The 57,671-nt window shown below is 63.2% G+C and carries 45 protein-coding genes (1 of these 45 running past the window's edge); 24 read left to right on the top strand and 21 right to left on the bottom strand.

The features are described from left to right. The 3 genes from HNQ08_RS09375 to HNQ08_RS09365 all read left to right on the top strand — a co-directional run. On the top strand, positions 1 to 187 hold the 3' portion of the coding sequence (locus HNQ08_RS09375; RefSeq protein WP_184130578.1) for a Gfo/Idh/MocA family protein. It extends 902 nt beyond the left edge of the window; the window shows 187 of its 1,089 coding nt (coding positions 903-1,089); its start codon lies beyond the left edge, outside the window; it ends in the stop codon at positions 185 to 187. Positions 188 to 236: 49 nt separating this feature from the next. Beyond that, entirely contained in the window at positions 237 to 1,217 is a 981-nt protein-coding gene (locus HNQ08_RS09370) for a Gfo/Idh/MocA family protein (protein WP_184130575.1), read from the top strand. Between the two features lie 83 nt (positions 1,218 to 1,300). Further along, positions 1,301 to 1,537 (top strand): hypothetical protein, encoded by a 237-nt coding sequence (locus tag HNQ08_RS09365; protein WP_184130572.1) that lies wholly within the window; start codon positions 1,301 to 1,303, stop codon positions 1,535 to 1,537. Positions 1,538 to 1,579: 42 nt separating this feature from the next. Here HNQ08_RS09365 and nagA read toward each other — a convergent pair whose 3' ends face one another. The 4 genes from nagA to HNQ08_RS09345 all read right to left on the bottom strand — a co-directional run bounded on the left by nagA (position 1,580) and on the right by HNQ08_RS09345 (position 6,718). Then, positions 1,580 to 2,731: an N-acetylglucosamine-6-phosphate deacetylase gene (gene nagA / locus HNQ08_RS09360; protein ID WP_184130569.1), complete on the bottom strand. Its 1,152-nt coding sequence runs from the start codon at positions 2,729 to 2,731 to the stop codon at positions 1,580 to 1,582. A 124-nt stretch (positions 2,732 to 2,855) separates the two neighbouring features. Continuing rightward, positions 2,856 to 3,818 carry a serine hydrolase domain-containing protein gene (locus HNQ08_RS09355; protein WP_184130565.1) on the bottom strand — a complete coding sequence of 321 codons (963 nt, stop codon included), beginning with the start codon at positions 3,816 to 3,818 and terminating at the stop codon, positions 2,856 to 2,858. Positions 3,819 to 3,845: 27 nt separating this feature from the next. Next, entirely contained in the window at positions 3,846 to 5,330 is a 1,485-nt protein-coding gene (gene betC / locus HNQ08_RS09350) for a choline-sulfatase (RefSeq protein ID WP_184130561.1), read from the bottom strand. 122 nt (positions 5,331 to 5,452) lie between these two features. Then, on the bottom strand, positions 5,453 to 6,718 hold the full coding sequence (locus HNQ08_RS09345) for an ABC transporter substrate-binding protein (protein ID WP_184130558.1): 1,266 nt from the start codon (positions 6,716 to 6,718) through the stop codon (positions 5,453 to 5,455). A gap of 881 nt (positions 6,719 to 7,599) precedes the next feature. Between HNQ08_RS09345 and HNQ08_RS09340 the strand changes: the two genes are divergently transcribed. Further along, positions 7,600 to 8,940, top strand: coding sequence for a DUF2254 domain-containing protein (locus HNQ08_RS09340; RefSeq protein ID WP_184130555.1), 1,341 nt, complete (start codon positions 7,600 to 7,602; stop codon positions 8,938 to 8,940). Between the two features lie 82 nt (positions 8,941 to 9,022). Here the strand turns inward: HNQ08_RS09340 and HNQ08_RS09335 are convergent, their stop codons facing one another. Further along, a complete protein-coding gene (locus HNQ08_RS09335; protein WP_184130553.1) occupies positions 9,023 to 9,958 on the bottom strand; it encodes an EamA family transporter in 936 nt (311 codons plus the stop codon). A 108-nt stretch (positions 9,959 to 10,066) separates the two neighbouring features. Here HNQ08_RS09335 and HNQ08_RS09330 point away from each other — a divergent pair, with 108 nt between their 5' ends. Further along, positions 10,067 to 10,810, top strand: coding sequence for an AraC family transcriptional regulator (locus HNQ08_RS09330; protein ID WP_184130551.1), 744 nt, complete (start codon positions 10,067 to 10,069; stop codon positions 10,808 to 10,810). Positions 10,811 to 11,105: 295 nt separating this feature from the next. Here HNQ08_RS09330 and HNQ08_RS09325 read toward each other — a convergent pair whose 3' ends face one another. Further along, positions 11,106 to 11,774: a GntR family transcriptional regulator gene (locus HNQ08_RS09325; RefSeq protein WP_184130549.1), complete on the bottom strand. Its 669-nt coding sequence runs from the start codon at positions 11,772 to 11,774 to the stop codon at positions 11,106 to 11,108. A 49-nt stretch (positions 11,775 to 11,823) separates the two neighbouring features. Here HNQ08_RS09325 and HNQ08_RS09320 point away from each other — a divergent pair, with 49 nt between their 5' ends. Then, complete coding sequence (locus HNQ08_RS09320) at positions 11,824 to 12,957, top strand: ArgE/DapE family deacylase (protein WP_184130547.1); 1,134 nt, start codon at positions 11,824 to 11,826, stop codon at positions 12,955 to 12,957. Positions 12,958 to 12,971: 14 nt separating this feature from the next. Beyond that, positions 12,972 to 14,153, top strand: a complete 1,182-nt coding sequence (locus HNQ08_RS09315) for a diaminopropionate ammonia-lyase (protein WP_184130545.1) — start codon at positions 12,972 to 12,974, stop codon at positions 14,151 to 14,153. A 103-nt stretch (positions 14,154 to 14,256) separates the two neighbouring features. On the opposite strand, the gene HNQ08_RS09310 is transcribed toward HNQ08_RS09315, so the two are convergent. Next, positions 14,257 to 14,943 (bottom strand): hypothetical protein, encoded by a 687-nt coding sequence (locus HNQ08_RS09310; protein WP_184130542.1) that lies wholly within the window; start codon positions 14,941 to 14,943, stop codon positions 14,257 to 14,259. Between the two features lie 30 nt (positions 14,944 to 14,973). On the opposite strand from HNQ08_RS09310, the gene HNQ08_RS09305 reads away from it, so the two are divergent. Further along, positions 14,974 to 15,390: a hypothetical protein gene (locus HNQ08_RS09305; protein WP_184130539.1), complete on the top strand. Its 417-nt coding sequence runs from the start codon at positions 14,974 to 14,976 to the stop codon at positions 15,388 to 15,390. A gap of 195 nt (positions 15,391 to 15,585) precedes the next feature. On the opposite strand, the gene HNQ08_RS09300 is transcribed toward HNQ08_RS09305, so the two are convergent. Continuing rightward, a complete protein-coding gene (locus tag HNQ08_RS09300; protein WP_184130536.1) occupies positions 15,586 to 16,104 on the bottom strand; it encodes a hypothetical protein in 519 nt (172 codons plus the stop codon). A 468-nt stretch (positions 16,105 to 16,572) separates the two neighbouring features. On the opposite strand from HNQ08_RS09300, the gene HNQ08_RS09295 reads away from it, so the two are divergent. From HNQ08_RS09295 to HNQ08_RS27875, 3 genes are all read left to right on the top strand, one after another. Next, complete coding sequence (locus tag HNQ08_RS09295) at positions 16,573 to 16,743, top strand: hypothetical protein (protein WP_184130532.1); 171 nt, start codon at positions 16,573 to 16,575, stop codon at positions 16,741 to 16,743. A gap of 204 nt (positions 16,744 to 16,947) precedes the next feature. After that, positions 16,948 to 19,788 carry a GAF domain-containing protein gene (locus HNQ08_RS09290; protein ID WP_184130529.1) on the top strand — a complete coding sequence of 947 codons (2,841 nt, stop codon included), beginning with the start codon at positions 16,948 to 16,950 and terminating at the stop codon, positions 19,786 to 19,788. A 70-nt stretch (positions 19,789 to 19,858) separates the two neighbouring features. Further along, complete coding sequence (locus tag HNQ08_RS27875) at positions 19,859 to 19,990, top strand: hypothetical protein (RefSeq protein WP_268240001.1); 132 nt, start codon at positions 19,859 to 19,861, stop codon at positions 19,988 to 19,990. Between the two features lie 336 nt (positions 19,991 to 20,326). Here the strand turns inward: HNQ08_RS27875 and HNQ08_RS09285 are convergent, their stop codons facing one another. Continuing rightward, positions 20,327 to 22,369 carry a beta-galactosidase gene (locus HNQ08_RS09285; protein WP_184130526.1) on the bottom strand — a complete coding sequence of 681 codons (2,043 nt, stop codon included), beginning with the start codon at positions 22,367 to 22,369 and terminating at the stop codon, positions 20,327 to 20,329. A 723-nt stretch (positions 22,370 to 23,092) separates the two neighbouring features. Here HNQ08_RS09285 and HNQ08_RS09280 point away from each other — a divergent pair. Beyond that, positions 23,093 to 24,067: an aldo/keto reductase gene (locus HNQ08_RS09280; protein ID WP_184130523.1), complete on the top strand. Its 975-nt coding sequence runs from the start codon at positions 23,093 to 23,095 to the stop codon at positions 24,065 to 24,067. A 189-nt stretch (positions 24,068 to 24,256) separates the two neighbouring features. Beyond that, on the top strand, positions 24,257 to 25,630 hold the full coding sequence (locus HNQ08_RS09275) for a hypothetical protein (protein WP_184130520.1): 1,374 nt from the start codon (positions 24,257 to 24,259) through the stop codon (positions 25,628 to 25,630). A 57-nt stretch (positions 25,631 to 25,687) separates the two neighbouring features. Here the strand turns inward: HNQ08_RS09275 and HNQ08_RS09270 are convergent, their stop codons facing one another. Further along, complete coding sequence (locus tag HNQ08_RS09270) at positions 25,688 to 27,310, bottom strand: hypothetical protein (RefSeq protein ID WP_184130517.1); 1,623 nt, start codon at positions 27,308 to 27,310, stop codon at positions 25,688 to 25,690. 586 nt (positions 27,311 to 27,896) lie between these two features. On the opposite strand from HNQ08_RS09270, the gene HNQ08_RS09265 reads away from it, so the two are divergent. The 3 genes from HNQ08_RS09265 to HNQ08_RS09255 all read left to right on the top strand — a co-directional run bounded on the left by HNQ08_RS09265 (position 27,897) and on the right by HNQ08_RS09255 (position 30,497). Further along, positions 27,897 to 28,094, top strand: a complete 198-nt coding sequence (locus tag HNQ08_RS09265; protein WP_184130514.1) for a hypothetical protein — start codon at positions 27,897 to 27,899, stop codon at positions 28,092 to 28,094. A 601-nt stretch (positions 28,095 to 28,695) separates the two neighbouring features. Beyond that, positions 28,696 to 28,980, top strand: coding sequence for a hypothetical protein (locus HNQ08_RS09260; RefSeq protein ID WP_184130511.1), 285 nt, complete (start codon positions 28,696 to 28,698; stop codon positions 28,978 to 28,980). Between the two features lie 185 nt (positions 28,981 to 29,165). Next, positions 29,166 to 30,497, top strand: a complete 1,332-nt coding sequence (locus tag HNQ08_RS09255; protein WP_184130508.1) for an esterase-like activity of phytase family protein — start codon at positions 29,166 to 29,168, stop codon at positions 30,495 to 30,497. A gap of 132 nt (positions 30,498 to 30,629) precedes the next feature. On the opposite strand, the gene HNQ08_RS09250 is transcribed toward HNQ08_RS09255, so the two are convergent. Then, positions 30,630 to 30,842 carry a hypothetical protein gene (locus HNQ08_RS09250; RefSeq protein WP_184130505.1) on the bottom strand — a complete coding sequence of 71 codons (213 nt, stop codon included), beginning with the start codon at positions 30,840 to 30,842 and terminating at the stop codon, positions 30,630 to 30,632. A 248-nt stretch (positions 30,843 to 31,090) separates the two neighbouring features. Between HNQ08_RS09250 and HNQ08_RS09245 the strand changes: the two genes are divergently transcribed. The 5 genes from HNQ08_RS09245 to HNQ08_RS09225 all read left to right on the top strand — a co-directional run bounded on the left by HNQ08_RS09245 (position 31,091) and on the right by HNQ08_RS09225 (position 38,563). After that, a complete protein-coding gene (locus tag HNQ08_RS09245) occupies positions 31,091 to 32,200 on the top strand; it encodes a Kelch repeat-containing protein (RefSeq protein WP_184130502.1) in 1,110 nt (369 codons plus the stop codon). 224 nt (positions 32,201 to 32,424) lie between these two features. Then, complete coding sequence (locus HNQ08_RS09240) at positions 32,425 to 32,997, top strand: TetR/AcrR family transcriptional regulator (protein WP_184130499.1); 573 nt, start codon at positions 32,425 to 32,427, stop codon at positions 32,995 to 32,997. Positions 32,998 to 33,017: 20 nt separating this feature from the next. Further along, positions 33,018 to 33,812, top strand: a complete 795-nt coding sequence (locus HNQ08_RS09235; RefSeq protein WP_184130496.1) for an isocitrate lyase/PEP mutase family protein — start codon at positions 33,018 to 33,020, stop codon at positions 33,810 to 33,812. Positions 33,813 to 34,629: 817 nt separating this feature from the next. Next, positions 34,630 to 36,375 carry an ABC transporter ATP-binding protein gene (locus HNQ08_RS09230; protein ID WP_184130493.1) on the top strand — a complete coding sequence of 582 codons (1,746 nt, stop codon included), beginning with the start codon at positions 34,630 to 34,632 and terminating at the stop codon, positions 36,373 to 36,375. 454 nt (positions 36,376 to 36,829) lie between these two features. Then, positions 36,830 to 38,563 (top strand): asparagine synthase-related protein, encoded by a 1,734-nt coding sequence (locus HNQ08_RS09225; protein WP_184130490.1) that lies wholly within the window; start codon positions 36,830 to 36,832, stop codon positions 38,561 to 38,563. A gap of 246 nt (positions 38,564 to 38,809) precedes the next feature. Here HNQ08_RS09225 and HNQ08_RS09220 read toward each other — a convergent pair whose 3' ends face one another. Next, entirely contained in the window at positions 38,810 to 41,935 is a 3,126-nt protein-coding gene (locus HNQ08_RS09220; protein WP_184130487.1) for a PAS domain-containing protein, read from the bottom strand. A 408-nt stretch (positions 41,936 to 42,343) separates the two neighbouring features. Then, positions 42,344 to 43,894 (bottom strand): FAD-dependent monooxygenase, encoded by a 1,551-nt coding sequence (locus HNQ08_RS09215; protein ID WP_184130471.1) that lies wholly within the window; start codon positions 43,892 to 43,894, stop codon positions 42,344 to 42,346. Positions 43,895 to 44,509: 615 nt separating this feature from the next. Here HNQ08_RS09215 and HNQ08_RS09210 point away from each other — a divergent pair. Next, on the top strand, positions 44,510 to 45,604 hold the full coding sequence (locus HNQ08_RS09210; protein ID WP_184130468.1) for a DmpA family aminopeptidase: 1,095 nt from the start codon (positions 44,510 to 44,512) through the stop codon (positions 45,602 to 45,604). Positions 45,605 to 46,243: 639 nt separating this feature from the next. On the opposite strand, the gene HNQ08_RS09205 is transcribed toward HNQ08_RS09210, so the two are convergent. Continuing rightward, positions 46,244 to 47,410: a benzoate/H(+) symporter BenE family transporter gene (locus HNQ08_RS09205; RefSeq protein ID WP_229789864.1), complete on the bottom strand. Its 1,167-nt coding sequence runs from the start codon at positions 47,408 to 47,410 to the stop codon at positions 46,244 to 46,246. A 1,525-nt stretch (positions 47,411 to 48,935) separates the two neighbouring features. Beyond that, positions 48,936 to 50,075, bottom strand: a complete 1,140-nt coding sequence (locus HNQ08_RS09200) for a TDT family transporter (protein WP_184130465.1) — start codon at positions 50,073 to 50,075, stop codon at positions 48,936 to 48,938. A gap of 80 nt (positions 50,076 to 50,155) precedes the next feature. Between HNQ08_RS09200 and HNQ08_RS09195 the strand changes: the two genes are divergently transcribed. Beyond that, a complete protein-coding gene (locus HNQ08_RS09195) occupies positions 50,156 to 51,049 on the top strand; it encodes a LysR family transcriptional regulator (RefSeq protein ID WP_184130462.1) in 894 nt (297 codons plus the stop codon). Positions 51,050 to 51,544: 495 nt separating this feature from the next. On the opposite strand, the gene HNQ08_RS09190 is transcribed toward HNQ08_RS09195, so the two are convergent. The 3 genes from HNQ08_RS09190 to HNQ08_RS09180 all read right to left on the bottom strand — a co-directional run bounded on the left by HNQ08_RS09190 (position 51,545) and on the right by HNQ08_RS09180 (position 55,276). Continuing rightward, positions 51,545 to 52,807 (bottom strand): cytochrome P450 family protein, encoded by a 1,263-nt coding sequence (locus tag HNQ08_RS09190; RefSeq protein WP_184130459.1) that lies wholly within the window; start codon positions 52,805 to 52,807, stop codon positions 51,545 to 51,547. Then, on the bottom strand, positions 52,804 to 53,418 hold the full coding sequence (locus HNQ08_RS09185) for a TetR/AcrR family transcriptional regulator (protein WP_184130456.1): 615 nt from the start codon (positions 53,416 to 53,418) through the stop codon (positions 52,804 to 52,806). The genes HNQ08_RS09190 and HNQ08_RS09185 overlap by 4 nt, the downstream gene beginning before the upstream one ends. A gap of 919 nt (positions 53,419 to 54,337) precedes the next feature. Further along, positions 54,338 to 55,276 carry a patatin-like phospholipase family protein gene (locus tag HNQ08_RS09180; RefSeq protein WP_184130453.1) on the bottom strand — a complete coding sequence of 313 codons (939 nt, stop codon included), beginning with the start codon at positions 55,274 to 55,276 and terminating at the stop codon, positions 54,338 to 54,340. 103 nt (positions 55,277 to 55,379) lie between these two features. Between HNQ08_RS09180 and HNQ08_RS09175 the strand changes: the two genes are divergently transcribed. Continuing rightward, positions 55,380 to 55,538, top strand: a complete 159-nt coding sequence (locus HNQ08_RS09175) for a hypothetical protein (RefSeq protein WP_184130450.1) — start codon at positions 55,380 to 55,382, stop codon at positions 55,536 to 55,538. 203 nt (positions 55,539 to 55,741) lie between these two features. Here HNQ08_RS09175 and HNQ08_RS09170 read toward each other — a convergent pair whose 3' ends face one another. The 3 genes from HNQ08_RS09170 to HNQ08_RS28085 form a co-directional block, all read right to left on the bottom strand. Beyond that, entirely contained in the window at positions 55,742 to 56,386 is a 645-nt protein-coding gene (locus HNQ08_RS09170) for a type 1 glutamine amidotransferase domain-containing protein (protein WP_268240002.1), read from the bottom strand. A 457-nt stretch (positions 56,387 to 56,843) separates the two neighbouring features. Continuing rightward, complete coding sequence (locus tag HNQ08_RS28090; RefSeq protein WP_342355691.1) at positions 56,844 to 57,056, bottom strand: sensor histidine kinase; 213 nt, start codon at positions 57,054 to 57,056, stop codon at positions 56,844 to 56,846. A 35-nt stretch (positions 57,057 to 57,091) separates the two neighbouring features. Continuing rightward, on the bottom strand, positions 57,092 to 57,346 hold the full coding sequence (locus HNQ08_RS28085) for a hypothetical protein (protein WP_342355690.1): 255 nt from the start codon (positions 57,344 to 57,346) through the stop codon (positions 57,092 to 57,094). Between the last annotated feature and the right edge of the window lie 325 nt (positions 57,347 to 57,671).

Below are 57,671 nucleotides of genomic sequence, written 5' to 3'. Positions count from 1 at the left end.
GAGTGATCTGATTGCCAGCGTGCACGAAGGGCGCGCGCCGCGCGCCAGCGGGCAGCTGGCCCTTCACGTCCTCGACGCCATGCAAAGCACCCTGGAAAGTGCCGAGGCTGGCCGTAGCCTCACCCTCACGACCACCGCCACACGCCCCGAACCGCTGCTGAACGCGGCGCCGGCCCCGCAGAGGTAAGGCCGATGGATTTCAACTGTTGGGTTCAACCCCCACTCCTGGGTCAGGCATGAGTTTGCGCTGGGGTTTCCTGGGCGCGTCCCGCATCGGCAACGCACTGGCGCCCGCCATGCAGGCCGCTGGTCATACACTGGTGGGCGTTGCGGCGCGCGATCCCGCCCGCGCAGAGGCCTACGCCCGCAAGCACGGCTTTGCCCGCACATATTCGACCTATGAGGCCCTGCTTCAGGCCCCCGACATCGATGCCGTCTACAATCCGCTTCCCAATCATCTCCATTTTCAGTGGAGTGCCCACGCCCTGGAAGCGGGAAAACATGTGCTGTGCGAAAAACCATTCATGCTGAATGCCGCCGAGGTGCGCCAGTTGATGGCGCTGCAGCGGCGTTCCGGACGGATCATCGCTGAAGCGTTCATGCACCGGCACCACCCCCAGTACGCGGAGGCCCTCGCGCTGATCGCCTCGGGTGAGCTGGGAGACCCGCGCACCGCCAGCGCGGGATACCGTTTCACCCTGAACAACCCTGGCGATTACCGCTGGGACGCAGACAAGGGCGGCGGCGCCCTGTACGACGTCGGCTGTTATTGCGTCAGCGCGCTGCGTCTTCTGCTGGGCCGGGAACCTGTCCGGGTCGGTGCCGCCGCGCACGATCGGCTGGGCATCGACGCCACCCTGGTCGGCTGGCTGGATTTTGGCGACGGATTCACGGCGCACTTCGATTGCAGCGTTGAGGCCAGCGGCGGCCAGCATCTTCAACTGGTGGGATCGAAGACCACCTTGAGCATGGATGTCCCGTTCGGGCCGCACAAACGCACCGCGCACCTTGACGTAGGCGAACGCCGATTCGTGTACCCGCCCAGCGACCCCTACGAGGTTATGGTGGCCGATTTCGGTCATGCGGTCCAGGCGAACGCTGAGCCGCGCTGGGGTCTGGCCGACGCTCTGGCGCAGGCGACGGTTCTGGACGCCCTCTTCGACAGTGCCCGGCGGCAGGAGGTGGTGTCGCTGCCAGCACCTGAGACGGACCGCTGACAAAGCGTGGCCAGATGTGCCCAGGTTAAGACCCCAGCACCCAATCCAGACCTAGCTTAGACGGACCCGGCCTACCATCAAGCATGAGTGACGAGAAAAGCCACCTCAAAGACACCCGGCCTCTCGGCAAATCGGTGGAGGAAATCGAGCGCGACAGCCAGAACCGTGTCAATCCGCCGGCCGTTGAACAGCAGGGTCCGGGCCTCGCCGCAGCAGTGGTGCCGCCCATCAATTCCACCGGCACCTGGCTGAGCCAGACGGGCATCGGGGCCAGCACGCCGGAAGTCCCGGCCGGCCCAATCCCACGCGACGACGAATAAGGCAGCCGTGACCTTCGCTTGTGTCAAAACGTCTGACACGGTTCACGACATCGCCCCGTACACCAGCTCTCCACCAATCATGGTCCACGTGACCTGAAACTGGGAGTCGAGCAGCACCAGATCGGCGTCTGCGCCGACTGCAATGCGCCCCTTGTGCGGCAGCCCGAGCAGGTCAGCTGGCGTTGTCGCGGCCATGGCAACCGCGTCGGTCAGGGCGATGCCAAGTTCAGTGGTGTTGCGCAGGGCCTGATTCAGGCTGACGGTACTGGACGCGAGCGTGCCGTCCTCAAGCCGCGCGACGCCACCGTGCACCGTGACCTGATGGCCGCCAAAGGTATATACCCCGTCGCCCATGCCCATGGCCTGTAGGGCGTCGGTGATAAGGACCATGCGCTCCGGGCCCTTGACCCGGTGCATAAGCCGGACCATGGCCGGATGTAAGTGAACGCCATCGACGATGGCCTGTACGCTGACCTGGGGTTGTTCAAAGGCGGCCACGATCAGGCCGGGCTCGCGGTGATGAATCGGACGCATACCGTTGAAACAGTGGGTAACGTGACTGGCCCCCTCCCGGAAGGCGGCGGTGGCCTGATCGTACGTGGCGTCCGAATGGGCCAGCGCGACAATGACGCCCTGGTTCGCCAGGGCCCTCGTGAGCGCTAGGCCCCCAGGGAGCTCCGGCGCCAGGGTTACCATCTTCAGCAGCGGGCCGGCGTGGTCCAACACCTGCTGCATTTCCGTGAGGCTGGGATGCCGTAAAAAGGCCTGATTCTGCATTCCTTTCCGGTGGACATTCAGGTACGGGCCCTCGGTGTGGATCCCGGCAATCCGGGCCCCAGGCTCCTGACCGACCACCTCGTGTACCCGGTCGATCAGCCGCAGCAGCGCATCCAGGGTCGAACTGACTGAAGTGACCAGGAACGCCGTGCAGCCGGTCGCCGCGCAGGCCCGGGAGACCTCCTCGATGCTGCGGCGCGTGCCGTCCATCATGTTGTGCCCCAGGGCCCCGTGGATATGAACATCGATCATTCCTGGAATCAACAGTTGCCCGTGTCCGTCGATGACCCGTGCCTCTCCGGGGCAGGGGCCAGTCCCCACCTGCGCCAGGCGCCCTCCCCGCACCAGCACGCCCCCATTGTCCATCACACCGGATTCGGTCACGATCCGGACATTGTGAATCCAGAGTTCTTGCACCTGAACCTCCTGGGACTCCTGACCCCACACTGTTGTCTGAGGGGCGCTCCATCACTCTAGCGGGTTGTTTTAAAGTCTGAAGGAAGTATCGCCTGGTGAGCGAAGACCAGCCGGTATGACCGTCTCAATGGGACAGCAGACGAACGAGCGCTGGAACGATGTGCCGATGGGACGGATGGTTGCAGGGCCGCCCGGTCATCACGACCACCAGACCGCGGGCCGGAAAGATCGCCAGATACTGCCCACCGTAACCAGTGGCGTACCAGCCCTCGGTGCCTTCCTCGTGTGCACTCCACCACATCAGTCCGTAATCGGGGATGCCTTCCATCCAGACGTATCCCTTCAGGTGCGGGCGTGTCATTTCATGAACCCAGCCGGGTGGCAAGAGGGCTTTCCCGTGCCATTGCCCGTCCTGGAGCGTCAGGTGTCCCACTTTCAGCAGGTCACGGGACGTCAGGAAAAGGCCGCCGCTGGCGAGGGCCCTTCCATCCGGATCGGTAGACCATGGCGGGGCAGGAATGTCCAGAGGAGTGAAAAGCCCACGCTGTGCGAAGGCCGTCAGCGGCATCCCAGCGGCGCCCGCCAGGGCTGCGCCCAGCAGATGGGCCCCGGCATTGGTGTACCGGAAGGTGTTTCCCGGCGCGTCCAGTAGCGGGCGCGTCAGAACAAAGCCGACAGGGTCAGGACTGGTAAACCACGCGTCATCGTAAGCAGGATCGGTGAGCTCCGAGGGGAGACCGCCCGTCATGGTCAGCAGGTGGCGGAAGGTTACACTGGACCAGCGCGGATCGCCGACAGCGCCGCCCCAGTTCAACAGAGGCAGAACTGGCTGCTCCAGGCTGTTCAGGACTTTCCGCTTGAGGGCGATGCCCACGAGCAGCGAGAGAATGCTCTTGGTTACCGACTGGAGTTCGCGGGGCTCATCCGCGGTGCCGAGGTAATAGCGCTCGAACACCACCTGCCCGTGCTGGGCAGCGAGCAGGCTCGTGACATCGGGCAGACCTTCAGTGATGAGCTGATCCAGTGGGGCCAGGAGGCTGATCTGCACACCAACCTCTCCGGGCGCCGGACGGGACCGCTTGTTCATCCTCCCATCATGCCCGTTCCGCCGAGGCTATGAAGAGGCCCGCCGGTACAGCCGGGAGGCGTCGCGTGTCACCGGGTGGCACCAGCCCGGTGACGCAGGTGAGCCTGCCACGACAAGCAGGCGCTGTTGCTGGCTATCGAGAATACGTCTGCGCAGCAGGTCGACATCAAGATCACCCAGCAACTCGGCCTGGAGCGAGCGGCACAGCTCTGCCGCTTCCGGCAGGCCCGTCAGATTCCGTTGCTCGAGTGGATCGTCGAGCAGGTCAAACAGCAGGGGGACATGGTGGTGTACGTACACGAACTTGTGTCTGGCCGTTCGCAGCATCAGCATGGGCTCGATCGTGCCCTCGGAGAAATACTCCGAAACGGCGCGCTCAGGCCAAGAGACGGCCCGGTCCTCGAGCAGTGGCCGCAAACTGTGACCTGCCGTGGGGAGCCCGTGTGCCGGCCGGGCCTGAACTCCTGCGTAGTCCAGCAGGGTCGCCGTGAGGTCAACGAGCGACACCACTTCCGTCCGGCGTGCCGCTGATCGTGGCCCCGGGAGCGCCACGATCAGCGGCACCTTGGTTGCCCCGTCGTAGAAGGTCCGCTTAAACCACATGCCATGCTGCCCCAGCATTTCCCCATGGTCACTGGTGAACACCACCAGCGTGTTGTCCATGCCGAGGCGCTCAAGCTCGCCAAGCAGCTGGCCAATCAGACCGTCCACGTAACTGACAGCCGCGTAGTAGGCCCGGCGTGCCTGCAATACCTCGGCGTCCGAGAGGGGAAAGCGGTCTGCTTCGTGGTGAATCTGAATCCACTGGTTGTAGGGATGCATTGCCTGAAAACCCTGTGCTGGAGCGTCTGGCGGCCAGATGGGCCTGTCCTCGTACAGGTCCCAGTAGGCCTGGGGAACGAGAAATGGATCATGCGGGTGGCTGAACGATGTGCACAGGAAAAAGGGGCTGGCAACGTTCCCCTCCGCCCCCTCCGCGTCCGCACTCAGCTGCCGGAGCCGGACCAAGGCGCTGTGCAGGACCTCATCATCGTAGGACATCTGCAGGCTCCAGGGCCGCACTGCCGGGTAACGCAGCCGGTTGACACTTGTGCCTGGGTTGGCGTGTGGTCCCCGGTTCCAGTCCGGGGTCAGGTCAAAGCCGGTGGGCGAGATATCGCCCGTCAGCCGCTCCTGAAACCCATGCAACTGGTCTGGACCGACAAAATGCATCTTGCCCGACAGAATGGTCTGGTACCCGGCCCGGTTGAGCTGGTGCACAAACGTCGGCAGGCTGGCCGGGAACTCCGAGCCGTTGTCGTAGGCGCCGTTGTGCCGGACCAGGGTGCCGGTCATGAACGCAGTTCTGGACGAAACGCAGATGGGCGAATTGCAGTACGTGTTGACGAAAGCCACGCCACGGGCGGCCAGGCGGTCCAGGTGCGGCGTGAGCACCGTGGGATGACCCAGCTGACCAATTACATCGTGCGCCATCTGGTCCACCATGATCATCACGATATTCGGCTGTGGCATTCCAGCCTCCGGAGGGGTTGAGGCGGGAGGGCAGTCCAGACTTCACCCGCAGAAACGGGTCGGCCGTGACCTCATTTCCGCGGGTAGTGTCAGGACACGCTGGCTGTGGCTGAATTTCAGGCTCAGCGGGCCGCGTCGCGCTTGCCGTCCGTCACCAGCTTGGCAATGGCGGCCTGCGCTTCGTCCAGCGCTTCCTTGGCGTTTTTGTTGCGAAGCAGGACGTCGTCCACAGCTTTGTTGATGGCGTTTTCGTAGGATGGAGCGTAGACCGGCACCGTGTCCACGAAGGTGTACTTCAGGTTGTTGGCCAGTTTGACGAAGTTGGCGTTCTTGTTGGCCAGCCGGGCAACCTGGTAGCCAGGCAGGTCATTTTGTTCGGCTGCCCAGACCTTGGCGCCCTCGGTCGCAAGGTATTTCGCGAAGGCGAAGGCCTGCTTGGGGTACTTGGTGCTGCGGGGAATTTCGATGTTGAATCCACCGCCCCAGGAGCTGGTGCCATCCTGCTTGCCGTCCTCTGTCGGCACCGGCACAAAGCCGTACTGCAGGTTCGGGGCGTTGACCTTCAGTGTGGTCAGGTAATTGCCGTTGCGGACCACCATCGGCACCTTGCCAGACATGAACTCGTCCTGTGCACCGCCGCCGAAGGAAGCCTTGAAGGCGGCGTAGTTGTTGGCACCGTACTTGTCCGTCCACTTCTTCATCCAGTTCAGAACTTTGACGGCCGTGGCGTTGTTGGCGCGGGCTTCTTCGTTGTTCTTGTCAAAGAAGCTGTCGCCCGCGTTGGTGAGCCAGCCCGGGTAGCCGAATTCCCCGAAATTGGGATGGAAGCCCATCCGGACCCAGCGTGCGCCATCTTTCTTGTCAAGCTTGAGGGCGTAGTTCCAGAGATCATCCCAGGTTTTGGGTGGTTTGTTGGGGTCGAGTCCCACTTCCTTGAAGGCAGCTTTGTTGTAGAACAGCACGCGTGTGTCGGTCACAAACGGCAAACCGTACTGCTTGCCGTTGTAGGTGGCCGTGCTCCACAAATTAGAATAGAACCCGCTGGCGATGGTGTTGGCACCGAGGCTGGTCAGATCCAGGATCTGGTTTTTCGACGCACGCTGCTTGGTGGTGCGGATGTCGAGCACCACGACATCTGGGGCATTGCCTGCTGCGACCCCAGCCACTGTCTTGGTGATGATCTGGTCGAAGGGCACGCCGGTGTATTCCACCTGAATATTCGGGTTGCGCTGGTTCCAGGTGTCGATAATGCGGGTGATCGTCGGGCGGCGCTGTTCGCTCAGCCAGTGGGCCGAGAACTTCAAGGTGACCTGCTGAGCAAGGGCGGGTGCCGTGAAGGCGTTCAGGCCGATCAACAAGCCGGTGACAGTAAGTACCTTGCGCCTCATAACGTGCCTCCTGTATCGCAGTGAGCGATCTATTCAGTTCAGTGGTTCTTTAATACTATTAAAAAACTCCCTGGCCGTCAAGGCGAGAGAAACATTCGTGCTGGTCTGGAGTAGGTTCTGTCCAGGTGCGGCGTCTGACCGTCAGGACTGTTGCGGGACAGCCAACCTTCTGAGCGTGCTGAGCAAGCGCAGGGATTGGGGCAGGGGCCAGGTTGGCATCCTGAATTGGCGCATTGATCAAGATGACCAGTCTGCTCGTCAGAAGTGTCACGATCAGTGGGCAGCCGCATTGCACCAGCCACCTTGCCGCAGCTGCCCGGCTTAAGGACGAGGCGAAGGCCCTTGTGGCGGAGCCTGCTCTGTAATCTGTGCGGGCAGTCAACGGAACTGTCGTGGGACGTGCCGGATTCCCAGAAGTTCGTGTGGTTACCGTTTGTAAGAAGGCAGCGAATATCTGTCCGGTCTACCCGGGCCCCATCCATTCGACCGCAGTCTCCGTTTGTGGATCCGGCTGAAGGAAAGCAGAATCGTTTTGAAGCATTTGTTTGGGCCGCCCCTCTTCCTGATCTTTGTGGCAATGCGCAAAGGGCTCCCCTGAGACCTAGGCTGTCCGGCCAGGCCGTGTGAGCTGTAAGAAGAACTCTGCTGTGTTCATCTCTCTGCTCCGGGAACCCGGCTCTGCTTCACACATTTTAACTGCTGATCTTGTTGACCACTCGCCCCAGCGTGACATCGCTGTTCTCCTGCCTGACGTGGCTGCGGTTTGAGGGTGGGCCGTCTGTCCCTGGACAAATGTCGGCTTGAACTGCAGCGCTGTCTGAGAGACGAGCACAGGGTTGCGCTGTATCCAGCAGGGGGGATTCAGCCTACCCTGGGGGTGGATGGGGTCACACATTTATTCGCGCTTGTGGACGCGCCTGACGGACGCACTGCACAGCCTCTGGTTTTTGCCGGGCGTGATGCTGATTCTGGGGATTGGGCTTGCAGAGGGCACTCTTCTGCTGGACGAGCACTTCCAGGGCCGTTTCAGGGGAACCCTCCTGTTTTTTCCTGGGGGCGGGGACGGCGCACGGGCTCTGCTTGGTGGGATTGCAACCTCGGTGCTCGCCGTGACCGGCACTGTGTTTTCAGTGACAATTACAGCGCTCAGTATTGCGACCACCCAGATGGGCCCGAGATTGCTGGAGAGTTTCACGCGCGACGTGCACAACAGTCTCTCGCTGGGCGTCTTCCTCGCCACAGTTTCCCATGCGTTTATGGTGTTGCGGGGGGTCCGTACGCCAGACAACGGTCCAGCCTTTGTTCCGCACCTGGCAATCATGGTCGCGCTCGTACTGACCTTCCTGAGCCTGTGTGTGCTGATCTACTTCATTCACCATGTTGCGGCCAGCATCAACGTGGGGCACGTGATCCGGCTGGTTCACGACGACCTCTGCCGCACCCTGCTCGCCCAGACGACGCCTGGGGAAGGACAGGATCAACCAGCGGTGACACCCCCCAGATGGACCCTGCAGGAAACGGTGGGTGCTCCCCGCAGCGGCTACCTCCAAAGTCTGGATGTGGAAGAACTCACCCGTCTTGCGCAGAAAAATGAAGCGGTGATCCGGCTGCTCGTGCGGCCAGGGGACTTCGTGATGAAAGGGACACCGATTGCCCTCGTGACCCCCCAGGCCTTCGCTGGAATAGACGCAACCCTGACGATCGGACACAACCGGACCACCAACCAGGACATTGAGTATGCCGCCAGAAAACTTGTGGAGGTCGCGGCTCGCGCGCTCTCACCAGCGTTGAACGACCCCAACACGGCCATTGCGGTTCTTGATCACCTTGGCGACGCCCTGTGTCTTCTCCAGAACCGCAGTCTTCCCAATGGGCAGTACGAATGCAATGGACAGCTGCGGCTGATGGTGCCTTTGCCCCACTTTCCCGGTCTGGTCGAGGTCGCGTTCAATCTGATTCGGCAGTACGGAAAAAACCATCCCGCTGTGATGATCCACATGCTTGAGGTACTCACGCGGGCCGCCGCCTGCTTGCCAGACCCGGTCAGACGAGAGGTCTTGAGACAACATGCCGCACTGGCGCACCAGGAAGGTCTGCAGCAGACAAAAACACAGCACGATCAGGAGGCCATCGAACGTCGATACCAGCGGTTCCTGAACCTGATCGAGGAAATGCAATCCTCACAGACTTGCTCTCCTCGAGCCATTGAGTATCACGAGTAAAAAACCCGCGCAGTGATTGCGGTTTCGGTCAGGAAGTGGGAACTTGCTGAACCTCATCTCCACAGACAGCCCAACGGTCCTTTCACACAGCCGATGGAGACGCACTGCTGAGGTCTTCGACTGCCCTACCGTAGGCCGGCCGCTGTGCAACCACGGCGCCGGTCAGGATCAAGGCGCCGCCGACGATCTGGGTGACGTGCAGCCCCTCGCCCAGGAACAGAAGGGCGAACAGGGTGGCCCACACCGGATCGGTGGTGGTGAGCAGGCTAACGCGCGCCGGTCCAATTCGCCGCACGGCTTCCGATAGGGCGGGCAGCGACACCAGCGTCGGGATCAGGAGCATGGCCAGGATGATGCCCCAGTGTGCGGCGGTGTCCGGCACCTTCAGTTGCCCGGTCACCGCGCCAAGTCCCACAAACGTCACGGCGCACACCAGGGAGATGTGCGCTGTCACTGTCAGCGGCGACGCGGTCCGGGCCAGGTGGCCGCTTGCAAACAGATACGCGCCATACAGGGCGCCACTGACGCCCCCCAGCAGCAACCCGGTGAGGTCGCGGTCGGCGGCGCCCGGCAACCCGACGACCACGCCCAGGCCGGCCAGCGTGCACAGCAGCGCCCCCACCTGCCAGCGGGAGGGGCGGACGTGGGCCAGGAGGCCATACAGGATGACGAATGCTGGGGCCAGGTAGACGAGCAGCGCGGCCGTGCTGGCGGAGATGCGGGCGAGCGCCATGAAAAACAACACCGTGGAGGCCGTGTAAATGACGCTCAGCAGCAGGAGTTCGGCCCGCTGGCGCAGGGAAAGGCGCCCGAAGCCCAGGGCGAAGAGCAGCAAGGCCGTGAGGCCGAAACGCCAGCTGAGCAGGGTGAAGGTGGTCAGGTGCAGGTTCATGGCCAGTTTGCCCCACAGGCCCAGCGTGCCGGACGCCGCTGCGGAGATCAGGGCCAGGCCGACGCCACTCACGTCACGGCGAGCGGTCTGAGGCGGATGGGACGACAGCGGCGGGGCCTTCAACATCCGTACAGCGTAGGGAGTGGCGGGCGCTCGCGTCTTGAACCATTCGGTCTCCTTTCCTGCGGAATTCAGCACAGTGCCAGACATGCTGTGGTGTGGCAAAGTAACCGGATGGATGACCCCAGGGAGTGGCTGCGTCCCGCCCCCGATGGAAGCTGGCCGCTGGAAGCTCTGCTAGACAGCGTGCCTGACCTGACCTTTTTCGTCAAAGACCTCCAGGGGCGATACGTCAGCGTGAACGACACCCTGCGCAAGCGCTGCGGCGCACAGCACAAAAGCGAAGTTCTGGGACGGACTGCGGCAGAGGTTTTCATGGGGGAGCCTGGGCGGCGCTTCAACGAGCAAGACGTGCAGACGGTCCGCGAAGGCCGGGAACTCAGGGATGTCTTGGAGATGTATTTCGGGCCGCAGGGCGAGCCCATCTGGTGCCTGACCCACAAGGTTCCGCTGCGAAATATCGCGGGTGCGGTGGTGGGGCTGGCCGGAATCTCGCGCGACGTCCCTGTGTCCGTGGAGCGGCATGAGGACTTCGCGCGGGTGGCGGAAGCCCTGAGCTACGTGCACACGCATTACGGTCAGCCATTGCGGGTCCCGGTCCTGGCGGCCCGTGCGGGGTTGTCGGACGACAGTTTCGAGCGGTTGATGCGGCGGGTGTGCCGGATGACGCCACAACAGTTCCTGACCAAGGTCCGCCTGGATGCGGCCGTGAATCTTCTTCGAGACCCGGAAAGGTCCATTTCCGACATCGCTCACGCGTGCGGGTACAGCGACCACAGCGCTTTTACCCGGAAGTTCCACTCTGTCACCGGCATCAGCCCACAGGCTTACCGGGACCGGGTTCGGGCCGTGAAGTAGCCCCTGCAGTCAGGTGGGGTAGGCGCTGCGCGGACAGTCGGCGGCGGCATGAGGTCGAGCGCACTCTGAAGAAGCGAGCGGCGAGCGCTGCCGCAGGGCCTTCGGTTGGCTCTGCCCGTCTATTCTGAGAGCGGTTGTCTTATCCCTCGCCTGCAATGTCACACCGTCAATGGACGGTCAGCGGAATTCGCGTCCGGCCGTCAGGTTTTCCTGTCGCAATTGGGCCGCACTTTCCTGACCGCACCGCACCTTCAAGCATTCCCCGCCTTCCGGCCACCAAGGGGCAGCGGTGCTTTCAGCAGGACAGCTGGCGCTGAAGCCGCTGCATGCTTCCACGCCAGTTGTTCTGCAAGGCCAGCACCGCCTGCTCGGTATCGCTCGCGCGTAGGGCCCGGCGAATGGCGTCGTGTTCGTCCAGCGACGCCTGACCTGAAGCTGCCGCATTAAAGTACGCCAGCTCGATGCGCCTGAGCTTGCGCTTCAATCCCCTCAATGCCAACTGGAGTTCTCCGTTTCCTGATCGCGAAATCCAGACCGTGTGAAAGGCTGTATCTGCGTCGACGGCCGCACAGGCGTCGCCTACGCGCAGGGCGTGCTGAAGCTTGAGGTCCAGGTCCTGAAGGACATCCAAGTTCTGCGCGGTCAGCGCCGGGGCCGCGAGACGCAGGGCGAGCACTTCCAGCGTCTCGACAACAGGGTACAGCTCGGCGGCGTGTGCGGCCCGCAGAGGAGCCACGCGTGTCCAGCGGTTCGCCGCGGTTTCCACAAAACCTTCGTCCTCCAGGCGGCGCAGTGCTTCCCGGACCGGTGTGCGGCTGACCCCCAGCTGCCCGGCGATGTCCTGATCACGCAGCGCCTCTTCGGGCTGGAGGGTCCCGTCGATGATCCAGGCGCTGAGCTGACGATAGACCTCGTCACGGGCCAGTGAACGGGTACGTATGGCAGCGGGCGGTGGAATCGGCATCCTGGTTAGCCATTCTAACTGTCTGATATGTGTCATGTAATATATCACTGTGCCTGAGACGCTGAATGATCTGCTCGCGGCCCTCGTCCGCCTGGACTCCACCAATCCGGCCCTGGTGCCCGGCAGCGCTGGGGAGAGGGCCATTGCCCACTTCGTCGCCGACTGGCTCGCCGCGCACGACATTGGGGCCGAACTCGACGAGGCGTCGCCTGGCCGCTTAAGCGTGATAGCCACTGTGAAAGGCACAGGAGGTGGACGCTCGCTGATCCTCAATGCCCACCTCGACACTGTCGGAACTGAAGGGATGCCAGCCCCTTTTGAACCGGTTGTGCGGAGCGGGCGCATGTATGGACGCGGAACTTACGACATGAAAAGCGGTCTGGCCGCGTGCCTCATGGCTCTCCTGGACGCAAAAGCGGCTGGTCTCCGTGGGGACGTCATCCTGACGGCTGTCGCCGATGAAGAGCACGCCAGCCTCGGCATGCAGTCGGTGCTAAGGCGCGTCACCGCCGACGCTGCGATCGTGACCGAGCCGACCGAGCTGTGCGTGTCTGTCGCACACAAAGGCTTTACCTGGCATGAGATCACCACCCATGGCCGAGCGGCCCACGGATCCCGGCCCGACCTGGGTGTGGACGCCATCGCGCACATGGGCCGGGTTCTCGGGCAACTGGAAGCGCTGGCCCAGGAACTCACCACCCGCCAGCCCCATCCCCTGCTCGGCCACGGCAGCCTGCACGCCTCGCTGATCAGCGGCGGCCAGGAGCTTTCGAGCTACCCCGAACGCTGCACCCTGCAAGTGGAACGTCGTACCCTTCCTGGCGAGACCCCCGAAGCAACCATGCAGGAGATCGACGCGCTGATCGTGGCCCTGGCCGCTGACCCGACCTTCCGCGCCGAACATCATCTCACCCTGGCCCGTGATCCTTTCGGCATCGCGCAGGACGCCCCAATCGTTCAGACCCTTCAGGCCGCGGCGACGGCCGTACTCGGCACTTCACCTGCGGTGATTGGCCAGACCTTCTGGATGGACTCGGCGTTTCTGGCCGCGGCTGGCATTCCCACGGTCGTGTTCGGTCCTCGCGGCGCCGGTGCCCATGCCACCGAGGAGTGGGTTGACCTTGAATCCCTCCAGCAGTGCCGGCAGATCCTCACCGCCACCCTCCGTGCATTCTGCGCCTGACAGGAGTCCACACCATGACCACAGATCGTCCACGCACGTACTTCAAGCCAGGCCGCCCCATGACGGTGAACACCGTGCCGGACCCGGCTCTTCTGACCTTCCACAGGCGGCTGCCGGGTTACGCCCCCACCCCTCTCGTCTACGCGCCTCACCTCGCGGCCGCCCTGGGCGTGCGCGACGCCTGGGTCAAGAATGAAGCGGACCGGCTGGGCTTGCCGGCGTACAAGATTCTCGGAGCGTCCTGGGCGGTCTATCGCGAACTGGAAACCCGGTACGGGCCTTTTGCGCCGTGGACGACCCTGGAGGAACTGGCACTTCAGCTTCAACCCCATCTCCCTCTGACGCTGGTCACCGCAACCGACGGCAACCATGGCCGCGCAGTGGCCCGCATGGCGCGCTGGCTGGCCCTGGAAGCGCACGTCTTGGTGCCAGAGGACATGGTCCCTGTCCGCATTCAGGCGATCGAAGCCGAGGGCGCGAAGGTCGACGTCGTCCACGGCACCTACGATGACGCGGTGGCTGCGGCCGCCAGACGGGCTGATCACCGGCACCTGGTCATCAGTGACACTGCCTGGGACGGTTACACCCGGGTTCCGGGCTGGGTGGTCGAGGGGTACGGGACGATTTTTCGGGAAATCGACCAGCAACTGGCTGATCAGGGTGGCCAGCAGCCGGACGTGGTGGCCGCTCAGATGGGGGTGGGCTCGCTGGCGATGGCCGCCGTGCAGCATTACCGCGCCCCCGCCCGGGCGACGCAGGTGGTGGGCGTGGAACCCATCCGCGCGGCCTGCGTGCTGCGTTCCCTGGAAGCTGGAGAACTGACGGAAGTACCTGGCCCGCACGCGTCCATCATGGCCGGCCTGAACTGCGGCAACACATCGCCCCTCGCGTGGCCCTCCCTCCAGGGAGGATTGAGTGCGTCCGTCGCCATCTCCGACGCGCAGGCTGAGGACGCCATGCGATTGCTGGCGCGGGATGGGGTGGTCTCCGGCGAAAGCGGAGCGGCTGGCGCCGGCGGCCTGCTTGCAGTGTGCGTGGGCGACGACACTGAGGCCAACCGTGCCCGCCTGGCCATTACGCCTGCAAGCACGGTCCTGGTCATCTCTACCGAAGGGGCCACCGATCCTGAGGCGTACGCCCGGATCGTCAAGGCAGGCACAGGTGAGGCCAGACCCGCAGCGGATCAACGGTCCTGAACTGCGCAGGCGTCCAGGTAGTGGGTCCGAGCGCCCAGTGCGTCCTTTAGGTCAGATCAGGGTGACCCAACCGACACTGCTGTCTTTGACATGGAAGCGAGCCTCAGGCATCGCCGTTGTCGCCGCGCGCGTATTCGAGCCCGGGAACGTTCGAGGTGTCCGCCAGGAAGATGCCGAGCAGGAACGGTTCTTCGCCCGCGCGACGTGCGTACCGCTCATGCAGCGCGCGCAGTTCCCCCTGAAGCTCACGGGCGTCGCGCGGCGTGAGCTTGAGCAGGTGCCAGCCACTGACCATGACCGGCGCCGCCTCTCCCAGGTCCGCCCACAGCAGCCCATCCTCGCGCATGATCCGGAAATACACATCTCCGCTTGACGCGCGGGCGGTGAGGAAGCCCCAGCCGTGCTCGTCAAACGGTGCGCGAAGAAACGCCCGCCCGATCGCCGTTTCGAACAAGTCGAGGTGCTGCGCGCGACTGTGCCGCCCCACCGTCTCGGGCGGCACGAGCGAGAACGGCACGAAGAAGGCAGGGGAGACCGCGCGGTACAGCCGCACTGCGCGGCCTGCCCGCGGTCGGCAGTCCTGCACGGTGAGCAGCTCGGCGCGCTCCAGTCGCCGGACCCGCCTGAACAGCCATTCGGTCGTGACGCCGAGCGTGCGGGCCGCCTCGGCAATGCCGCGCGCTTCTGGGGTGAAGGCGTTGAGCAAGCGGAGCCAGGCGCGGTCCATCAGGAATTGGGCCTGAAGGAGATTTTCAACCCGGTACGGTCTACTTTCCGATTTGTCTTGCATGGCAAGTTGAGGGTACGCCAAGGTGTCGCCATGCCCCACGACGCTGCCGGACGCTGGCTCCTGACTGCAACTGCCGCGCTGCTGTTCGCGCTCGGCTTGCCCCTTCTGTTCGCCGCAGATGTGATGGCCGCCTGGATCGGCGCGCCGTCAGTGGCTGGTGAGGCGTTGACACAACTCGCTGCGAGCGGGCTGCTCGGCCTGGGCGTCATCAACTGGTGGTGGCGGGGGAATACCGTGCGGGGGATCGCTGGACGCCCACTGGGCCTGGGCAACTTTCTATGCTGCATTTCGGCGGGGGCATCCCTGGGGCGAGCGACGTGGGCCGGCGCGTTTCCTGGCGTGATGTGGGTGGTTGTACTTGTGTTGACGGCGCTGGCGCTGGCGTTCGCGTGGCGGATGTTCGTGTGGAGACCTGGTGGGGGATCCATGCAAATTCCTGGTCTGTGAAGGTCCCAGGAACGCCTTCAAGACCGTCAGATCGGTATTGATCTGGAAGTCAACCAGGGCCCTCCTGCTGGTGTCCCTAAACTTGTTGTGTCCGGCGCTGTGGTGGACGCCACCGTCTCCGGCTGTTCCACCCAGAGATCGCCCACAGGTCCGCCGGGTTTTTCCCTAAACATCCGGGGAAGGGCTCACCCCCTTTCATCTCTTGGGCACCGTCCAAACCAGAGGCACAGGAGCCACTACCTCGTGACGCTCGTTAAGTCCGGCGCCTGACCTTGACAGCGTCCATCTTTTTAAGTTCCAGCCTTTCGCGATCCTCATGTTGTACGTCACAACGTCTTGCCGTGCGCAAACCTGACGGCCGACAATGCGGGTGGCTTCCGTGGCGAAGACGTAAACGTAAACGGTGGAGTCCACTGATGAGATGGTGCTCGCGGAGACGTTTGTCAATCGCCCACCGGTCCTGGCCTGGAGCTGAATGATTTCGCGAAACTGCGCCCCCGGGTTGCTCACGTCCACCACTCCGTCACACTGCGGGTTGGTCCACGTCATGGATTCGGTCGAGACGATGTCCGGCAGCGGGAGGGAAAATGTTCCGTCTGCCTGGACCGGGGCGAGCGTCTCCGGCAACCCTTCAATCGCGCCGTAACCAACCCAATCCGGGGCAACGTCCGCCACTTCGGCCCGGCCCTCGATGGCACGTAAGTCGGGAACCATGGGCGGCGGGGATTCGCCAGTTTCCTGCCGGCAGGCACTGAGGACGCACAGCAGGATTAGCCACCGGAAAGAGGTCATGAGACGCAGCCTGCCAGACGAAGGATGGCATGGGGATGGTCCCCGTCGGCATTCGGGGGCGCCGTTGCCCCACAGTGCTCCGTTCAGGGTTCGTCACCTCTCAACTCCGCATCAGGGTGTCTTGAGAGGTCAGCTCCATGCTGGGAAATGCAGCCAGGGACGATCTTTAGAAGCAGATGTGTCAAGTTCCTTATCCTTGAGCGTTAAGGGCTGGAGAACGGAGACGCATAATTGCCTGCTGGATTCCTGCCGAGAATTTTCCAAAATCACTGGAATCTCGGGAAAAGTTACAAGTGGTTGAGGACAGATGAATTCCGAAACCTAACCCCTGAAAGACGCGTCTTGATTGTACTCTCACCCGCTGAAAGCTCTGAGCGCTCAACCTGAAGCATGACCCGCAACACCAATCCGCAGGATCACAGCAACTCGAACGACGGCAAGGGCCAGGGCAAGCGTGACCCGGGGGGCAACAAGCCCAGTGCCGATGAGAAGAACGGAGATGGCCGCCGCAACGGCAGTGAGAGCGGCGGGGGCAACGACGGGAACAAGAAGAAATCCTGAGGACTCTGTTCATTTGTCGCTCTCAGGTGAGGGCAAAAAGCAGGGATGGCGTGATCTTTCGATCATCCCTGCAGTTGTGTTGGCTTGACCTGGTCAGGGAGAGGCACTTTTCACTGGCCAGAACCCTGCGGAGGGAATAACTGCTCAGCACCGCGTCACCGGGCCAAAGCCACTCGCCACGGCCCACAGGCGTTATGTTGTGGTATGACTTCTCTGCCCGGCTCCAATCTGGAGCCCTTTGCTTCACTGGCAGACCACCTTCAGCAGATCACTGAAGCACTCGCTGCAACCAGTACGGAGCGGGAGGTCATTGAGCTTGTGCTCACCCCGGCTGTGGAAGTCCTCGGAGCCGTTGCCGGGATCGTGTTGCTGGTCGACCAGGCTGATCAGCAGATGACGATTGCGGGAAGTCAGGGCTACGAAGCAGAAACTCCGACGGTCTGGCAGGAAAGCTCGGTTCAGGGCCACGTCCTGATTGCCGACATTCTGCGCATGCGCGAGGCATTGTACTTCGAGTACGCGGGCGCGCTGAAGGAAGCCTATCCGGACCTCGAAAGTCGCACCGGGGGACTGGCCGCGGTTGCCAATGCGACGCTTCCGATGTTCCTGGACGACCGTCCTCTGGGCGTCATCGTGCTCGACTTCACGGAACCGCATCACTTCCCACCCGAGGAACGGCGTTTCCTGAAGACGCTGTCAGCGCAGTGCGCCATCGCGCTTGGGCGCGCGGAGGCGACCAGAATGCTGGAGGCCCGGGTTCAGGAGCGCACCCGGCAGTTGGAGGAACAGACCCGGCACCTTGAGGAAGAACGGGCCGCCCAGGCCGCCTTCGTGGCATTTACCGAGGCGGTGGGCAGTGAAACTGACCTCGCGGTGCTGGCTGGGCAGGTGATCACCGTGCTGCAGGGCTGCTTCCCAGGGGCGAGCATCTGTTACTACGAGGAGGAGGGAAACCTTTGGAAGGCAAGGGTCTGGAGTGACAACCTGGGACCCGAGCAGGTCGCGGTCATTACGGCCGGCCTTCCGGTGGAGTCCCCGTTGTTCCTAGAGGTGTCCCAGACCCGGCAGCCTGTGTTCACCAACGCCTGGGACGTCCAGGTAGGGGGTATGGACACCAGCGAAGGGTTTGCAGCGAGCGCTGCTTATCCCCTGCTGGTGAACGGTGAACTGCACTCGCTGTTCACCGTGGTTCTCCCGATCGCCCACCGCTGGACCGAAGCGCAACAGGCCTTGTTGCGTTCGGTCGGGCGGAGCCTGACCCTGGCGCTGGAACGCACCCAGACGGCCCGTCAACTGGCGCTTCGCAACGCCGAGTTACTGGCCCACACCCGCGCCCTGGCAGCCTTTGCGGAGCTCACACGGCACCTGACCTTCACCACCGACCCACTTGTGCTCATCCGGCGCGCCCAGGAGGTGGCGATATCGCTGCTCTCAGACGGCTCAGCGATGTATTTCACTCTCGAGGGCGAACGCTGGTGCAGCCAGCTGCAGCACGGCAGTGTGCGTTCGGCCCAGTTGCAGGCGGCGGTCGACGCGGGCCTGCCGTACCTGGAGACCCACAGCCTGCTGATCCCCTGGACGACGGGGCAACCATATTTCCAGGACGTCTCCGATCTGGACAGCGGTCAGCTGGCTTCAGTCGTGGAACACATCAGTGCGACCGCCACCCTACCGCTGCGGATGGAAGGGACGCTGATTGGGGTGCTGGCATTCGTGCTGTTCGATCAGAGCACCTGGTCGAGTGTGGACCGCGTGGTGCTCGAGACAGTGGTCCAGAATCTCGAACTGGCTCTGGACCGCGTTGCCAAGATCCGCCGGTTGGACGAGGAGCGCACCGCCCTGGAAGCTTTTACGCGTTTCGCCGAGCTGGTCGGCAGCGAGACCGATGTTCAGGCGTTGGTCGAGCAGGCGATCACGTTGCTTCATGAGACCTGTGCTGTGGAGGCCGCTTACTTTGAGCGGGATGGCGACCTGTTCAGCGCCACTGCCTGGAGCCCTTCGGCCGATCCCACCCTGCTGCCGCACTTGCTCCGGGGCTTTCCCCTGCAGCACTCCAGCATTGCCCTGGGGCTTCAGCAGAACACGGCCACGTATATCGACCACTGGCGCGACACCGGACTGCTGATCCAGGAGTCTGGGATCTATCAAGCGGTCGGCGGCTACCCATACTTCGTGAATGAACGTTTGGAGAGCGTCCTGATGATCGGATCCCAGGCCTCGGCGCTCTGGGATGACCGGAGCAAAGGGATCTTCCGCGCGGTTGGGCGCAGCCTGGACCTGGCCCTTGACCGGGCACGGCAGACCCGGATGGTGACCGCCCAGCGGGACGCGCTCGACGTCCGCACACGGGAGCTTGCGGACTCGACTGCGGAATTGCAGGCGTTTTCGTATTCGGTATCGCACGACCTGCGGGCCCCAGTTCGGCACATCATCGGCTTCCTGGAGCTGGCGCGGAAGACTCTGGACGGCAGGCTCGACGAACGCAGCGCACGTTACCTCGATATCGTTGAACAGTCTGGGAAGCAGATGAACACCCTGATCGATGGCCTGCTAGACCTGTCGCACGCGGCCCAACAGACCCTGCAGCCAGGTGTGGTCGACCTGAACGCCCTTATGTCAGAGATCCAGACCACGCTGCTCCCCGATCTGCTGACCCGGAACGTCGCGTGGGAAGTGGCAGACCTCCCCCGTGTCTGGGGGGACCGAGGTGCTTTGGGCCAGGTGCTCACCCAGCTGACTGAGAATGCGCTGAAGTTTACCCGCACCCGGGATCCGGCCAGCATCCGGATCTGGGCAGACGACCAGGGCGGGGCCTGGAGGGTCTGCGTAAAGGACAACGGCCTGGGCTTCGATCCGCGCTATCAGGACCGCTTGTTCAACCTGTTCCAGCGGCTGCACCGGGCTGACGAAGTGAATGGAACAGGGGTGGGGCTGGCCACTGTTCGCCGCCTGATCCTCAAACACGGGGGCCAGGTCTTCGCCGAGGGCCAGTTGGGTGGGGGCGCCACCTTCGGCTTCACGCTCCCCAAAGAGGGCCCGGTATAGAACTCCCGCCAGGAGCAAGGGCGTCATGTCGGCCCTTCGTCCTCGACTGTCCTTAAGCAAAGAGCGCTTCATGGAAGAATGGTCTGGCGGCCTTAGTGTCGGGATGTTCCTGAAAAAAGAGATTGAGCACGGCCCCCTGTTCGTAAACGGACCGCTACAGCCGGTGGACCGCTACCCCCGTCCTCACGCGGACCTGCTCTAGAAACCGCCGGGGACCCCGCCCTCTTCCCGGTGGCCCAATTGCACCGCGCTGCCGATCACCGCCAGGGCAACCGGAACCCGGGGACTTGTGAGCACTGGGCACCGCGTCACCCTACGCCAACAGCTTTCTGTGACCTTTCGGCAGATGGATGAGAGTCGGCGAGCGAATATCCGCGTTCCCTTTGACGCCGGGAGAACACCGGGCTCGGGTGGTCAATCCAGGAGATGCCATTGGTGGGGGAGAGGCGTTCAGACCTCTCTGGACTGACAACGTCCGTGTGTCAGTCCAGTTTCCTTGAGTGGATGGTACCTGGCGGCTCAATGCGGCTGCAGGAGCTTATTCCAAGACCTGTAACTCATCCAGACGGACGTCACGGCTGTACCGAACGAGCGCCACGCCGTACGGCGGCAAGGTCAAGACCTTTGGGAGGGATCCACCATCCTCAAAGCGGCTCCCTCCATCAGGAAGGCTGACGTCCAGAGATTCCGTCGAGTGAACATTGAGAAGATGCAGCACCTGCGCGTTCCCAAGGTCCGACAGGGTGACGTTGAGGGTGGCGGGCAGCCGGCTCAGGGGAACATTTGCGTGAGTCAAAATTTCTTCCAGCAGGTCGATGACAGCTGCTTCGGGAAAGTCGCCGCCCAGGTAATAGGCGTGTCCGGCGCCAAACCTGTGGGACGTGATGGCCGGTTGACCAGCAATAAAATCCTGTTGGAAGGTGGCGACCGTTTCCGCACCCGTCACATGGATGACTTCGGCCCAGTGGTGAACATCGTACGTGGCGCCATTCTCGCGAAGCTGTACCTGATTGGTCTCGCCCGGCTGCATGACCAACCACTCTTCGACCCACAGGCCAAGCACGTCGCTGATCAACGCAGGGTAACCCCCCAGCTGAATGTGTTCGTGCTCGTCCACAATGCCGCTGAAAAAACCCGTCGCCAACGTGCCGCCCCCATTCACAAACTGGCGGACATTCTGAGCGGCAGCGTGCGACAGCAGGTACTGATTGGGGAGGGCCACGACGTCATAGGCGGTCAGGTTGCCTTCTGGATGCACGAAATCGACGTTCTGCCCGAGTTGCCTGAGGGCGGCGTACCACTTCTGCACCAGCGGCATCAACTTGAGAGCCGCAGGCTTGCTGTCGATCTCCAACGCCCACCAGCTGTTCCAGTCGAACATGATGGCCACACGGGCGGGCACGCGCGCCTGGGTCAGCTCCGTCAACGACTTCAGTTCCTGCCCCAGGGCTTGAACCTCCTGCCAGACGCGGGAGCGTTGTGGTCCGACGTGCTGCACCATGCCGCTGTGGAACTTCTCCGCCCCTGCGCGAGATGCCCGCCACTGGAAGAACATCAGGCCATTCGCGCCGTGCGCAAGTGCCTGGTGGTTGAGGAGGCGCATGAGCCCAGGGCGCTTCAGGGTGTTGCGTTCACGCCAGTTCACGGCGCTCGTCGCCTGTTCCATGAGAATCCACCGCTGGCCACCGCGCAGGGAGCGCATGATGTCGAACGTCATGCCTGCTTCCAGGTGGGGGCGGGAACTGCTGGGGTCAGGGTAAGCGTCGAGTGAAACCACATCTTCTTCCTGTGCCCACTTGAAGTAGTCCAGTCCGGGCAGGAAGCCCAGGAAGTTGGTCGTGATGGGGGTCTGCGGCGAGATTTCGCGCAGAATGCTGGCCTCCATGCGGTAGAGGGACAACAGATTGTCGCTGGAAAAACGCCGCCAGTCGAGCTGCTGGGTGGGGTTGGCGTAGGTCGGCGCGCGCCTGGGAGGCTGAATCTCGGCCCAGGCTCCGTAGCGCTGGCTCCAGAACGCGGTGCCCCACGCGGTGTTCAGGGCGTCCAGCGTACCGTACCTCTCCTGAAGCCAGAGGCGGAACTCCTCTGCGCAGAGCCCGCAGAAGCACTGATCAATGTGACAGCCGTATTCGTTGTTGACGTGCCACAGCTTGAGAGCCGGGTGTCCCTGGTAACGCTGAGCGATCTGCGTGATGAGCTGCCGCGCTTGCGTCCGAAAGGCCTGATGGCTGGGGCAGTACAGCTGGCGTCCCCCGACTTCCAACCGCACGCCATCCACGGTGACGGGCCTGGAGTCTGGATATTTCAAGGAGAGCCAGGGGGGAGGAGACGCCGTGGCCGTGGCGAGATTGACCCCAACGCCGTGCTCGTGGAGCAGGTCCATGACCTCATCCAGCCAGGAAAAATCATAGGTGTCCGGCTGAGGTTCCAGATGCGCCCAGGAGAAGATGCCCAGCGAGACGAGATTCACTCCGGCTTCCCGCATCAGCTGGGCATCCTCCCGCCAGACTTCACGGGGCCACTGCTCTGGGTTGTAGTCCGCGCCGTAGATGATGCCGCCGAAGTCATTGATGTCAAACATAAATCACCCTTTGTTTGTATAAGAGAATGAAAGTCTGGGTTGATGGAAAAGCCTTCAGTCTTTGAGGGCACGGCCAATGATGAAGTCACAGCACGTGAAGGTGTCGATGCTGTGCACCACCTTTAGGGCATTCCAAGACACGCACGTCAGTCCAGACAGCGTGCTGGGCGCGCCCAACCTGGTGAAGCTATCCCCTTGGGTAGGGACGATCAGGGGCCACCGATCACCGTTCCAGCTTGCCAGGAACAACAGGAAAGCTGGCGCATCCAGCGCAGGACGGACGGATCGGTAAAGCAATCTGCCCGCATGCCCCCCGGTCACTTGTGGCTAGGACTGTGGCGTTGAGGTGACCGGCCCCGCGGCCTTCGAGCGGAAGCACACCAGAGCGTAGCAGCCTGCGCGATTTGGGAGTGACAAAGGTCTGATAATGGGCCGTCAAGTCGGATTCGTCACGGGCGATGGTGGGTGTTGACCGCACGGTGTCAAGAAAAGAAGTAGGCTGCCGAGCTGGTTTCACCTGCTGCGGCAGAGCCGCTGTGATATTCCTGATGCTGTGGCTGAGCATCGGCCTGGGTGGGGATTCGTCGGCTTCGTGTGATAGATGCTGGGAGCGCACCACGAGACATTCTGTCCACCCCTACCATGCGGAGAACACGCCGCTGCCCAACATCAAGCAGCCAACGACGCGCTGGGCTTCAATCTGACACAAGGCCGGAGGATCACATGAAATACGTCAAACTGGGCCGCAGCGGCCTCAAGGTTTCCCGTCTGGCCCTGGGTTGCATGTCCTACGGTGATCCGAAATGGCGTGACTGGGTGTTGACCGAAGAACAGAGTCGGCCTTTTTTCGAGAGGGCTCTGGAACTCGGCATCAATTTCTTCGATACCGCCGACATGTACTCACTCGGCCGCAGCGAGGAGATCACAGGGAAATGCCTGCGTGAACTCGCCCCCAGGGATGCCTATGTGCTGGCCACGAAGGTGGACCACCCAATGGGGCCGGGGGTCACACAGCGCGGCCTGTCGCGCAAGCACATCTTCGATGGCGTGCAGGCCAGCCTGAAGCGGTTGGGTACGGATTACATTGACCTGTACCAGATCCACGGTCAGGACCGCGACACGCCGATGGACGAGACGCTGGAAGCACTCAACGACCTGGTGCGGCTGGGCATGGTGCGGTACATCGGGGTTTCGAATCACCTGGCCTATCAGGTGGCGCGCGCCAACGGCCTGGCGGATCTGAGGGCCTGGAGCCGCTTCGTGAGCGTACAGGATCACTACAACCTGCTCTACCGTGAAGAAGAGCGTGAGATGCTGAAACTGTGCCGAGAGGATGGCCTGGGCTTCTTGCCGTGGAGTCCGCTGGCACGCGGTTTCCTGGCTGGGAATCGCCAGGGTGGCGCCGGTCAGACCACGCGGGGCAACAGTGACGCCATGAGCCAGAAGCTCTTCGGCGGTGAGGTTGACCTGGAAATCGCCAACCGGGTGCAGAGCCTGGCGGAGCAGAAGGGTGTGCACCCTTCGCAAGTGGCTTTGAGTTGGGTGATGCACCAATCTGGCGTGACGTCCCCCATCATCGGCGCGACGAAGATGCATCACCTTGAACATGCAGTGGCCGCCGCCGACCTTATCCTCAGCGAGGACGAACAGCGTTACCTGGAGGAGCCCTACAGGCCACGGGTCAGCACCCTGGCCTGATCCTGTCGTTCCGGGAGCGCTCCGCTGGGAACGCTACGGTTCGTCAACAGGGTGCCGCCTCTCCTCAAGACTGCTCTCCTTCTGCGCAAAACCAAACCACCCTCATCATCGGTCTGCCATCCTCTGCCCTGCACAGTGTCCCCAGTTTGAAGCGCCCCACTTCTCCGCGCTTCCTCAAAGGACACGATAATGACCATTTTCCGACGCTTCCTGCCACCCGCCCTGCTCCTCACCCTGCCGTTCTGTCCCGCCTCCGCTGCGCCCGTGCCTGCCAGCCTTGTCGGTGAGTGGCTCAGTGGCGCCCAGTACCCCGCCAGCGTGTATACGAAGGACTTCGGCGGAGCGAGTGGAGACTCGAGACGCGTGGTGCTGAACAAGGACGGCACGTACGTGCTCACCGAGTTCGAGTCCACGTCTTACCCCTCGTCGTTCGGCACCACCGGCTACCCGATCACCTGCCAGGTCATGAGCGTGGTCGTAGAGCGCGGCACCTTCGCCGCCTCCGGCAACAAGATCACCTTGAAGGCCAGGGGGGTCGACAAGGAACTCGCCTACACGCCCGACCGTCTCAACAATGGATGCAGACGGCAGGGCCTGAGCCTGACGTCACAGGCGGCGTCAAGTACAACCACGATGACGTGGTCGATTGCGAAGGGCGAACTCACCCTCAAGACCGGGCAGGGCAGCGCGAAGTACGTGCGCCGCACGCCGGCCCCACCGCCGCCCTCGAATGTGTCCGCCTTCCTGCACGGCGAATGGCACAACGGCGCTGTGTCGCCCACCGAGTACTACAACACCGCCACGGGCAAGTGGGCCGAGGCGAGCGGCACGAGTCAGATCCTCAGGTTCGGACCGAACTTCACCTACGAGCGAACGGGCCTCACGGTCGTCACGACGTACGGCTGCACCTCGAAGCTTCTCGTGACTGAGAAGGGCAAGGTAAGGGACAGCAACAACGAGCTGACATTCACGCCTACGACGAGTTCCGCGACAGGCTACACCTGCACGCCGGGCAAGGTCTCCACGGCCAAAAATCACATCAAACCGTACGGCGCTCTGTGGCGTGTCCGGGTCGAGACGAACGGTCAGCACACCCTGGAACTCACGCTCGACGGTGACAAGCTCCTGTTCAACCGACCGCCCGGCACGCTGCCTGAGACGACGCGGACGCCGAACAGCTCCCCGAGCTGGGGCGCGTCGTCGAGTTCCTCATCGAATGCGGGCACTTCAAGCGCGCCTGCGACTCCAACCGCGCCTGCGAAGTGGACGGCAAGCGGGACGTGGAACGCGGTCATCACGGTGAACGACAAGACGTACCCGGTGGCGTTCAAGCTCCAAGACGATTCACCGCGCATCATCGGGTATGGAGATGACCCGGTGAAATATGCCAACGGCAACAGCGAGACGGGAACGCTCGAGATCGGCCTGGAGGTCGAGGGCCGCACGATGGCACTTAAGGTGCAGGGGCGATTCGAGGGAAACCGCTACCAGGGCGAAGTGCGTTGGACGAACTACGAGGGCGACGACCTGGGGAGGGGGAGCCTCTCCATGACCCGCCGCTGAATATGCTCAGCAGCAGAGCGCCACGAGTCCGGAGAGGCTCGTGGCGCTCCTCTGGCGTCAGGGTTGGGGGGTATGCCGTAGCGTAAGCCGCGAGATGCCCCGTAGCGTCTGACGGAAGAGGTCCTCGTCTTCGTCCTCCGGGTCGGCCAGAAGGGACCCGCCCGAGTAGGCGTGGTCCCAGGTATGCTCGGCCACACCGTTCAGGAAGACCATGTCCTTCGCCTGCCAGGGCTCTGCAATCTCGTCTTGCAGTTTCAGCACCTTGCGGATGATCACGCTCCAGCCAGTGTGCGCCTCCACGCCGTCCACATCCGTCTCGGCCTCCCCATCACACGCCATGCGGAAGCGGTGGATCACAGTGCCAGGCACGAAGGTCAAGTCCACCCCCACCGCCTGACGACCCGTCGTGAGGTCAGTCAGCAGAGAGTCGAGGTCAAGCGCGCTCACGAACTCCCCGGCAGTCCCAACGATGAACGGTGACGGGTTGTTCCTGATGGAGCCAGCGCTCGCCGTGCAGTCAGGTGGGCTCGCGGCGGAGTGCCAGGAAGAATACCCCTTCGTCGTGTACGCTCTGGACTCCATCGGCCCCTGACCTTCCAGCGTGCCCTTTGCGACCGAATACTTGACGGTCACTTTGGCGCCCATCTCGAAGTGGCTCGTCAGGTTCGTGGGGTCTGGTCCATCGCCGTCGGAGAGTTCGAGGGTGTGTTCGTCTAGCACGGAGTCGAAGGTGAGTTCGAAGGTCGCGCAATTCTCCGCCTTGGCCTCGAACGCGGCGAGCTTGCCCGTGAAGTACGGCCCGAGGCGCGGGTTGCGCTTCACCCAGGTGATCCATCCCAGCAGATCGGTGAGCCGTGAGAGGTCGCGGTCTTGCACACACGACGCGGATGCACGGTTCACCGCATGCTCGATGCCCCTGGCGATCAGGCTCCAGCCCTCGAAGATCTGCGCTTTCATGACCTCATCCAGGCCACTCGACTGGACCGAGTTGCGCCAGGCGAGGAACAGTTTGATCGCGCTCTTGAGCCGCGCGTCGTCCATCTGCGCGGCGGTGAGTTCGGGCCGCACCTTGTCGCTGTAGACGCCTTTCATAAAGGTTGCGTCGGCCTTGCTGCGCGCCGCATCCGTTTCGAGCCGGTCGCGCGGATCGGTGGGCACGAGCGGGGCGAGCAGGTCCTCGTCCGCAACTGTCGCCAGGGCCACGCCGGGGTTCGAGAAGTGATTCAGCAGCATCTCCACGCCCCCGTTCGACACCCGCAGCGGCTGCAGGTAGAACTCCTGGCCGAGCGCGTGTGAGTTGAAAGCGCGGAGTTGCGAGGCGTCGAGTTTCGTGCGCGGCGTGATGGTGAGCGTGAGCGGTTCGAGGAATTCCAGACCCTTCGGTTCGAGGTGGACCGCCCCGATGAGACCGCCGTGCAGAGGTAGCGCGTCCACCCGAATCACAGGCGTCATGCGGATAGTCTCCCGCCCCAATAAAGCTCCTTCCGGAACGGTCAGTGTGTAGGTCGTGCCGTCCGCTCCCTGAACGGTAAGCTGGCCGCCCGCCGAGGTGACCACCTTGCTCACCGTCCTGACAGTGTCGGGTACGATCTGAACGTCCATCGGATGGGCCGCCCGGGCGACGGGGAGAGTGACGGCGGCGAGCGCCAGGGAAAAAGACAGCAAGGGACGATAACGCATGAACAGCCTCCTGGTCGATGTCGGACTCTGTGTTCCGACCGAGGAGAACAGCGTAGAGAGGAGCGGATGGCACTGGGATGGCGCCCACACGCTCACCTGCGGTCTCATATGCACGCTCTTCCGGTTCTGCGCCGCCGGTGTGATGGGGAGCAGGCGGCCTGGCGCCGCCCAGGCAGGGAAGATGGGTCCGGGGCTCTGGCAACTTAACATCAAGGGCCACAAAGGCCCATTCCGCCGCCTGGCGTGCGCGGGCAGCGGTGGTTTCGTCTGAGGGCGGCGAGTGTGGTTCGGATGTGGCTATGAAGGTTCGAAACGCGGGCATGAAGGGACAGAAATTCCCAGGTTCGCTGTCGGCAATTCAGGGACGAGCTCTGCTCGTCCCTGTTCCCCTATCCCTCGATGGGATGGCCCTGAGAGGTCGTGACAGCGGGCCGTGTAAGTGACTGGGACATATTCTGCCATGCGGAGCCAGGAGCCAGGGCAGTTCACACGTCGCCTCAAAGCTTCTGAGCTCGTCCGTGTCAATCACTTCAGGAACGTCGTAAGCCCCAGGCAGGGGAAAAGGTTCCAATGATCCAGTGTTGCGGTGATCTCGCAGGAGGAGGTCCGACATCTCGCTCTGTTCGCTGGAGCCGTCGTGGCCGTGCCCCGGCATAAGATGCGGGCCACACACGAGAAGGGTCAGAAGCTGGGCCAGGGCAACTGCCGCAAGAAGGAGCAGGAGAGAGAGGAAGACGGCGCAGTCAACCTCAATGGGGGTGGAGAGGCTGCCCCAGAACTCTGACCCATGGACATTCAAGAGGAGTCAACCGGGTGGGAGCGGGGACAAGGAGAGGGGAGACTGAGGCATAGAAGACCGTGCTAAGTGAGGGGCATTGTTGTCCGCGATCCAGCTCTCACTCCACCGCTTGCTGGCCTCAGTACCCCGCGAGGAGGCCCAGGAGACACAGCGTTCGGGCAGTTATAGAAGTCGGCATAGAACACCGTCTCTCGTTTCCGGTGTGCGCAAAAGTTTGGCACACCGGTCAAAAGGCGAAAGATGTTAAGTTGGAAGTGACTTCTGGGTGGACCTGGTCTCTCCAGATCGCCTGCAGAGAAGCACTTCAGCGCATCAGGTGACATCCAGAGTCGTGGCCTAACCCGTTCGCCCTGTTCACGAAGAGCGGAGGGCCATTCCCTTTGTCGCTAGGGGGCACATGCGCTTGCGCCCAATACCGTATCGACAATGCAGATGGCACTTTCCAGGCGTAGAGCAGTGGGGTGAGTTGATTCAGAAGTCAGGGGGGCAAACAGCAATCTTAAAAGGCGTGGCTCCAGACACCTGTGTCTACAGGAGACAATCACCTTCTGAGAAACGGGATCTGCGCTCGGCCTCAATCTGGTGTATGTCAGCGCACAGCCTGCGACGCGTCCCCGGGCGCCGTACGATCGGCCTGAACGGCCAGGACGAAAAGCCGGTGCACGAGAGAATGAAGCTGTTCATGCCGCACCGGATTAGCTTCAATGTGAAGCAGGAGAAGGTCGGCGAGCAGCCGGTACTCATCGGCGGCCAGCTCCAGATCAAGCTTGGCCTGGTCTTTGAAGGTAGGTCTCACTTCCCTACAGTGCGTCATGGCCCGATTTTCAGGGCAAGTTGTCACAGTCAGGTCACCTGCCTCAGCCTGTCCTGAACTGCATCGGGCGCGACCGGGACCAGTTGAAGGGGTGTTCCAGGCCATTGAGGTTATGATCTCCTCCAGGCCAGACACTTCCCTGCTCGGTGTGTCCATCCCCGATTTCAGAGTCGCCCCTGAGGCCGGCCCGCGCCGGTGTACAGCGGATACGATGCTGACACACGCGTTTTACAGTTTTGCCGATGTTGACATCTACCCGCGTTGCCCTCGGCCTGACGACTGCCCTGTCACTCGTCGCCTGCTCTCCTACCCTTCCCACCACGCAGGACATGACGCCCTATCCATCTGCGCCCACAGCGGATGGTCGGGTCAAAATCCTTGCCCAGGCCAGCCTTCCTCCCACCGAGCTGACTGCCCTCGGGTACAGCACCGAACAGGTGGTCCGGGCCAGAGCCAATGGTCTGGCCAACACCGCCCTTCCTGCCATCGGCAGCGGCCTGGTGGCGCTTCCAAACGGGGAATTTCTGGGAATTACAGACCGTGGCCCCAACGAAGACCACCTCAACGCAGAGGGAAAGGCCGACGGCAAGATCTTTCCCCTGCCTGAATTTGCGCCCACCCTCACCCGCTTCCGGGTGGAGGGCCAGACCATTGTGCCAGTGGGTTTCACCAGGCTCACTGGCCCTGAGGGGCAGGGCATCACCGGTCTCACCAACATGAAGGGTGAGGAACTGCCCTTCGAGAATCAGGCCAGCACCACACCGCTGCCCTTCAACGTGAACGGGATGGACACCGAGGGCCTTGCCCGCTTTCCTGACGGCCGGCTCATCACGGTGGAGGAGACGTCCCCGTCCATTGCCATCCTGAGTGAGGGAGGCCAGGTGCTGATGCGCTACACCCCGGTCAGCAAGGCGCTGACCGGCGCAGCCTATCCGGTGAAGAACATTCTGCCCGATGTCTACGCCCAGCGCCGCTCGAATCGGGGTTTCGAGAACGTCAGTCTCAGTGGCGACGGCAAGACAGCCTGGGTCACCCTGCAAAGCCCGATGGGGGACACCAAGGCCGACGCCTACAAGAGCAGCCGCATCCTGCGCACCCTGAAACTGGACGTGACCGACCCTCTAGATGCCCGGGTGGTGGGGGAGTACCTGACGCGGGGTAGCGCGATTGGAGATTACCCGGCGGGCGGCAAGCAGGCCGACTTGAAATTCAGCGATACGGCCTGGATCACTGGAGAAAAGCTGCTGACCCTGGAACGCGCGGCTGGACTGGTGCAGCTGTTCGTGGACGACTTCAGTGCCGCCACTAACGTCTTGAATCTGCCCGACCAAGGCAAGCTGACCTACGAGGACATCGCTACCGATCTCGCGGCGCTGGGTATCCAGACCTCCACGCGCAAGCTGGTGTTCAAATCAGCCGACGCGGGGATCATGGACGATAAGCTCGAGGGGCTGGCGATCCTGACGCCCTCGACCATTGCCCTGACCAACGACAACGATTTCGGGATTGGCGACAACAAGACCGGCACGCCCAGCAAAATCTGGGTGGTGCAACTCGGCCAGCGACTCAAGTAATCGGACGACACGAGCAGGGCCGCTCGGTGGGGCGGCCCTGCTCCGTTTCATCAACTTCACCCCACGCTGCCCCTAGGTGCAGGAGCCCCAGGCCTCCTGCGCGGCGCCGTTTATCACCCGTGCGGCCAGGTATCAGGCCTGTTCGTCGTCCTGATCGTCATCGTGCTCAATCTCGAGACGGACGATGTGCCGCCCGCCCAGGTGGTATACCCTCCCTTTTTTCTCCACTGTAAGGAGACTGCCCGCCGTCATGGCTTCTTTCGCCTCGGCAATGGTCTTGTCTGTCGCCCCCTTGATTACGATCTCCTCGTTGTCGATCTGAACAATCCGCAATTTGGTGGCCATGCCTGAACATACTGCTCGCTTCCCGCGGTTGTGTCATGGGTCCTGGCGTCCCGGGTTCTGGCCAGTGAACGTCGCCAGGCTGCTGAACGGCATCTTTTTCAAAGAGCAACACCCCTAGAGGGAGGGCTTTCTTTTCCAGTGTGAAAATTTATACAGTGTCACCTCAGGAAGCACTTCCAATAGCCTCAGGTCATTGCAGCACGTCGAAGCCGTCCACCGGACGTGTGCCACGGAGGAGGGCAAAACCTATGAGAAAGCAAGACGGGCGCGACCGAAAAAACGGTGGTATGCAGGACACTCGAGGAGCACGAAACTGGCGCATCTGGGGAGCGGCGTTGCTGCTGACCCTGGCGGCCTGCGACCAGCCCAACGCGTCGCAGCCCAGTGCACCCCCGCAGGCCGTCGGCGAGGAACCGGGCGACGCCCCCGTGCCGCAACCCCAGCCGCAGTTGCAGTCCTGGACTGCACTCGCCCCCGCGCCCACGACGCTCTACGAGGGGCAAGGTGGGACGGTTGGCGGCAAGCTGTATGTCTTCGGGGGGTTCGACAAGAACGTCAACAACAGGCCCATCGCCACCCGTGCGGCCAGCGTGTACGATCCCGCCGCCGACCGCTGGACCCGGTTGGGTGACATTCCCAATTTCGTGACCCATGCGGGCGTGGCCGTCGACGGGCAGAGCGTCTACCTGGCCGGGGGTTTTCTGGGGGACCATCCCGGCCCCGAGACCAACGCCGTCTGGCAGTATGACGTCGCAGGCGACACCTGGACGCCCCTGCCAGGGCTGCCGATGGGGCGTGGGGCGGGAGCGCTGGTGCGTCTGGGACGCGAGCTCCACTTTTTTGGCGGTGTTGACCGTGACGCCAGCGGCAGGTACCTGAGCGATCACGCAGATCATTGGGTGCTGAATCTGGACGGCACAGACTCATGGCGAACGGCAGCGCCCATGCCCAACCCGCGCAACCACCTCGCGGGCGCGGCGATGAACGGGCTGATCTACGCCATCGGTGGGCAGCACCTCGGTGACGAGGCGAATGGCAATCAGACTGAGGTGGACGTCTATGACCCCACCACTGACAGTTGGCAGGCGGTCAGTCCGCTGCCGATCCCGCTAGGGCATATCACCTCCTCGACCTTCGGCTGGCGGGGACGGATCATCGTGGCCGCCGGCGTGACGGTGGGTGAGCGCGAGAGCGCGCAGGTCTTCGCCTATGACCCCGCTACCGACACCTGGTCCACGTTGCCAGCGCTGCCTGGCCCACGCCAGTCCCCGGTGGCCGATGTCATTGGCGACGCGCTGGTGGTGGCGACCGGGGCCACCTCTGCCGGGCCAACCGACAGCACCTTCGTCAGCCGCTAACGACTGGGCGACCTGTCAGGCTGTGGTTGATACGCCAACCAACAGCTCCATCCGCTCGCTATGAGTGGGAGCGACTCCTTCAAGCGGTCAGGCAGCGTCTTTGACCAACTTGACGGTGACTTTGTCAGTGCTGCTGGCCGACAGACCGTCAGCAGGGGAAGGGTGCTGCCGCTCATTTTTTCAGCCGCTTGACATCTACCTACATGTAGGTAGAGACTGCTGCCATGTCTGAGCAGACTGACACGCGCACTCGCCTGCTGGATGCGGCCGAGCAACTCATCCAGGAACGGGGGTATCACGCCGTCAGCTACAAGGACATCGGCGAGCGGCTGGGAATTCGCAACGCCAGTATCCACTACCACTTTCCCGGCAAGACCGACCTCGGCGCCGCCCTCGTTCGCCGCTACCGGGAGCGTCTGGAGCAGACCCTGGAGAGCCTGGGAGCCCTTTCCCCCGCCCGCCGGCTGGAGCAGTACGTGGCGGCTTACCGCCGGGTGGTCCACGAGGACGGGCGCATCTGCCTGTGCACCGTCCTCGCCGCCGAGGACAGCACCCTCCCCGGGCCTGTCCGGCAGGAGGTGCGCGCTTTTTTCGATCTCAACGAGGACTGGCTTACCCACGTGATCAACGAGGGGCGAGCACAGGGAGCGTTCCAGTTCTCTGGTCCCCCCGCAGAGGCTGCCTGGGTCTTCCTCGCTACCCTGGAGGGCGCGATGCTGCTCGCCCGCTCGTCGCGCGACCCTGGACGCTTCGAGTCCATCACCTGCCGCAGTGTCGACGCGCTGCGCTCCGCCTGATTACCCCCAAGGAGTCCGATATGACCCAGACCGCTCCCAATGACCTTGCCCACAAAGCCCGTGCTCTGCTTGACCTCCACACTGCGCCAGAAATCCTCACCCTCGCCAATGTCTGGGATGTCGTCTCCGCGCAGGTCATCGCGGCCACCGGCGCGCGGGCGCTGGCAACTGCGAGTCATTCCATCGCCTCCACCTTTGGTTATCCCGACGGCGAGAACATCCCACTCGACCTGCATCTCGACATGGTGCGCCGTATTGTGCAGGCTGTGGACCTGCCCGTCAGCATGGACCTGGAGGCAGGCTACGGCAATCCTGGGGAAACGGCCCGGCGCGCCATCGAGATCGGCGTGGTTGGCGGAAACCTCGAGGACGGGATGAGACCACTGGACGAGGCGGTTGCCGCCGTCGAGGCCGTGATGGCTGCTGGACGCGAGGCGGGTATCGATTTTGTCCTCAATGCCCGCACCGATGCCGTGGTGCGCTCTGGGAAGGATGCGCCGCGCTCGGGCGTCATCGACGAGGCGATCCATCGGGGCCGCGCCTTCCTGGCGGCGGGTGCCCCGGTGGTCTTCGTGCCTGGCCTCGTTGCGCGGGAAGAGATCCAGGCGGTCGCTGAGGCCCTCGGGCCGCGCCGGCTCACGGTTATCAGCGTGCCCGGTGTCAGCCTGCCTGCAAGCGAGCTTCAGGCCCTAGGGGTGGGTCGCGTCTCGACCGGACCCTTCACGCAGCGCGTGGCCCTGACGGCTCTTCAAGACGCCGCCGCAGCGTTGCTTGCGGGGGGCGCCCTGCCCACGAACACCCGACCTCTCAACTGAAGGCGCCAGGCACCGCGATGCGTCAGCCTGGTCTCCGGCCGCGAATGCATGACCGGAAGGCCCTACAACATTCGTTGAACGTTTGCGGACAAGGTTAATACCGCTCTGATCAACTCCTCTGGGAAGGGGAGCCTAGAGCGTTATGGCACGTTGTTGACGGTCAGTGGGGCTTGAATGGCGGGTGGCCTAAATAGCAGGCCACCCACTGCGCTGTTTGCCGCCACGTTCTGAACGCAGCTTATTGACGGCGACGTTAGGGAGCGGGAACAACGGAACGGGCTGGGTAGTGAAGATAGGTGATCCGAACATGCAGGTTGAGAACGCCTTGCACCCGCTGTAACGTCAAGATGTCCCTGGGAAGAGAGGCGGGATTCCTGATAAAGCAGCTCCTGTGCGATCAGGACCCTGAATGGGGTGGGCTAGGTTTGCATGCCCTTGCGGGCGACGCTGATTCTCGCTCCAGCCGCCTGGAGTTCAACAGCCCGGCCGCTGAGGCTGAAACGGTGAGACGACCTTGGCGGCGGGAGGGCACGGGTACCCAGGCCGCTTCTCACCACCGGCCACCGCGTCGCCCGCTCCTGGCCCCATAGGCCATTTAGCCCATGTTTCAGCGGATAGTGGCCGTTTAAGCTCGAGGTCAAGGGAGTTCACCATGAGACATCACATTGACCGTCATTCTGTTTTCGCCTTCTCTTGCGGAGGTCCTGACGTTCCATGCGATGCCCGTTCCTGGCCAGTCCTGGTCTGAACCTGAACCGGCTTAACCGGAAAACGCGTCTGGGTGTCTGGCCCACCGCGTTTTCTGGAGCCTTCTGTTTTGAAATCCTCACTGATCGCGTTTCTGTCGTATTACCGCCCTTACCGCCGCATCCTGTTCACTGATCTTTTCTGTGCCCTGCTGGTGGCGGGCGTCCTGCTGATCTACCCGCTGTGTGCCGGATACGTGACGCGCACCGTACTCGACACCCCCGGCCCGGCTTCTTGGGAGCAACTGTGGCGGGTGGGGCTGTTCATGCTGGGACTGCTGACCGTGCAGATTGCCGCGAACACTTTCGTGGATTACCAGGGTCACATGATGGGCACGTTCATGGAGCGTGACATGCGCCGTGATCTCTTTGTCCACCTGCAACGGCAGTCCTTCAGGTTCTTCGACTCCCGCCGGACTGGCCAGCTCATGAGCCGCGTCACGAATGATCTGTTCGACGTGGGGGAGCTGGCGCACCATGGTCCGGAAGACCTGTTTATTGCCGCGCTGCTGTTCAGTGGCGTGTTCGTGATCCTGTTTCACCTCAACCCGGCGCTGACGCTGCTGCTGTTCGCCTTCGTGCCGTTCATGGCCGCCTACGCCATTTTCTTCAACCTTCGTCTGAACCGCGCCCTGATGCAAAGTCGCGCCCGTATTGCCGACGTGAACGCGCAGGTCGAGGACACCCTGGCCGGTATCCGCGTGGTGCAGTCCTTCGCGGGGGAGAGCCTCGAGCAAAGCCGCTTCAATGTTGAGAATGAGCGGTTTGTGCGCAGCCGCAAGGCCGGGTATCACGCCGACACGTTCTTCTATCAGGGAATGACCGTCTTCACGCAGCTGATGAGTATCGCGGTCCTGGTGTTCGGCGGGCTGTCCATTCTGCGCGACACCCTGACCTTGCCAGAGCTAATCACCTATCTGATGTGCGTCGGAATTCTGATGGAACCTATTCGCCGGTTCGTGAACCTGGCGCGACTGCTCCAGGAGGGGGTCACGGGCTTCGGGCGTTTCCGTGAGCTGATGCTGATTGAGCCGGACATCACGGACGCCCCAGGGGCTCTAACCATGCAGGACCCCAGGGGGGCCATTGAATTCCGTGACGTGACCTTTCAGTACCCCAGCACATCACGGCCGGTGCTGCGAGGCATCAACCTGAAAGTGGAACCTGGGGAGTTCATTGCCCTGGTTGGCGCCTCCGGCGTGGGCAAGAGCACCCTTTGCGCCCTGATCCCCCGGTTCTATGAGGTGACGGGCGGTGAGATCCGCCTGGACGGCAGGCCCATCCGGGAGGTCACGCTGGAATCGCTGCGGCGCAGCGTCGGTGTGGTTCAGCAGGACGTGTACCTGTTCAGCGGCACGGTCATGGACAACATCCAGTACGGCAGGCCCGACGCCACTGAACTGGAAATCACCGAGGCGGCGAGGTGGGCCGGAGCGCACGAATTCATCATGGCCCTGCCTGACGGGTACGATACGGACATTGGTCAGCGCGGCGTGAAACTGTCCGGCGGGCAGAAGCAGCGCCTGAGTATCGCCCGCGTGTTCCTGAAAGACCCCGGCATCCTGATCTTCGATGAGGCGACCAGCGCCCTCGACAACGAGTCCGAAGCGGTGGTGCAGGCGTCCCTGGAACGACTCGCTGCTCACCGGACCACCATCGTCATCGCGCACCGCCTCAGCACTGTGCGCAAGGCGCACAGGATCGTGGTGCTGACCGAGGAGGGCATTGCCGAGGAGGGCACCCATGCTGACCTCATGCGGCGGGGCGGTGTCTACGCGCAGTTCCAGGCCCAGGGCGCCAGCGCCATCACCACTTAGCAGAGGCGAAAGGCTGCGGATGGGAGTGTCGTCTGAGGACAATGGGGAGGGGCTTTCAGACAGGGTGGTGAAGCTTCGAGGTCCTGAGGTGCGGCGCGGGGCATGCCCGGGTCCAGCGGCTTGCTTCACTTGGAGCCACGAATGGTCCGTCTCGCCCCGCGCAGACAGAGCCGCGTCCTGACGCTGCGCAGTGGCTGACGTGCGGGATGAGAAGAAGGCAAGTTGTATCCACACCGATGAAGTGATCTCAGCTTCACCAGCAACAGCCCCCGAAAGGGGGCGAAGTGGCCTCAAGTTGGCTCTGAGACGTGTGGGCTGACCCCCAGGAGCGGACGAGGAGGCGGGGCACTGCGCCACCGTTCGGGGTCAGACCATACAGCAACCCAGCTGTTTAGCCATGCCGGTGGCCAGGGAACCTAGGGGGAATGGAGCGGCGTGGGATAGTCTGTGACCAGTGGAGACCCGAAGCCCCAGGACCAAGGCGCAAATCACTCGTAAGGGCTTCACGCTTCGGTTGAGCCGACTGCCCCAAGGTGTGGCGGACACAGCTGAACTGACCCTGCCCCACCGACTCGATCAACCTTTTGCCCTGAGCCAGACCTGGGTGGACTTCGGCGGCGTGGGGGCTGCGTCCCTGGTCCTGCCGCAGCGTGGCCTGGCCGTGGTATTGCGGGGCGTCCTGTACAGCCACGAGTTGCAGGATGTCCTCAGCCTGTATATGCGTCACGGCCTCACCTTTGCCGATCACCTGGAAGGCTCGTTCGCCCTGATCCTGGTGGACCAGCAGGCTGGCCACATCTGGGCCGTGACGGACCGGATCGGTTCTGTGAAGGTGTATGCCGCCCAGCAGGACGGGAAGCTGCTGGTGTCCACTGACCTCAACCAACCGGCATTCACCCAGCGTCCGTTGAGCCCGGCTGGAGTGGCCTGTGCCCTGGCCAGCGGGGTTATGCTCGGCGACCTGACCGTCTACCAGGGCGTGCGGTCACTCGAGCGCGTGTGCGTCCATGACCTGAAGCCTGAGGGCGTGACCTCACGGCCCTACTGGACTTTCAGTTTCGGGCCGCCGTCACGTCGTCCGGCTGCCGAGCTGCAGGCTGAACTGGCCGGCCTGCTGCGCGCGGCGGTGGACCGGCGCCTCAGACGGGCCGGGCCGCGCGTCTTTCTGTCCCTCAGCGGGGGCTACGATTCGCGCGGGCTGCTGTCGCTGCTGAGCGGTTCGGGGCGCGAGATTCACACCTTCGCCTACAGCGATGGCCCGCCGCGGATGGACAGTGACGCGGACGTCGCCGGTCAGCTGGCCCGGCAGTATGGCGCGCGGCACGTGACCTTGCAGGCCTACCGCGGGGACCTGGACGCCACCCTGCAGCGGAACGCGGCGTGGGGTCAGGGCGTCGCCAATTTCTGCGATGAGGCTGACGCCTGGGCCGAACTGGCCGAACACGCGCCCAGTGCCATCTTTGCGGGCGAACAGCTGTTCGGCTGGTACGACCGGCCCGCGCAGACGATGACGGAACTGCTGCAGCACGCCCGCCTGCCTGATGCTCAGGCGTTGTCCGGGTTGCAGGGCGTCCTCCAGGAAGGTGACTACGCCCGGTTGCGTGACGCGTATGGCGGCGAGCTGCAGGCACTCACCCAGCGGCTGCCTTCTGGACTGGACCCCACGCAGCTCGAAACCCTGACTTACCTTGAACAGCTGGGGCCGCGCCGGCTGATGCCGTGGCGTGAGCAGTTTGCAGGCCGGGTGGCCCCTGTTCATCTCCCGTTGCTGGATGGCCAGCTGCTGGACTTCATGCAGACCCTGCCCAGGCAGCTGATTCGCGAGAAGACGTTGTTCAAGGGGGCGCTGCTGGCGCTGGATCCTGGACTGTTGAGCGTGCCGCTGGCGCGCGTTTCAGGCTACGCCCCCGACTGGAACGCCGAACTGCTGCGTCACCGCGGTGCCCTAAAACGGCAACTGGGCACGGGCCACAGCCGCCTGGACGAGTTCGTTCCGCCAGAGACGGTCATGGCCCTGCTGGACCGACTTGGGCCGGACCGGAAGAATCCAGTCCGAAGCGCCCTCGGCGCCCTGCGGCGCACCCCTCTGATGGGCGCCGCGCTGGGGGTCAGACCGCCGCTGCCCCGTCCGGTGGACCGCGCCACCCTGTTGCTGCGCCTGCTGACGCTCCGCCGCCTGGCGGAGTGAGGGGGACGCCCTATTCTGGGCCGTGCTCAGGGCGGAAGATCTTTGCCTGAAAGCTTTTGAACGAGGGAAGGAAATCACCCGCCAGGAGCGGGACATTCTCAAAAATGCGTACGGCTCCTTTGCCAGACGCCCCTGCTTTCCCAATTCACCGGCACATTTTCTCATTGGTCGGGCCGTCAGGTGCTGGCCGTCAGCCAGAGGGTGGGCCACACGACACCAGGAGCCGTAGGGCCGACAACTCCCAGGCTATGCGTGGGGCAGGGTAAAGAAGAAGGTGGCGCCCTTGCCCAAGCGTCCTTCGGCCCAGACCCGTCCGCCGTGTTTCTCAACCACACGCTTGACGTTCGCCAGGCCCACGCCAGTCCCTTCAAATTCGTCTTGGTGGTGCAGCCGCTGAAACACCCCGAACAGTTTGGAAGCCTGCCCCGGATCGAAGCCCGCCCCATTGTCCCGCACCGCAACAGTCACTTCCACCGAGGTGTTTTCCACCCACACCTCCACGGCAGCCTCCTCGCGGCCCCGGCTGTACTTCAGCGCATTGCCCAGCAGATTGGCGAACACCTGGCGCAGCAGGCCCGCGTCGGCCCGCACAGTCGGCAGGTCACCCACCTGCCACGTTACCTTCCGCTCCATCACTTCCGCAGCGAGATCGTCACGCACGGCTGCGACCAGTGCGCCCAAGTCCACGTCGGTCTTGTTCAGCTCCGTCATGCCCGCCCGTGCTAGACCCAGCAAGGCGTCGGTCAGCGTCTCCATACGGGCCGCGGCCCCCTCGATCTGTTCGACGTACCGCAGCAGACCGGGCTGGTCGCCGATCTTCCTGCGCAGCAGACCCGCGAAGGAGCTCACATGTCGCACGGGGGCGCGCAAGTCGTGAGACACGGTATACGCGAAGGCACCCAACTCCTCGTTGGCTGCCTGGAGTTCGCGGGTGCGGTCGGCCACCCGCGCCTCCAGCGACATGTTTAATTCAAGGAGTTGGGCCTGGGTCTCCCGCTGCTCGGTCACGTCGGTGTTGGTGCCGAACCAGCGCATCACCTGGCCGCCCTGGTCACGGATGGGCAGGGCACGTGAGAGGAACCAGCGGTACGTGCCGTCCTTGCCCCGCAGCGGGAAGGTGTCCTCCCACGCTTCTCCCGCCTCGACCGCACGCCTGAACTTCATCAGCACCCGCTCCACATGGTCAGGGTGATGCGCTGCCTGCCAGCCCCACCCCTGCATCTGCTCCAGCGTCGTGCCGGTGTAGTCATACCAGCGCTGGTTGTACCAGGAGATCGAACCGCTGGCATCGGCGGTCCACGCGAACTGGCTGATGTGGTCGGCCAGTTCACGGAAGCGCGTCTCGCTCTCGCGCAAGGCGCTCAGCATGGCCCGCCGCTCCTCCAGATCCAGCAACACGCCGGGGAACGACAGGGGCGTGCCGTCCTCGGCGTGGTCCACCCGGCCGCTGGCCTCAATCCAGTAGTAGCGACCGTCGCGACGCCGCACCCGGTACTGGTGCGTGTAGGGGCCCCCGCAACGGATCGCCTCATTGATCTCGGCAATCAGCCCGGCCCGGTCCTCCGGGTGCACGGTGGCAATGACCTGTTCCAGGCTCAGTCTTTCGCGCCCGACCGCAGGGTCGAGGCCAAAGTTGACGGCAAATCCCTCATCGACCGTGAAGCGGTCGCTGCGCAGGTCCCAGAACCACGTGCCCAGGATGGCCCCGGCCGCGAGCGCCAACTGGACGCGCTCGGCGTTCTCTCGCAGCGCCCGCTCGGCGGCCACCTGCGCCGTCACATCCTGCTCGGCCACCACACCGCCGATGAGCCGTCCCACGGCGTCGTGAATCGGCGCGGCGTTGTTCAGAAAAAAGCGTCGCTCCACCGAACCGAACGGCTGGTATTCCACCAGTTCACCCCGCACCGTCTTGCCCTCCAGCAGCGCCCGGGTCATGGCCCACTCGTCGGCCTCCAGGCGCTTCCCGGTGTCTGGCCACCAGCCGACCCACTCGCCGTACCCCTCCCAGTTCGTCGTCTGGGGCGCCATGCCCCACAGTTCCCGGTGTGCAGCGTTATCGCGCACCAGACGCCCCGTCTCATCGGCGATCAACACGCCCACGGGCAGCGCGTCAAGCACTGCGGAGAGCTGCGCCTCGCTCTGGGCCTGGGCAAGCTCGGCCTCTCTGCGGTCGTGAATGTCGATGGCCACCCCCAGCCACTCGCCGCCCTCCAGGGGATGTACCGTCGCTTCGTGCCACCGGTACGCGCCGTCATGTCGCCGGAATCGCACTTCACAGATGTATACCTGCCCCTTGGCGATGCCCTCGGCGCGGGCTGCCTGCACCGTCGCCCGGTCGTCAGGATGAATGACCTGTCTCCAGGCATCTCTCCAGGCGTCCCGGTCCAGCATCTCCCCCAGCCCGGTGTACTCGGCCCAGGGGCGGTTGAAGTGCATGGGGGCCTCGTCGGGGCGCGAGGTCCACACCAGTTGAGGGACAGCGTTGAGCATCGAGCGAGTCTTGATTCTGGTGGCCCGCTCCTCCTCGAACAGGCGGACACGCTCCAGAGCCTGCGCGAGCAATTCGGCCAGGAGCAGCATAAAGCGTTGGTCGGCGGCCTCTACCTCCCGCGCCTCCAGGAAGCCCAGCGTCAGCACCCCGACTGGGATCCCGTTTGCGATCAGGGGCAGCAGGGCCAGCGTTCCCGAGGGCATGTCCTGTTTCCCAACGAGGTGGGGGTAGCTCGCCGCGAACGCTTCGCCGGACAGGATCAGTGGCGCCCCGGTGCGCATCACGTCGGCGGCTGGCACGGACACCGCAGCGTCCAGGACCCGGAAGGCCCCCAAGCTCTCCTCAGGGTAGCCGTGGGCGCCCACCAGATGCAGCTCACGCTCCGCCGCATGCAGCACAGTAACGCTGGCCCGCGGAGCGTCCATGACCCGGGCGCACAGCGGCAGGGCTGCGAGGATCCCCGCTTGGTCGTGCGCCTGGGACAGCTCGGCCGTGACCGCCTGCACGCGGGCGGACTGCTCCTCGACGAGTTTGAGGGCGTGGATATCATGCGCAACCGCCAACCAGCGGCCGGGTGTCCCGGCCACAGGCTGAAATTGCACGCAAAACCAGCGTGGGCGGCCATCCTGATCGAGCAATCGCACCGCATGCTCGCCGGACCTGCCCTCCTCCCGGGAGCCCTTCCAGATCGTCAGCGCCTCCTCACGGTCCTCTGGAAACAGGAGTTCCGGGAAGCTCGCTTCCAGGCTTTCGCTGCTCAGACCGCTGTACTTCAAAAGGGCACGGTTGGCATAGATCACGCCGCCCTGGGCTTCAGTGATCCAGGCAGGGGCAATCAGCGTGTCGAGCCACAATCGAGAGGAGGTGTCAGGTGTGGGCATAGGGGGACGCTTGATGAGCATACTGCGAACTGCGGAAAGCAAGCCTACGGGGTGGAGATCCTGCGCAGTGACTGAAATCCCACAGTAATCTGAGGTCATCTGCAGACCCCAGACTTCTCCTGCCACTATTGGCACGTCCGTTGGCTTGAACGCAGCGTCGGCGAGCCGATGACCTCTAGCACGCTGATCACCACCCGTGAGCGTGAACTCGCCCACTTCGTGTGTCAGACCGTGGCGTCGCAGCGGACTGGGGCCTCTGCCTGACGGCCTGTAGTTCAGGCTTCTCGCGCTCAGGCAGGAGCACAGGGATCTGCTTTGTGACCGGCATCCTAAGGGGTGGAGTACATTGGCCAGAGCGGCTCAGGAATGCTGCAAACCGTTCCGCTGGTGACTCACGTGAGCTCCAGGTCAAACCGAAAGGGCGGTTCGCCCGTCGAAAGAGTTGTTGTGCGGCACACGGACCCAGCGGTTGACGTATGCGTCGAGCGCGTCAAGGTCAACGGTGGGGCAGGCGAGGCCGACATATCCGTCGGGCCGCACAAGGTAGATCGCGTGGGGGGAGAGGCCAGCGCGTCGTGACCGGCGGGTGCTGGGAAACACGTGCAGGGGTAGGTCATGCTGGGTGCACCACGCGAGGAATTCCGGGGCGGGTGGGCCGTACGTGTGCACCTGCCAGGTGAGGGCGCGCAGCGCGTCGTAGTTGCTGCGTCCGTCCGTGAGCGACAGCCAGGGCAGTCGGTCTCCGCCGCGGACGCGCCCCGCCGCGCCCTGGCTCAGCGGGCTCGTCGGATAGTGCAGGCGCGTTTGAGACACGGTGAGGAACAGCAGGCGCCGCACGGCCTCGGCGCTGGTCAGGAGGGGCAGCAGGGTCGGGATGGCGGCGAGCCGCACGAAACGCGCGCCGAGACTGTTCTGGACAATGCCGGTGAAGACGCGGTCGGTGGTGTTCACGAGCGAGACGGCGAATGGGCGACGTTCGGTCTCGTAGGTGTCCAGCAGGTTCTCCAGGCCGCTGTGCACGGTCTGCGCGAGCTTCCACGCGAGGTTGGCGGCGTCGCCTAGGCCGGTGTTCATGCCCTGTCCGCCGACAGGCGTGTGGACGTGCGCGGCGTCTCCGAGGATGAAAGTGCGCCCCACCCGGAAGCGGTCCGCGACGCGGTGGTGCACCCGGTAGGTGCTGAACCAGTGCAGCCGTTCCATGTGGGCAAGCCCGTTCGCTTCTAATTCGTCCCGGACCGCCTCGAATGTGGCGTTCTGCGGGGCGTCCGGGCCGAGCTGACCGACGACGCGGTGACGATCCGGCTCGGGCATCGGGAAAAACGCGAGGAAGTGGTCGTCGTCGAGACTGAGGTTCACATCTCCCTCGCGGACCTTGCCGCTGAGGGTGATGTCCGCGACGTAGAAACGCTGCTGGTACGTGCCGCCGCTGAGGGGGATGCCGAGGGCATGACGGACAGCGCTGCGGACGCCGTCGCATCCGGCGGCGTAGCGGGCGTGGACGACCTCAGGCGGTCCGTCGCGTTCCAGCGTGGCGGTCACGCCCTCGTTGTCCTGGGTGACCGTGGTGACCTCGGTATTCCAGTCGATCGCGACGCCGAGCCCGCAAAGGTGCTCGACGAGGAGTGCCTCATTCTGGTCCTGCGTGAGGATGTACAGGTAGGGGTGTGGGGTGAGGTCGTCACCGACGCCGCGCAGGCGAACGGCGCCTCGCCACTGGCCGCGCACGAAAAGGTTGAGGCGATCGAAGTGCCGCCCGCGCCGCATGGCTTCGTCCCCGAGACCGAGCTGATCGTAGAACTCGAGCGTGCGGGCCTGCACGGCGATGGCGCGCGTCTCCTGCACGGGGCCGGGTTTGGGGTCGGCAATGCGGACACGCACGCCCAGCCGGGTGAGCCACAGGGCGAGGAAGAGGCCGGTGGGGCCGGCGCCGGAGATCAAGACGTCCGTGGTGCTGGTCATGGGTTCGCTCCTTCGCTGACGGTGAGGAGGAAGAGGGCCACGAGTCGTGCGAGGGTCTTCGAGCGTGGTGAGAGATGGCCAAGGAGGTCAAGGGCGTCGGGCTCCCGAACCATAGTGGCCGATAGGAGTTCGGCCTTGTCGCTGATGCGGGCGGAGCAGGAAGGGCGTGCGCTTGGCGCGGGGGGTTCTTTGGTTGTTTAAATCTTCAAACGGAACCGTACGGGTTGACGATGCGTCTGTGAGATGGCCTTGTCAAGTCAACCTCAAAGAGATGAGCTGGCGTGTTCCCCGTGAGAGCGAGAAGACATTGCTGCGCGCGGGCTTGGCAGTGGGTTGGTCCGGTGGATGCCTGCATATACTCCGGTGCGCGGCGGCTGATGTACCCGCTCTCCTGCTGATTTTCCATTGGGCTTCTCTCTGCGCCTGAGTGTTTGGGGCTCAGGATCGTCGCTCCCTTACCGCCGCGCCGAACTTAGCTGAAGGGGGGCAAATTGCCCTGGTTCCTGGTCCGCTCGTGAGAGCTCAGTCCAGATCATCACTTTTGCTTGAGCCTGTCACTGCTTTGCGTATGAAGGACGAGAAGGTTCATGCACACGCCGTTTGCTAGCGTCATGTATGCTCCACGCTTCGACTTCCGCCCGGCGTCGCCTGCGTCAGCTGGGTATTGCTCCCGGCATCCTGCCTCCCGGTCCACACAACGCCATCACCGACGTGGCTGGGGTCCTCGTGGGTCACGAAACCCTGATCGCCGATCCCATGGTTCGAACGGGTGTAACGGCCATTGTGCCCCACTCTGGCAACCTGTTCGAGGACCGGGTTCCCGCCGGTGTCGCTATAGGTAATGGCTTCGGCAAGTTCGCCGGGTTGACCCAGGTGCAGGAACTGGGTGAACTGGAGACGCCTGTCCTCCTCACCAATACCTTGAGCGTCGCGCCGGTGATGCAGGGCACAGTGGACTGGACGCTGGACCGCAATCCACAAGCCTTAAGTGTGAACGCTGTGGTGGGCGAGACGAATGACGGCGTCGTCAACGACATCCGTGCGCGGGTCGTGACGCCCGCACACGCCATGCGCGCACTTGACGTGGCACGCGGCGGCCCGGTGCACGAGGGCTGCGTCGGCGCGGGGACGGGGACAGTGGCCTTCGGTTGGAAGGGAGGCGTCGGCACGGGTTCGCGCGTGCTCCCACCGGCACTGGGCGGGTTCACGGTGGGGGTTCTGGCGCAGGTGAATTTTGGCGGCGTCTTGCAGGTGGCTGGGCTGCCGATTGGACAGTTGATGGGACAGCACTACCTGCGCGGCGAGCTGGATCAGGGGGACGCGGACGGTTCGGTGGTGTTCGTTATCGCCACGGACGCGCCTTTGTCGGACCGCAACCTGCGCCGTCTGGCTGCCCGGTCTTTTCTGGGAATGGGCCGGACCGGTTCGGCCATGACCAACGGCAGTGGAGACTACGCGCTGGCGTTTTCAACGGCCCCCTCGGTGCGGCGCACGCCAGACAGACGGGCCGCGGCCTGGTCCCCGCTGGAATTGCCTAATGATCTGATCTCCCCACTGTTTCAGGCGGTCATTGAGGCAACGGAAGAGGCAATCCTGAATGCCCTGTGCATGGCCGTGCCCATGGACACCCATGATGGGCGGCGTATTGAGGCGCTGCCGCTGGAAGTGCTGGTGGAGGCAGCAGCGGGCAACAAGCCCTGTGGACGATGAGCGCACTGCCCGAGATTTAGGAACCCCGCCAGGACGTCCCTTACTGATTGAAAACGTAGGCCACGCTGGGGAAGTAACGGAAAACGTGGTTACCAGAACTCAAAGAGCCCACCGTGCTCGCCATCCTGCAGTGGGCGGCCGAGTTCGCCCTTGTGTCCTATGCCACGAAGATGGCCATTCGAAAGGAAAGCGTGAGCACTCTCGCGGGTGGCGCACTGCCTGTTGTAGGTGAAGATCCGATGGAGGCGTTGTGCTTTCCGAGTCACGAAAGCTGGACGGCGTCGCGTCCGGAGTTGGTCCTGTTCGGCGGCGTCTGGGCGGTTTGCTGCCTCTTGCTGAGCTGGTCCCCACAATCAGGCCGTAGTGATCTGGGGTAGCGCAGCAAAACCTGTCCGACACCATTGTTCCTTTGCGATTTGGTCAGAATTTCGGCCTCCTCGAGGCCAGACCCTGAACGCTGAGGGGCTTCACTGTCGCCGTTACCAGAATGTTGCCGTCACGACGTGGCCAGAAACGGTACGACAGGCCGCCTGTCCTTCTACTCTTCTCTGCCACCTCGCAGCCAACCACTGGCCACAACCAGTGACCGCTAAGTGCGGGCCAGCTGTCTCGTAAAGGCAGAGGGCTGGCCGTCACGGCTCACGCGCTCACCAACTGGCGCTCATGCCAGCCGCGCACGGCGGCCAGACACCACCCCAGGCCCAGGCCCCACACCGGGGCACTCACCCCCAGCCAGGTGAATGCCGAGGCGGTGAGCACCAGGGTCAGCAGGGCGGCCTCCCGCCAGCGCGGTTCGGCGGCCATCGTCCCCTCACGCCCCAGCAGCAGCGGACCCAGCAGGGCCAGCCCTGCCAGGCCCTGAAGAAGCGGTACCGGAAGCACACTGACCAGCCCCAGGACCACCCCAGCATTCAGTCCCAGTGCCAGGTACCCGGCGGCGCACGTCAGACCGGCGACAAAGCGCCTGGCCGGATCAGGATGCGCGTCTGGTCCGGTGCAGATGGCAGCGGTGATGGCACCGAGGTTGAGCGTAATGCTTCCGAACAGCGCGGCCAGCAGACCAGCCAGGCCCGTTAGGGCCACCAGCGGACGCGGGGGCACCCGGCGGTACCCACTGGCGCTCAGGATGGCCAGGCCAGGCAGGTGTTGGGAGGCGACCGCCAGGAGCACGCTGGGTACAGTAATCGCGACAAAGGCCTGCACGCTGAAAGCGGGGCGGATAAACGTCAGGTGCACGTTGAGAAGGGCACCGCCAGGATGCACCGCGCCTGTAAACACGGCTGCCCCCACACCTGCAAGCAATGCCAGGGGCACAGCCCAGCGGGGCGCGAATGCCCGGCCTAGCAGATAGGCGACGAGCATGGGAATCAGGAGGGCGGGGGCCGTTGGAATCGCGGTGAGACCCCGCAGCACGAACGGCAACAGCACCCCGGCGAGCAGGGCGGCGGCCAGCGGGGGGGGAAGATGACGGGCGATCCAGTCGAAGAGCCCGGTCAGCCCAAGGAGGGTCAGAATCAGGGCGGCGAGCAGAAGGGCGCCGACAGTCTCCCCGGGCGTGAAGCGGGGCCCCTCAGCGATCAGGACGGTGAGTCCGGCAGTGTTCCAGCCGAGGATGATGGGTGCGCGGAAGATCAGGCACAGGGCGGCGCCGGACAGGGCGAGAGCGATGTACATGCTGGCAAGGCTGCTTACCGACTGCTCGGGGGTGAAATTCACAGCGTCGAACATCTGGACGAACAGAGGCAGGTTGCTGGCGCCGCTGACCAGCACGGCGATCAGCCCGGCCATCACGGCGGTGAGGGGCAAAGGTCTCAACGTAGGGATCTCCTGAAAGGGAAGGCACGGAGGCGGCAAAGCCGTGAGGGGGCGAAAAGGCCTCGTTGATGATGCCTCCTGACCAATGGGACTGTAACTGGCCTGTCCTTGCAGCGGAAGTCGACTGGTCTACCTCTAATTCTCAACTGGAACGTATGCCAGATGCCGTCTTCGTGTCAGCGGTTCGTATCCTACCCGGCAGTCAAATCGGCTTGACCTGCTCCTAGACGCCGAGGTGGCTTTTGAACGGGTCTGCACGGCGATCGAGACCGCCACACACCGCGTCTGGAGGGCAATCACATTCATGTGGCCCACGTCTTCTTTTCCCGGTAGGTGGGGATGCCACTGAACTTCCTGAACCATGCGGCTGAATGTGGGATCGATCTCTGGCTGCTCTTCCGGCGTCCAGACGACCAAACTGCGAACCTGCACATCAACGCCTTCTGGGGCGCTTCCGGAACATTTCGAGCAGCTGAGCCACCTGGATCCCGAGGTTAGCGTTCGCTGGGACTGAACTCCTCCTGGGTATTACTAGCACCAGAAACTTTGGGTGTTGGACACTGGCAGCGCTGATCGGGTGGCCTCAGTCCACATTCTTTTGCCAGGTTTGGGCATCACGCGTCAGGACAGAATCACGATCTCTATGTTGAACTGTGTGGCCCGGCCCAGGTGGCATCTGGAGCCGAAACGATGCCGCTGATCTACAATTTGCGACTGTCTTACCCTCTATACGAGGGCACGTCGAAGTTCAGATCCAACGCAGCATCCACTCCAATCACTGTCAGGATAGTCATACCCCTGTGGGCGGACGTTCATTTGACATCGCTGCGGATGAATGGACGATCATCGCGGAGTATTGCCGGGTCACTCAGCTCTCGTCGGACGATATACATGGGATCAATATCAGGAGGTCTCTCTGATGCGGTTGAGGCGCTCCATGGCGCGCTTCAACAAGGCGTTGAGGTCGCCCTAGTGTTGTCCGCGCACCCAGACCTGGCACCCGCCGATATACCGCGCCGGAACGCCGGGCCTTCCTTGAAGGTCACTCTGCCCTGGCCGGGTATTTCAATTTCACGCTGGCGGATCTTGTAGGACAAGACGATTTGGGGCAGCGGCATGGGGCGCGAATTCATTCCAAGCTGATGCTCGTAGATGACGAGTGGGGCGCGGTGGGGTTGGCGAATCTGCACCAGTTCTCTGCGGCTGGAAATGGCGAATTGAATGCGATGTTCTGGGCGCTGTGGACGGCTCGGACCTTCAGCTATATTTGGAGCGCGACCTGCCGCTCCACAAGAGGTTGAATGGGTGGTAACAAGCTGTAGGGGAAGGGTGACGCGGTGCCCAGCGGTCAGGTGCTTCCTAGCTCCCGACTTCCCTCGCGGTGATCGCCTCTGCGCCGCCAAAAGGTCAGGGAGTTATAGCCCCATGCTGATCTTGCTCAGCTTGACTCGATGGTGCCAGACTTGAGCAGATTGGACCAAGACCGTGAGATGCGGGTGCGGCGCAGGTGTAGGACTCAGGCGCGGGGCAGGCCGGTGGCAGGCGAGACGAGGACGCTTCCCAGCAGCTCCCCACGCCAGACCCCCTGTGCAGTGCGAACTGTGACCATCAGCCAGAGGATCACCAGCAGGGGGACAAACACATATCCCAGGCCGGTGAAAAACGCCAGGTGGGTCAGGCTGCCCAGGTTGAAGGTGGCGGCGGTGAAGACGCCCAGCGGGAAGGTGAAGGCCCACCAGCCCAGGTTAAAGGGCAGGCCCTGCCTGATGAAGCGCAGCGTGGTCAGGCAGGCCAGGGCCAGCCACCAGGTCCCGAAGCCCCACAGCATCAGGCCGCCCAGTAGTCCGGCGCCCGTCAGAACTGGGCTGAATGCCTCCAGGCCTTGCGCGGCCAGCACGCGGGGGGCGGCCTCGCCCAGTTGCAGCAGGGCCAGCGCCCCGGTGCCAAGCGGCCCGAGGGGCAAGAACATGCTCACGCCCAGTTCGGCGGGGGGAAGCTTGTGTTGTGCCAGCCGCAGCATAAATACGGTCAGGATCATCAGCGCGATCGGTACCGACAGCGCAAACAGTACGTAGCCGCTGTACAGCAGCGGTATGGCGGCGACCGTCCCCAGTTGCGGCGCGATCTGCCCGGCGCTGGCGGCGGCCACTTCCGACGCCACGACAGGCAGCAGCCACAGGGCCGTCATGCGTTCGAGGGCGTGGTCCTGGCGGGTGAACATCAGGTACGGCACCAGCAGGCCCACTCCTGCCGCCAAGACCGCGTCAAAGATCCACAGATTGCGGGCCAGCAGCGCCGCGTCCATTCCCCAGCGCGGCACCCCGAAGACGATCAGACCGTTGATGATGGTCGCCAGTCCCATCGGGATGGCGCCCAGGAACATGCTCTGGGCTGGGTGGCGCAGGGTGGCGCGGCTGTCTGCGGGACACAGCGCGATGCGGGCGAGCGACAGCACAGTCAGCACGGCGAAGATCAGCATGTTGAGCACCCACAGGCCCTCACCCAGCGCTGCGGTACCGGGCAGGGGCAGGTGGGGCAGCATCAGCGAGACGATGCCGGTGCCCATGCTGGCGGTAAACCAGTTCGGCGTCAGACCGCGCAGCACGTTCCTGATGGTGGGGAGCAAAGCGTCTGGGGCAGAGGGGCGGGTAACCATAAGCTCAGCCTAGGGGCGCCTCTTTATAAACTCAAATAGACCTTCGCGATATAAATCTAAATTTCATGTATATCTGAAGCATGGCACTGAACCCCGAGCACCTGCTGACTTTCGTGCGGGTGGCCCGCCACGGCAACCTGAGCGCGGCGGCGGTGGAACTGAACCTGACACAACCCGCTGTCTCCAACCAGATTAAACTGCTGACCCAGGCGGTAGGGGAGCCGCTGTTGACCCGCCATCGCTACGGCGTCCGGCTGACTCCGACGGGTCAGGGTCTGCTGCCGCACGCGGTAGCTGCCGAACGTGCGCTGATTGGCGCTACACGCTATGCCGCTGACCTGCGCGGCCTGGAGACAGGCACACTGAACATCGCGGCCAGCAGCACCATTGCGGCGGCCCTGTTGCCCGAAGTGCTGGCGCAGTACCACGCCCGCTTCCCAGGGGTAACCCTGCGCGTTCAACAGGGCAACACCCAGGAGGTGCTGGCTGCGCTGATGGGCGGAGCGTGTGAGCTGGCACTGATTGAGGGGGCTGCCGGAGCGCTGCCTGCCGATCTGACGCGGCGAACTTTCGCCCGTGACACCCTCCGGCTGGTGGTGGCCCCGCAGCATCCGCTGGCGCAGCATCAGGCCCTGACTTCCGCGCACCTGAGCGGGCTGGGGCTGGTCTGGCGTGAGCTGGGATCGGGCACCCGTGAAGTGGCGTGGGCGGCGCTAGAGCGTGCGGGTATCGTTACCCAGGACGTGCTGACCCTGACGGGCAGTGAAGCGGTCAAGGAAGCCGTGATCAGCGGTCTGGGGGCGGCTTTTTTGTCGGAACTGATTGTCCGGCGGGAGCTGGCGTCAGGGGTGCTGGTTGGCCCGCGTGTGCATCTGCCGGGCCTGAGCCGCAATCTGGAGGTGGTGAGCGCCTCGCCAGAGCTGCTGTCCAGCGCGGTGCAGGTGTTCGTGACTCTGCTGCGGCCAACCGGGTGACGGCTCTGCGTTCCGCGACAGGGCGAGGCGCACCATAGGTTTTGGCTCGAAGGCTGCTGGATGGAGGGTCCGGACCATGCGGTGCTCGCGCCGGATCACTTCGAGATGTGGTCCGGCGCGAGCATTCGAGTATGGTGCGGCCGCCGCTGGTGGCTGGCGCGACGACGTAAGGGATGTAGTTCTGCTGCGGAGCGGCCAGGAGCGTAGTGTCGCCGAGGACGGCCCTGACCTCCATGCAAAGCTCGGTGAGTGTCAACAGCACAGCGTCCGGGGACTCTGCGCACCGGGTATACAACAGCGCAACAGTTGAACTGGCTCAGGTTGTGGCGAGTTGATGGGGTAGGGTGCCGCCGTGTTCAAGGGTGAGCACTGTCGATGTGACCGCCTCTGCGTCCGATGCCTTCTTGCTGCTTCACCCTGAGCAGTGGGGTTTGGAAGAACTCCTGTTGGAAGGGAGCGGCGCTAGTCATACAATGATTCGTTGAGGTCTACCCACTAGAGCATGACTGGAAGGCGCTCTAAACCTCGCACAACAAAGCCCCGGCGCCACGTCAGCCTGTCAGCACGCACCGCCAGCTGCAGGTTCGAGGCCCTGTCTACCAGAGTGCCGAGAGCGATCTGCGCTTCAAGGCGAGCCAGGGGCGCGCCAAGGCAATAATGCATGCCCAGCCCAAAACCGAGATGTCTGTTGTTCGCGCGTCCAAGGTCCAGCGTGTTCGGTTGCTCGAACTGAGCCGCGTCTCGGTTGGCCGAAGCCAGAACCCCGATAACCAGTTCCCCTTTCGGGATGTGGACGCCAGCAATCTGGAGATCGTGCGCAGCGTAGCGTTCCGTACTTTGCTCGACAGGAGCGACGAAGCGCACCAGTTCCTCCACTGCGGGCTTGATCAGGGCCGGATCGCTCCGGAGCCGTTCCAGTTGGTCCGGATGCTGGATAAGGGCGAGGGCGCCGCTTCCAATCAGATTCACCGTTGTTTCGTGGCCAGCGGAGAGCAGCAGGAAGATCATGGAGAGTATTTCGTCGTCATTCAACGCGTCCTGTTTCTCCTGAGCAATAACCAGCGCGGAAATGAGATCGTTTTGGGGTGACGTCCGGCGGTCTCTTACAAGGCGCCGCATATACGAAAGGAAGGAAAGGATGGACGGCACCGCCAGCAGCGGATTGCGGTCACCGATTGAGATGAGCGCTCTGGTCCAGGCGCTAAAGCGTTTGTGATCCTTGTCTGGCACTCCAAGCAGGCGCCCGATAACCAGGAGCGGGACGGGCAGGGCAAACTCGCTGATCAGATCTGCAGATCCACGGCGTTGGGCAGCGTCCAGAGCGTCATCAGCTGCCTGCTGCGCGAGACCACGCATCCGCTCGACGGTTCGAGGCGTGAAGGCCTGATGTACAAGCACCTTGAGGCGGTCGTGGGCGGCACCGTCAATGCTGAGCAATCCCGTTTGCAGCACCTTGAATGGTCCAGGCAAGTTTGTGCCCGGGGCCTTGCGGAGTTGCTCGGGCGTCATGGCGTTGCGGGGGTTTTTAACAAAGGACTCGTCATCCTTGAGTAATGCCAGCACATCGTGGTAGCGCGTAACGAGCCATGCCCGTTGGGCCCGATTGGCGATACGGAGCGTGACTGGAAACACTGGAGCGTCTTCACGCAGCCGCTGGTAGAAACCGAATGGATTGGCTTTGAAGGTCCCGGCAGTGATGTCGGTCCCGGCGAGGGTTGTGAGGGGGGCGGTGAGGTAATCGGCAGTGGCAAGGGTCATACCTTCACTCCATTCAGGCCGTCGAGCAGCAAGCCGGCGAGCAGATCAGGGACGTCCTCCCAGTGCGATTCAAGAAGGTCGTCTTGCAAGGCGCGTTGCACAATGACGCCAAAAATCAGACTGGACATGGCGCGGACCTGAAGTTCCAGCTCTGTCTGGCTCCGCCATTCACTGAACACAATCTGGCTGAGAAAACCTTTGATTGAGTCGAACATGGGCTCGAGAATGGCGGCTTGGAACCGCTCTGCGAAGGTGCGGTTGACCAGGGCTTCGGATAAAATGATGCGGAAGAGCTCCGCGTTGCCGTGGGTGAATGCGGCCAATGGTTGGCGTAGAGCGGCGCTTAAGAATGCGTGTGGGCTTTGCTGGGGGGCAGGGGAGGGCCTGGTTACTGTCTGCGCCTGCGCGGTCATAAGGTTAAAAAGCCCCAAGAGAAGGGCTTCTTTACTCTCGAAGTACGTATAGACGGAGCCGTGAGCCACGCCAGCGGTGGCCGCTACATCTTTAATAGTGGAGGCATGAAATCCCTTCTGGGCGAAGACCTGGGCGGCAGCTTTGAGAATGTGCTGCTGTTTCGTCACTGTCAGTTGAGTTTGCAGTTGTTTTTTCATGGGACCTCCTGAGGTAAAACGTTTTGGTGGCTGGGCTCCGAAGTCCGGTTGGGCTACCACAGAGCATGGAGCGGGCGCGTGCATTGCAGCGCGTTGAAGGAGAGAGGAGAGATCAATTCCAAACGTGTTAGTTCCTGTGACTGACCAATCAATCATGCGATTGATTAGTCAGTCAACTGTGAGTGTGCTTTTGAGGTATTCAAGCGCAATTTGTCTCATCCAACTATAAACATGTCAATTATTTAATTGACGTTAAACAACAAGATTAAATGTGTTGGATCTGTTTTAATTCCCATGTTCTTGCTCGGGCATAGGCCTATGAAAGTAACCCAAAGCAACTATTTATATGTTCTATAACGTCGTTTAAATAGGAGCCGCTCTTCCAAGTGAGCATTACATTCACTAAATTCTCCACAGGAGCCGCTTCTAATCAGAAAAGGGGCGTTCTACTCATTGGCTGATTCGGAGCGTCAACCACTAGAACCACGCTCCACAACGTCGGCCCCTAGCGCGGTCAAGAACATTGCAGGCAATCCAGACCGGACAAGCCATACGACAGGCGTCCGGGAAAGACCACTCCACGGCCGAGCTCCCCCTTGATTTCCAAATTCAGGAACAGCAGATTATCAACGAAAGGGACGGACAACCCAGGTAAGGAGGCCTGTAGATCTGGGAAGCGGAGCATTCAGGCATGTACAAGCGACGAGATACAACACAAGTCACGCACCGATTTTCCAAAAGCGTCGACAGGTTCAAACGCGCCTAATTCATCAGCGCATCCAGACGGAATGACACAACAATCTGAGCCTTATGCGAGTGAGGGAAGCCCCGCTCATTCCTTTCTCAATGCCTGCGCCAGCATCTCACGCCGTCCGGGGGACACACCGTACCGGAAGGTTCGAACGTAAGCCTCAAAATCTCAGGTCTCCAGAAAATGCACGGCAGCCTCGCGGCCAGAGGTGTACAGCGCCAGCGCACGCTCGGGCGACAGGTCGAACTCGGTGGTGCCCACGCCCAGGTTGGGAATTGCAACGGTACGAACGAAATCCGCCGATTCCAGATACTGACGGTCCCGCGCCTGCAATACCGTGGACACCAGGCTTTTCAGGTAATCGGTCAGGCCCGACTCGGGTGGCAGCAGCTCGCCGCCCAGGGCGTCACGCGGGTGTTCATCCACCAGCAGCAGGCCCAGGGTCGGCCAGCGTGGCGTGCCTGGCACGTCGAAGGCCCACACCGGAAAGTTCGACAGCAAGCCGCCATCTACCAGCAGGTGTTCACGGCCCGTCTGGGGATGGCGCCAGCGCACCGGCTCAAAGTAAAGCGGCAAGCTGGCGCTCATGCGCAGCGCAGCAGCAACCTCCAGTTCATCCGGCGATACGCCTAGCCGAGCTGCGTCACGGGGCAACAGCAGAATGCGGCGCTCGGTCACGTCAGAGACGACCACCTGCAAGCGGCACTGGCCCTCAAAGGTCGGCAGATCGGCAAAAGTCTGCACGCCGCGCCGCAGCAGCCGCTCCCGCACCCAGTCTGCGAGGGCTTCCCCTTCGTAGAGTCCGAAGTCCAGGCCGAGGCTCAGCAGTGGTCCAACCACGGGCACGCGGTCCTCCCAGCCGGTATCGCGCAAGCTGGAGAACGCAAACGACAGCAGATCGTCGCGCAACTCCTCCGGCGTGTAGCCCGCCACGTAAAGGGCCGCCACGATGGCCCCCGCCGAGGTGCCGGCCACCCGTAGCGCCCGGTAACCGTGTGCAGTCAGGACCTCGAGGGCGCCGACCAGCGCAATGCCCTTGATGCCCCCACCCTCGAAGACCAGATCCACGTCAGGCGGCTGGGAAGCGAGCACGTGTGGGGCAGACATGCGCCCCATTGTGCACCGCCCAGGAACAGTCCGGTGCGTGGAGGCCTGGGGTCATGAGGCCCACTAACAGTGAAGGAGAGCTCTGACTTCTCTAGACTGGCCGGTGTCCCAGGTTCAGCTCCGACGCGCACCACTGCAACTTCACCGCGCTGCCATCCTGCTGAACCTGCCGGGGTTTGTTGGGGTGCGCGGCTGGCAGGCGCTCGGCGCAGGCGGACGCTTCACCGCAACTGGCTGCGGCAGGGCTGAGCCGTCCCCATGACCACCATCAGACCTGTTTCAGCTCCTCCAACCGGCTCATGCTCCACTGCGAGCGGAGCGCTTGTCAGGCCCCTAAGATTTAGGGCTCAGCTCCCTGACAACGAGTTGTTAAAAGTCGGAACACGGTCAATGGAGGAAGTGATCTAAAGGGCACCCTTGATGTGACACTGAATGGTGCAATATGCGTGGCGCTCAGCTTCTGCGTCAGGTGTGTCGTCTCCTCATAGTCCAGATGCTTACATCGAGCACGGCGAGTTCAGCGGCTCCCCGTAAGGAAGGGCGTGGCAACCACTTCAGGGCGCCAACGGTCAACTGAGGTGGAGTCTCTCGCTGGGGAGACGATTCTCCCTGCCCGGTCTGCACCGGGAGAGGGCCTGCTCCGGCGAAAAGGTCCCGCATCGCCCGGACGAATGGGGCGATGTCCTGTGGACCCCGGCTCGACACCCAGTTGCCATCCCGCACAACCTCCTGATCCAGCCAGGTCGCTCCAGCGTGAACGAGATCATCCCGGATGCCCGGCCAGGAGGTCAACGTCCGTCCGCGCATTCGTCCCGCCGAGGCAAGAAGCCATGGGCCGTGACATAGGGTGGCGATAGGCTTCCCTACGGCGTCAAACGCGCGCGTGAATTCCCGGGCAGCCGCAGATTGCCGCAGAAGATCAGGGTTAATAAAGCCGCCCGGAATCAGGAGGCCGTCATAGTCCCGTGGCGTGGCTTCATCCAGGGTTCTGGACACCCGCACGCGACCTGCGGGCTCATGGAGATTCATTCCACGGATGCGTCCCCGGCGTAGGGAAATGATGTCCACGGCTGCGCCAGCCGCACGCAGGGCCGCCACAGGGACTGTCAGTTCGACCTACTCGAAGCCGTCGGTCACCAGCACCGCGATGCGGCGGTCCCGCAGTTTTCGGGGCATCAGCCTTCCCCAGATGACACGAAGTGCGGATGCATTGTTCGTAGACGTACTGGCCTTATCTGAACTGGGAACGTCATCAAGCGACCAGCATGAGACGGGATAAACACTGGCCAGATCTCCATCGCGTGAAAAGCTCTTGACCTCATTGAATTGCTGACCTTCAGCCGGTTAAAGACCCTCATTGGGGCTCAAGGTTGACACGGTTTCCTGACAGGCGGCTAGGTAGAGTTGGTAGCCCCCACCCGGTGGGCCCTCTGTTAGGCAGCGTCAAACACCAACCAGAGGATCCTCGGAGACAGACCAGGGCAGCAAGATTCGTGTGCATCTCATGCTGCTGCCATGGCAGAAGCGCTGTGGAAGCGCCACGGCGGCTGGCTCGCCATACGGAGTCTCAACGCGGCTTCGAGAGGGTGAAGCTGAACACGGCGCCTCCTCCTGGCTGACCTCCTGCTGACACCCGACCGCCATGTCTGGAGACGATGCGGCGCACGTTCGCCAACCCCACGCCCATGCCCTCGAACTCGTCAGCGCGGTGCAGCCGCTGAAATACCCCGAACAACTTGTCCGCGTACTTCGGGTCGAATCCGGCCCCGTTGTCCCGCACAAATACCACCTGGTGCGGGGCTCTTCCGCCCAGACCTAGATTACCGCCAGTTCCCGCAGGTCGGTGTACTTCAGCGCGTTCGACAGCAAATTCTGCATGACCTGACGGAGAAGATCATGATCGCCCGTCACTAGGGGAAGCCGCCCCACCCGGCATTCAACCCGCCGGTCCACAAGGTCCAGCTCCATGTGCACCGCCGCGCCCAGCGCTTTCAGGTCTACCAGCCTGACCCGCAACGGCAGCCGTGACGTGCGCGGCATGTCCAGCATCGCGTCAATTAGAGTATTCATGCGCCCGGCCGCGTCATCAAGCGAGCTTAGCTTCAACCAACAGAAGGGCCACAGTTCTCATTGCTCTTGACCTACTTGTGGCTAAGTCATTCCTTCATGAACTTTGCCGTTGTCTTGCAAAGCCATAGGTCAGAGCGCAGGCTGTGGTTACCCACAATTGAGTGCCTTGACCTCAGCCGGTCTGGTTGCGCTGACCCCTTCTGTCGTGGGACGAGGTGCTGTCTATGGAAAAGCGTCATCCTGGCCGTGTCCTGATCGGTGCTGGCCTCACCTTGCTGCTCGCCGCCTGTTCCCCGTCCGCTCCACCCACTGAAACGGAAGTCAA

The organism is Deinococcus humi, assembly GCF_014201875.1.
Classification (GTDB): domain Bacteria; phylum Deinococcota; class Deinococci; order Deinococcales; family Deinococcaceae; genus Deinococcus; species Deinococcus humi.
This window is presented reverse-complemented; position numbering and strand designations above follow the sequence as displayed.

Coding starts and splice junctions, on each gene's coding strand:
- HNQ08_RS09370 (WP_184130575.1), top strand. CDS start 237: ATGAGTTTGCGCTGGGGTTTCCTGGGCGCGTCCCGCATCGGCAACGCA.
- HNQ08_RS09365 (WP_184130572.1), top strand. CDS start 1,301: ATGAGTGACGAGAAAAGCCACCTCAAAGACACCCGGCCTCTCGGCAAA.
- HNQ08_RS09355 (WP_184130565.1), bottom strand. CDS start 3,818: ATGAACAAGCGGTCCCGTCCGGCGCCCGGAGAGGTTGGTGTGCAGATC.
- betC (WP_184130561.1), bottom strand. CDS start 5,330: ATGCCACAGCCGAATATCGTGATGATCATGGTGGACCAGATGGCGCAC.
- HNQ08_RS09345 (WP_184130558.1), bottom strand. CDS start 6,718: ATGAGGCGCAAGGTACTTACTGTCACCGGCTTGTTGATCGGCCTGAAC.
- HNQ08_RS09340 (WP_184130555.1), top strand. CDS start 7,600: ATGGGGTCACACATTTATTCGCGCTTGTGGACGCGCCTGACGGACGCA.
- HNQ08_RS09335 (WP_184130553.1), bottom strand. CDS start 9,958: ATGTTGAAGGCCCCGCCGCTGTCGTCCCATCCGCCTCAGACCGCTCGC.
- HNQ08_RS09330 (WP_184130551.1), top strand. CDS start 10,067: ATGGATGACCCCAGGGAGTGGCTGCGTCCCGCCCCCGATGGAAGCTGG.
- HNQ08_RS09325 (WP_184130549.1), bottom strand. CDS start 11,774: ATGCCGATTCCACCGCCCGCTGCCATACGTACCCGTTCACTGGCCCGT.
- HNQ08_RS09315 (WP_184130545.1), top strand. CDS start 12,972: ATGACCACAGATCGTCCACGCACGTACTTCAAGCCAGGCCGCCCCATG.
- HNQ08_RS09310 (WP_184130542.1), bottom strand. CDS start 14,943: ATGCAAGACAAATCGGAAAGTAGACCGTACCGGGTTGAAAATCTCCTT.
- HNQ08_RS09305 (WP_184130539.1), top strand. CDS start 14,974: ATGCCCCACGACGCTGCCGGACGCTGGCTCCTGACTGCAACTGCCGCG.
- HNQ08_RS09300 (WP_184130536.1), bottom strand. CDS start 16,104: ATGGTTCCCGACTTACGTGCCATCGAGGGCCGGGCCGAAGTGGCGGAC.
- HNQ08_RS09295 (WP_184130532.1), top strand. CDS start 16,573: ATGACCCGCAACACCAATCCGCAGGATCACAGCAACTCGAACGACGGC.
- HNQ08_RS09290 (WP_184130529.1), top strand. CDS start 16,948: ATGACTTCTCTGCCCGGCTCCAATCTGGAGCCCTTTGCTTCACTGGCA.
- HNQ08_RS27875 (WP_268240001.1), top strand. CDS start 19,859: ATGGAAGAATGGTCTGGCGGCCTTAGTGTCGGGATGTTCCTGAAAAAA.
- HNQ08_RS09285 (WP_184130526.1), bottom strand. CDS start 22,369: ATGTTTGACATCAATGACTTCGGCGGCATCATCTACGGCGCGGACTAC.
- HNQ08_RS09280 (WP_184130523.1), top strand. CDS start 23,093: ATGAAATACGTCAAACTGGGCCGCAGCGGCCTCAAGGTTTCCCGTCTG.
- HNQ08_RS09275 (WP_184130520.1), top strand. CDS start 24,257: ATGACCATTTTCCGACGCTTCCTGCCACCCGCCCTGCTCCTCACCCTG.
- HNQ08_RS09270 (WP_184130517.1), bottom strand. CDS start 27,310: ATGCGTTATCGTCCCTTGCTGTCTTTTTCCCTGGCGCTCGCCGCCGTC.
- HNQ08_RS09260 (WP_184130511.1), top strand. CDS start 28,696: ATGTCAGCGCACAGCCTGCGACGCGTCCCCGGGCGCCGTACGATCGGC.
- HNQ08_RS09255 (WP_184130508.1), top strand. CDS start 29,166: ATGTTGACATCTACCCGCGTTGCCCTCGGCCTGACGACTGCCCTGTCA.
- HNQ08_RS09250 (WP_184130505.1), bottom strand. CDS start 30,842: ATGGCCACCAAATTGCGGATTGTTCAGATCGACAACGAGGAGATCGTA.
- HNQ08_RS09245 (WP_184130502.1), top strand. CDS start 31,091: ATGAGAAAGCAAGACGGGCGCGACCGAAAAAACGGTGGTATGCAGGAC.
- HNQ08_RS09240 (WP_184130499.1), top strand. CDS start 32,425: ATGTCTGAGCAGACTGACACGCGCACTCGCCTGCTGGATGCGGCCGAG.
- HNQ08_RS09235 (WP_184130496.1), top strand. CDS start 33,018: ATGACCCAGACCGCTCCCAATGACCTTGCCCACAAAGCCCGTGCTCTG.
- HNQ08_RS09220 (WP_184130487.1), bottom strand. CDS start 41,935: ATGCCCACACCTGACACCTCCTCTCGATTGTGGCTCGACACGCTGATT.
- HNQ08_RS09215 (WP_184130471.1), bottom strand. CDS start 43,894: ATGACCAGCACCACGGACGTCTTGATCTCCGGCGCCGGCCCCACCGGC.
- HNQ08_RS09210 (WP_184130468.1), top strand. CDS start 44,510: ATGCTCCACGCTTCGACTTCCGCCCGGCGTCGCCTGCGTCAGCTGGGT.
- HNQ08_RS09200 (WP_184130465.1), bottom strand. CDS start 50,075: ATGGTTACCCGCCCCTCTGCCCCAGACGCTTTGCTCCCCACCATCAGG.
- HNQ08_RS09195 (WP_184130462.1), top strand. CDS start 50,156: ATGGCACTGAACCCCGAGCACCTGCTGACTTTCGTGCGGGTGGCCCGC.
- HNQ08_RS09190 (WP_184130459.1), bottom strand. CDS start 52,807: ATGACCCTTGCCACTGCCGATTACCTCACCGCCCCCCTCACAACCCTC.
- HNQ08_RS09185 (WP_184130456.1), bottom strand. CDS start 53,418: ATGAAAAAACAACTGCAAACTCAACTGACAGTGACGAAACAGCAGCAC.
- HNQ08_RS09180 (WP_184130453.1), bottom strand. CDS start 55,276: ATGTCTGCCCCACACGTGCTCGCTTCCCAGCCGCCTGACGTGGATCTG.
- HNQ08_RS28085 (WP_342355690.1), bottom strand. CDS start 57,346: ATGAATACTCTAATTGACGCGATGCTGGACATGCCGCGCACGTCACGG.